Here is a 56,053-nt window from a genome sequence, read left to right as displayed (position 1 = left end):
AGATTGACCGGCTTGCCGAGCTTCTCGTTCCACTTCGGATAGGCCGCCGCGACGCCCTTCATCGAGGTCGATGCCTCGTTGTGGCAGCTCGCACAGGACTTTCCCGCCGCGCCATCGACCTTCGACCAGAGTTCCTCTCCCTGCTCCACGGCGAGGAAGCCCGGATTGTTGAAGTCGTCGGCCTGCATGTCCTGCGTTTCCTTGGAGCGGAAATACAGGCCGGAGACAACTTCATCAAACGGGGAATTCGGGTTCTGGACCTTGAGGCCGTGCGCCTGCCAGGCCGGACGCTCGGACCCTTCCTTAGCGGCGGGCGCGGAGGGCATGTCCTGCGCATGGGGTGCGACGGCCAGCGCGACGAGCGCGAGCGCGGTGACGGCAAAGGGAATGGGGCGGACCATTGCGAGGGCTCCGGCGCGGCGGGGGAGGCGCTCCGGGGCAATCGGCCCCGGGCGCGCGTCAGGCGACCTTGATCTGCTCGGTGGCCTGGGTCTTCGACCCGTCGTCATCGATCCAAGTGAAGGTCAGCGTGCCGGTTTCCTCGGGTCTGATCTTGAACTGGAAGTAGGGGTTGGCGGAGACCGCGCTCTCTATGTCGGCGCTGAAGATCGTCTTGCCATTCAGGTCGCAGGTGAACTTATTCAGGATCTTGCGCGGGATCGTCTTCCCGTCCTTGTCCTTGCGCTGGCCGGATTCCATCGTGTGTGAGACGAGCGTCTTCACCTCGATGATGTCTCCCTTTGCGACATCCTTCTTGTCCAGTTTGATCCGCGGCTTCACGTCGGCCATGTGGTCCTCCCGTCCTCGTTCGATGCTGTTGCGTGTGGGTTAGCCGCCGCAGCCGCCGATGGTGACCTTCACCTGGCGGACGTCGCTGAAGACCGAGCCGTCGTTCATGCGGGCGACCGCGATGACGTTCTGCGTCTCGGCAAGACGGATGCGCGTGTTCGCCTCGGCGACGCTCGACGGCGTGAAGTGGAAGCTGATGACGCCGGGGTTCGGATTGCCCTCGGCAACGATCATCACCTCCTCGACATAGCTCTCCGGCGTCATCGGCACGTCGACGCTCACCGTCATCGGTACGGTGTTGCCGTTCTCGGCGATCTCGGGGAGTTCGAGCTTGACCTTGCCCCTCACGGGCTCCTTGCCGCGGGTGAAGGCCTTGATGGCCTCATCGGTCGCAGGCTTCGCGGCCAGGGCCGGTCCAGCGCGGAAGGCGAAGGCGGTTGCCACGACGGCTCCGGTGCCGAAGGCCAGGGCTTGGCGGCGGTTCAATGCGGGGATCTTGGCAGAGGTCATGGGAAGCGGCTCCTTCAGCCCGCGAGATCACTTCAGGGTCGTGAGGTAGGCGACGACGTCCTCGACCTGCTGCGCGGTCAGGATCGGCTTGCCCTGGAACTCGGGACGCACGCGATGAAGGCCCTCGATCCGGTAGAAGGCAGGCATCACGGTCGCCTCGGTGAAGACGTGCTTCGGGTTGACGACGATCATGCGCAGATGCGCCGCGTCCCACCGTTCGGCGACGCCGTCGAGGGAGGGTCCGATCTCGCCGTGAAAGGACTCGGTGCTCAGCGAAGAGACCTGATGGCAGCCGAGGCAGTTGCCCTGGCGGCGGTTCACCACGACCTTGGCGCCGGCCGCCGCATTCCCCGGCTTGTCGGTAAGCGGCTCGGGGATCGCGTCGCTGCCGTCGACGGCCACGACCTTGAACGGTGCAAGCCCGGTTGAAGCCGTCTCGGCTCCGGCGGCGGTCGCGAGGACGCAAAGTCCTGCGAGCGCAAAGGCTGTGATCGGCCTACGCATCTGGCGTTTCCTCGGTGCGCCGTCATTGCGGCGGGTGCGGTCGTTTCGAACCGCACGCACTGCCGATGGGCGAACCAATCGACATATGCGAATATTTGCAAGTTTGACGCTTATCGCTTTCGAGTCAAGCGTTAATCAGGAGGCCACCGATCATCGCGGCCGAACTGTTAGCCCCGCCGCGCCGCCTCCGGGGAGCGCAGGTAGTCCTGCAGGTTCGTACGCTCGTAGGCTCGCTCGGCCACGAAGGCGAAGGTTCGCCGGAACTCCTCAGGCGCGACATAACCCCGAAGGCGCAGGACCTCGCGCTGCTGAGGCGGCTTGTCCGCGAGCGTCGATTCTTCCGCCGGGAAAAACTGTATGCTCGGCGTGGAGTAGATCCCGTATTTCTCCGCGAAGCCCTTTTCGGAAAGGGTCTGCCCGTCAAAATCGGTGACTTCGCGCGAACCGATGAAGTTCAACTGCAGGATATCGAAACGCTCGCGGATATACGTGCTCGTCGCCCGATCCGCGAAGTTCACGAGGTGGATCTGCTTGCAGTAGGGACAGCCCTTCAACTCCCAAAGGACGGCAAGACGTTTGCCGTGGTCCCGGGCCGCCCTCAGATCGTCCGACAGGTCGAGGAAGCTTTCGAGGAACCAGGGCTCCCGGTAGAGACCGTCATCGCCCTGGATCGCCTGGGCCATGGCTTTGGAAGGCAGGCCAAGCGCGAGGGCACCCGCAAGGAACCGGCGCCGGGTCGACATGACGTCCCCTCCAAATATTCTTGTTCGTGCATGTGTAGTGCGAATTTCCCGCATCTGGCAATCCGTTGCCCCTGATACCCGCTGCTGCTGTGGCTTTGAGAGGAGGCGAGGTGAAGGGGCGATTGAGTCCGCTGTTCCGGGGCCAATCACAATCCCGGCGGCCACGTCGCTTCCACTCGAACACATTCGATTTTTGCTATATCAAAGTGATGGTCTTGAGCTTGGGAAGGTCGATGCGGGAAACGAGGCGGGCAGTCATGGCGGGGGCTTGGGGGGGCGCCCTATGGCCTTGCTCCGTCGAGGCCGCCGAAATGGTCAAATTCGAGCGGCGCGGCTGCCCGTGGTGCAAGGTGTGGGACAAGGAGATCGGGCCGATCTATCCGAAGACGGATATCGGGAAGCGGGCGCCGTTGCGCCGTGTCGATCTCGACGCAGGCATCCCTCCCGGACTCACGCTCAAGCGCCCGATCCTCTACACACCGACATTCGTCCTCATCGAAGGCGGCGCCGAGGTCGACCGGATCGAGGGCTATCCGGGCGAGGAGTTTTTCTGGGGGCGGGCCGAGCGGTTGCTGAAACAGCTACCGGCTTCCCCGTGACGGGTTTTAGACGGCAAGGAAAAGGGTGAGATGATGCCGTTGCAGCAAGCGCAGCCGGTGACGAGCGCCGAGGCCCCGGGCAGCCTCGACCTGGAACTGTTGCTGGCCAATGCACGTGATGCCAGCGAGCTGCTGAAGGCTCTCGGCCACGAGGCGCGCCTTGTTATCCTTTGCCTGTTGGTCGAGGGCGAGCGCTCAGTCTCGGAACTGGAGCAACTGCTGAACCTGCGCCAGCCCGCCGTGTCCCAGCAGTTGGCGCGGTTGCGGGCCGACGATCTCGTCGAGGCCCGCCGCGACGGCAAGAACATCTACTATGCGCTGGCCCGGCCCGAGGTTCGCGAAATCATCGCTGCCTTGCACCGCGCCTTCTGCAACGGACGTACGCCGTAACCTTTGAAGCCCCTCACGTATGTCGGTCTACGAGAAAGTAGAGACCCGCTCGGGCTCCGACGAGGATCGCGCCGAGGGCGAGCATCGAGCCGACCGACAGCGTCGAGAGACCGCTCAACCCCTGGCCGATGGTGCAGCCGAGGGCAGTGACGCCGCCCGTGCCCATTAGGAACGCGCCGAGAAGGTGGCGCTTCACCTCCCGGGCATCGTCGGGCGCTTCCCAATAGAATTCGCCCGCTTGGCGTGCCGACGCGAAAGATCCGACCAGGACGCCGAAGACCGAGGCCACGCCGAAATCGATCTTCGTGCCGCTCGCGAGCATGGCGTAGAGCAACGTATCGCCGACAGGTCGAGCGAAGCTGAAGGAGCCGACCGCCTGGGTCTCGAACTCGTCGAAGCCCGCGCTTCCGTTGGCCCACCATCCGGCGACGATCACACATCCGATCACGATAGCGCCGACCAGCAGCCGCTTCGTCTCCCGGAAGGCGCCGCTCGTGAGCGCCGCGATACAGAAGCCGACGCCTACCACGACGCTCACGACAATGCGGCCCGCCTGATCGAGCCGCAGGAGAGCGCCGAGGCGCTGGCTTCCGAGATCGACGCTTAACGGCTCAGTAATCGTCACGCGCATGAGCGCCGTCACGCCGCTGATTGCCATATAGGCTGAGAGGCCGAGCACAAGCAGGACGAGGAGGGCTCGTAGGTCTCCCCCGCCGAGCCGAATGAGAGCCCCAAAGCTACAGGTCCCTACGAGCGCCATCCCAAAGCCGAACATCGCCCCGCCGAGGATCATCGCGCCCCATTCCAAGCGCGGCCCCGTGTAGATCGACCGGGAGAGGTCGAGACCGGCAGCGGCTTCCAAAAGTTGGGTGCCGAGGATGGCGATGCCAATCGCCAGCAGCCAAGCACGCGCGCGGCGGGTGTCACGCGCGTAGACGGCATCCTCGATGGCGCCGAGCGTGCAGAAGCGACCCCGCCGTGCGACCGTGCCGAGCAGTGCTCCAAGGGCGAGGCCGAGCGCCGCCCGGAGAAGGTAAGCAGGCAGCGTGTCCAACATCAGCCTAGATTCGTTCACCCTTGAAAGGCCTTGTCAAACGGCCGTGTGAGAATCGTAGCGTCCCGTGACGCACAGCGACGGAACAGTCTGCGTCAGGCTGGCGACAAGTTGGCTCCGTGCGCGGCTCACCCGGCTCTTGACGGTCCCTACCTGGCAGCCGAGGCGGGCTGCCGCCTCTTCGTAGGTGAAGCCTTCGGCCCCCACGAGCAGCAGCGCCTGGCGTTGCGGGAGCGGCAGCGTCCCGATGAGGTTCATCACGGCCCCGAGCGCCACGACGTGGTCCTGGTCCGGTGCCGCCGTAAGCGTCGCGGCGTGCGCGCCCTCGGCGTCCTCGACCTCGCGCCTGGCCTTGCGCATCTCGGTGTAGAACTGGTTGCGCAGGATCGTGAAGCTCCAGGCCGTGAAGTTGGTGCCGGGCACGAACTTCTCCCGGTTGGCCCATGCCCGGACCATCATCTCCTGCACGAGGTCGTCGGCGCGGGCCGCATTCGCGCAGAGGGACATCGCGAACGTCCGAAGCATCGGCAGCGCCCGGAGGAGATCGTCGCGGAACGTGACCCCGAGACGCTCGCCGGATGCGACCAGCGACGCCTCGAACCGCTCGACGAGGAGCGAGAGCCTCTCCGGGATGGCCGCGTGCTCGGCAACCGAGAAGTAATCCCGCAACGGACCCGTAAGATGGGCAGCGATGCCCGCCTTGGAGCAATCGCCGCTGGGCAAAGCCGTTGGATCGGCGGCATGCGGGGTGTCGGTCACGGTCGGATGCCTTTTCGAGTGAGGGTAAGGTGCGACGACCGCACGATGCATTCGTTGTGATGCGGAACCCCGAGCTTGACCGCCCGAACGGTCCTCAGGCGGGGTCGACCGAGGCCCCCGCCTTGACCAGTGCCGGAAAGCCCCCGGCAACGTGGGCGACCGGTCCGAGGCCCATGTCGTTGAGCACCTTGGCGGCCAGGGCCGACCGGTTGCCGGAGGCGCAGTAGAGTACCAGGCGCCTACCGCCGCCGAGCTCGGCCTTGTGGGTCGGGCTCTCCGGGTCGGCCTGGAACTCCAGGAAGCCGCGGGGCACATGGACCGCGCCGGCGATCCTGCCGGTCTTGGCCAATTCCTCGCCTTCGCGCACGTCGACGAGCATCGTGTCGGGCTGGCCGAGGCGTGCGAGCGCCTCCTCGGCCGACAGGGTCTCAACCTCGCGGTTGGCTTCCGCCACCAAATCCTTCGCGCTTCTCATGGTCATGGCTTCCTCCGTCACTCGCCCCAGGCCGCGCCGTCGAGGGCGTCCAGCGGGATCTTCAGGTAACGCTTGCCGTTCGCCTCGGGCTCGGGCAGGCGGCCGCCTCGGATGTTCACCTGCAGGGAATGCAGGATGAGCTTGGGCATCGGCAGTTCGCGGTCGCGTGCCTCGCGCATGCGGACGAACGCCTCCTCGGTCGGGGCCTCGACGAGGTGCGGGTTCTCGGCCCGCTGCCGGGCGACCGTGCTCTCCCAGGCCGCCTCGCGCCCGCCCGGGCGGTAATCGTGCCCAGTGAACAGCCGTGTCTCGTCCGGCAGGGCCATGATGCGCTGGATGCTGCGCCAGAGCGCGTGCGCGCTGCCGCCTGGGAAGTCGGCCCGCGCCGAGCCGCTGTCGGGCATGAACAGCGTGTCGTGGATGAAGGCGGCGTCGCCGATCCGGTAGGCGATGGAGGCCATGGTGTGGCCGGGCGTGAACATCACCTCGACGTCGAGGTCGCCGATCCGGAAGCGCTCGCCGTCGGCGAAGAGCCGCGACCACTGCGAACCGTCCGTCCGGAACGTGTCGGGCAGGTTGTAGAGCCCCTTCCAAAGCCGCTGCACGTCGACGACCTTCTCGCCGATGGCGGTCGGGACGCCGGTCTTGTCGTGCAGGTAGCCGGCCGCCGAAAAGTGGTCGGCGTGCGGATGGGTGTCGAGGATCCACTCCAGCTCGTAGCCCTCGCGCTCGATGTGGGCGAGCAGGGCATCGGCGGAGCGGGTCGCGGTCGCGCCGGACTTCGGATCGAAGTCGAGCACCGGGTCGATGATGGCGCAGCGCTTCGTCCCGGGATCGGCGACGACGTACTGGATGCTGCCGGTCGGCTCGTCATGGAAGCCGGTCACGATGGGACGCCCGCGCAGGGCTGCGATGGTCTGGTCCGACATGAAACGCCTCCTTTTTCGGGTTCAGGTGTTGGCGCCGAGGAGCGGCAGGGCTCCGCGGGCGACGACGTACAGGCCGACCAGGATGACGAGGCCGGCGAAGGTGACGGTCAGGGCTCGCTTGCGCCCGGCGAGCCTCTGGCCGAGGCGCGTGCCGGCGAGGCCGCCGAGCACGCCTCCCAGGATGAACAGGCCGGCCAACGGCCAGTCGATCAGGCCGGAGGCGGCGTAGCTCGCGGCGGTCGCCGCCCCGAAGGCGCTGACCGCGACCAGCGAGGTGCCGATGGCCATCGGCAGCGGCATCGACGTCGCCAGCATCAGGCCCGGCACGATGAGGAATCCCCCGCCGATGCCGAAGAAGCCGGAGAACAGGCCGACCGCGAACCCGATGCCGAGCAGCCAGGGCAGGAGTACCGGGGCGTTGGCCTTCGTCAGGCGCACCTCGGGGTCGCCGTCACCGCGCCGCTTGCGCAGCATCAGGCCCCCGACCACGAGCATCACGACACCGAACAGGGCCAGGAGGCTCTGCCCGTCGACCGCCTTCGCAGCGACCGAGCCGGCCAGCGCGCCGAGGACGCCGGCGACCGAGAATGCCGCCGCGCAGCGCCACTTCACGTTCCCCGCCCGCCATTGCGGGACGAGGTTGCCGGCCGCGCTGACCGACACCGCCAGGGCGCTGGTGCCGATCGCCACGTGTGGCGAGGACACGCCGACGACGTAGGTCAGGAGCGGGACCGCCAGGATCGAGCCGCCCCCGCCGACGAGACCGAGGATCAGGCCGACGACCCCGCCCGAGCCGGCCGCGAGGCCGGATGTCAGCAGGCCGGGCGTCATGCGTCGGCTCCCTGGACCGCCGGCTTCGGGGCTGCCGCCGGAAGAAGGTGAAACGCCAGCATCCCGACGACCATGGCGACGACGAAGGTCACAGCTTGCGCCGGTGCGACCGTCAGCAGGGTGAGGGCGGGCCCCGGGCACAGGCCGGCGAGGCCCCAGCCGAGACCGAACACCGCGGCGCCGGCGATCAGGCGCGGGTCGAGGTCGCGCCGGGTCGGGATCTCAAGCCGGGAGGCGAGCAACGGCCGCCCACGGCGCCGCGCCACGAAATAGCCCGTCGCCGAGACCGCGACGGCGCCAGCCATCACGAAGGCGAGGCTCGGGTCCCAGCGCCCGGTCACGTCGAGGAAGGCGAGAACCTTGGCCGGATCAGCCATGCCGGAGACGAGGAGGCCGAGGCCGAACAGGAGACCGACGGCGAAGGCGGAGGCGGTCTTGGCCATGGCTCAGGCTCCGACGAGATGGCGCACGACGAGGACGGTCAGGATGGCGACGGCCATGAAGGTGCCGGTGGCGACCACGGAGCGGGGCGAGCCACGGCCGATGCCGCAGACACCGTGGCCGCTCGTGCAGCCGGCACCGAGGCGCGATCCGAACCCGACCAGCAGACCGGCGACCACGAGCAGCGGGAACGAGGCATCCACCGTCAGCGGCGGCAGGCTGCCACCCAGGCCGGCGTAGGCGAACGGCGCCAGGACGAGTCCTGCCACGAAGGCGGCGCGCCAGCCCGTCTCGCGAGATGGCGGGGTTAGGAGGCCGCCGAGAATGCCGCTGATGCCGGCGATCCGTCCGTTGAGGAGCAGGAACAGGGCCGCGGAGGTGCCGATCAAGGCACCGCCGGCGAGGGCGCTGACAGGCGTGAAGCCGTCCATGGTGGTCGCTCCCAAACGGTGGTCCGGGGGATGCCCGGCGGGGCGCAAGGGACGTCCTCCCCTGCCAAACCAGAACATTAGATAACTCTTATTTAGCATCATCTAATGGAATGGCAAGCGTGAAACCGACGGCCTGGATTGGGACGCGCAGAGGGGGTGCGGTGGCGCACGGGCGCCTTCGCCTTTGGGCGGACGCCATCGTTGGCGTGGCATCGATGCCGACGGGAGGCTCGCCGTCTCCCGTTCGACCAACTCAGGGATGGATGTAGGCGAACCCCATGCCCTGCAGCCGCGCCAGTTCGGCGACACCGCTCGGCACCACTTCGTCCTCGGTGACGCCGTAGAGCGTGTTGCGGTCGATCTTCCGCTCGCGCAGGGTATGGCCGCAGACGAGGAACCGAACGCCCATCCCCTTGAGGGCATCGATACGGGCGGCGAGCTCCCTGTCGCTCGCGGCCGACTGGAAGAGCCCGACCCCGTCGCCGTGGCTCACCACGCGGATCTCAACGTGGGTCTTGCCCACGGTCTCGACGTGGTTGCGCAGATTGCCGAGCAGGCGCTTGAAGTAGGCGGCTCCGTCGGGGCCGCCGTCGTTGTGGTAGACCACCTTCTGGTCGGCGTAGTACCCGGCCGGCGCTTCCGGGCCGGCATGGGCGGCCCCTACGCCCAGGGTCGCAAGCACGACCGCGATCATCAGGCTCCTAAAGACCGTCATCGTCCGCCTCCCCGTCATAGGCCGGAGGCTCGGGTGCTTCCGACGCGCTGCGCGATAGGTTGTCGAGCCCCGCATGATCGAGGCCGTCGTCCGGCTTCGGTCCGGAGGATGCGCCGTTCCCGAGGCTGCCCGTCGTCTCCGGCGCTTTTGGCCGTGCGGCGTGGACGGTGCCTCGGGACCCGAGCACCACCACCTTCGTGCCGGTGGGGACGCGCCGGTGCAGGTCGATCACGTCCTGGTTCAGCATGCGGATGCATCCCGAGGACACCGCCTCGCCGATGCTCGATGGTTCCGTCGTGCCGTGGATACGGTACAGCGTGTCCTTGCCGTCCTTGAACAGGTAGAGCGCCCTGGCGCCGAGCGGGTTCCTGTCGCCGCCCGGCATGCCGCCGGCCCAGCGCCCGTTCCGCTCCGGATCACGCCGGAGCATGTCGGGCGTCGGCGTCCAGCGCGGCCAGGACGCCTTGCGGGCAACGGTCGCCTCGCCGGTGAACTCGAATCCGGCCTTGCCCACCCCGACCGCGTAGCGCATCGCCTTGCCGCCCTCCATGACGAGGAAGAGGAAGCGTTTGTATGGATCGACGACGAGGGTGCCGGGCAGCTCCTTTGACGGGTAGTCGACCAACTGGCGGACGTTGCGAGCCTTGAGGTCGCGCGGGTCGACCGCCTCGACCGGGAAGGGTTCGTCCGTGACGGCGGCGTACCGGCGCAAGACCTCCGGGGTGATCTGCGGCCGGGCTTCCGCGACGGGGGCCGGAGCCCCCTGCGAGGTCGAGCAGGCGCCGAGCGCCGAGGCGAGCGCGATCAACGTCGTAAGGCGGAGGGGCCGCGGCATCACGAGCGACCCCGCGCTCGGGCCTGGGCGACTGCCTGCCTGAAGCCGTCGTAATCGAGCGCCGCCGCGACCTTGAGTTGGCCAATCAGGAAGACCGGCGTTCCCTGGAGCCCCAGGGCGTCCGCCTGGTCGAGGTTGCGCTGGAGCAGGGCCGCGATCTCGGCCTGGTGCGCCTTCCGGTCCTCTTCCAGGCGGGCGACGTCGACGCCCGAGGCGGCCACCGCCTCCAGCATCCGCTCCTTCGGGATCTTGCGGCCCGGAATCCCCATGAGCGCGCGGTGCACTTCGTCGTAGCGGCCCTGGTACTTCGCCGCGAGGGCGAGTTGGGCGCCGTAGACGGAGGCGTCGCCGAGGATCGGCCAGTCCTTGTGGACGAGGCGGATGCGCCCGTCCGCCTTCACCAGACGGATGAGGTCGGGCTCGGCCTTCTTGCAGAAGGGGCAGTTGTAATCGAGGAAGGCGACGATGGTCAGGTCGCCCTTCGGGTTGCCCGAGACCGGCACCTCCGGGTCGTTGAGGATGGCGTTGGGGTCGACGCCCTGGGCGAAGGCCTCCTCGATGGGGGGCGCCAGCGACAACAGGGCAGGCGCGAGCGCGACGGCGGGCATAAGGGCGAGCAGGGTCCTGCGGTCCATGGTGGTCTCCGTGAAACTTGGTTTGTCGAAAAGGGGGGCTCAGGCGCCGACGAGGGCGAGGCGGCGCTTCAGGTCCTCGACCGTGAGTTCGCCCTCGGTGCGGGCCTCGCGGACCTCGCCGCCGTCGGGGCGCATCAGGATGAGGGTCGGCGGTCCGACCACCTCGAAGCGCCGCATCAGGGCGCGGGTGGCGTCGTCGTCGCGGGTGACGTCGGCGCGGATGACCGAGACGGCCCTCAGCCTCGCCCGGATGCCGGGGTCAGCCAGGACCGTCCGTTCGTTGGTCTTGCAGACGCTGCACCAGTCGGCGGCGAACTCGACGAGCACCGGCTTGCCCGCGGCACGGGCCGCCGCGAGGGCGGCCTCGAAAGCCGGGACGGAGGAGACAGACCGGCTCTCCTCGACGTGAACCGCTCGCGACGGGCCGAAGCCTGCGAGCGGCCGGAGCGGGTCGGTCCCGCCGCCCGCGGCGCCGACGACGAGGGCGCAGCCGTAGGTCACGGCAACGATACCGGCGACCTTGCTTAGCCGGCCCGCGGCACCCGCCCTGAGGACGTCGAACGCCCCGACGAACACGCCGACGCCGATCGCCAGCGCGCCCCAGAGCACGAGGGAGACCTCGGACGGCACGAGGCGCGAAACCATGGTGATGGCCAACGCGAGGAAGACTACGCCGAAGGCCTGCTTGGCCGCGACCAGCCAAGGGCCTGACTTCGGCAGGATACCCGCCCCGAACGTCCCGAATGCGATCAGCGGCAGGCCCATGCCGAGGCCGAGCGCGAACAGGGCGGCGGCGCCGCGCGCCACGTCGCCGGTCTGGGCGACATAGAGGAGGGCCGCGGCGAGTGGCGGCGTCACGCAGGGCCCGACGATCAGGGCGGAGGTGAAGCCCATGACAGCGGCGGCGCCGAGCGCGCCAAGCTTGCCTCCGTTCAGGCGTGACAGCCGGCCGGCGACGCCGGACGGCAGCGCCAGGTCGAACACGCCGAACATCGACAGGGCCAGGGCGGCGAAGGCTGCGGCGAGCAGTCCAAGCGCGGCGGGAGTCTGGAGTGCGTTTTGAAGGTTGCGCCCGGACCATGCCGCCGCCACGCCGAGCGTCCCGTAGGCCAGCGCCATCGCGATCACGTATGTGCCGGAGAGTACGAAACCTCGTCCGGCCGAGAGCCGCTCCCCGGACCGGGCCAGCATGCCGGCCAGCACCGGGACCATCGGGAGCAGGCACGGGGTGAAGGCCAGGAGCAGGCCGAGCCCGAGGAAGGTCGCCAGGACGCCCGCGAGATGGCCCGAGAGCAGGCCGCTCGCGGGCTCGGCCTGCGCGTCCGTTGCCGGCGTCGCGGCGGTCGCCTGCGGACCTGGCGCGGGCACCTCGATGACCTTGCTGATCGGCGGGTAGCAGATGCCCTTCTCGGCACAGCCTTGATAGGTGACGCGCACCTCGCGCACCCCCGCGAGAGCCGCACCCGGCACGATGGCCTCCGTCGCGCCGTGATAGACTTCCGTCGGCCCGAAGTTGGGGTCATCCTTGGTCTCGCCGAGCTGGGTGCTGACAGGAAGCTCCCTGCCGCTCGCGTCGGTGGCGGCGATCTTGTCACGGTAGAGGTAGGTGCCGGGGGCGATGGTCCATCGCAGGCGCAGCGAGAGGTCTGGGTCGCGAGCCGCATCGACGGTGAAGGGCGTCGGCCGCGCACCGGGCTCGCGGCACTGCCCCGGTGACCACAGCGAGGAGCCGGTCCAGAGCAGGGCAGCGAGGATAAGGTGGGTGAAAACGTTCGGCATGGGCAGGGTCCGGGATCGGATCGGCCCGCCGCGGGTCGGAAACGCAGCTTAAGCCAGGCTTAAGCGGGGCCCGGAGGATGGGGGCCGTAAAGGGAGACACGCATGCGCATCCTCGTCGTCGAGGACGACACCATCCTGTCGGACGGTCTCAGGGCTGGTTTGGGCCTGGGCGGGGCGACGGTCGATTGCGTCGCAACCTGCGCCGACGCCGAGGCGGCGCTCGCCACGAGCGCGTTCTCGGCCATCGTGCTCGACCTGATGCTGCCCGACGGCTCCGGCCTCGACGTGTTGCGGGGGCTTCGCCGCCGGAACGACCGGACGCCGGTCGTCCTGCTGACGGCCCGGGACGCCGTGACCGACCGGATCGCCGGGCTCGACGATGGCGCCGACGACTACCTCGGCAAGCCCTTCGACCTCGACGAGCTCTCCGCCCGCATCCGTGCCGTCGTCCGGAGGGCCTCGGGTCGGGCCGCCGCGCTCCTGGAGCACGGCGGAATTCGGCTCGACCCCGGCAGCCTTGCCGTCACCGTCGACGGTGTGCCGGTCGCCGTCTCCCGGCGCGAGGTCATGGTTCTGGCGGCCCTCATGGAACGACCTAACGTGCTTCGCTCCAAGGTCGAACTGGAGGAGCGGCTCTACGGCTGGCAGGAGGAGGTCGAGAGCAACGCGGTCGAGGTCCACGTGCACAACCTGCGTGCCAAGATCGGCAAGCACGCCATCGAGACGGTCCGAGGTCTCGGATACCGGATGAGGGCACTCGCATGAGGTCGCTACGCGTCAGGCTTTTCGCCATCCTCGTCCTCGCCACCGGCCTGATCTGGCTCAGCGCGGTCGCCTGGATCTATCTCGGCTCGAAGCGCGAGGTGGAGCAGGTCCTCGACAACCGCCTGCAGGAAGCCGCCCGCATGGTCAGTTCCCTGGTGGGTGCGGTTGGGAGCGCTGGCCCGGACGGGGCACCCCGAACCTTCCCGGCCCCGACGGCCTACGAGCGGCAGCTTTCTTGCCAGATCTGGTCGCTCGACGGGCGCATGGTAGCGCGGTCGACCGGGGCCCCGGAGCGCCGCCTGACCGACGCGCCGGCCGGCTTCTCGCAGCGCGAGGTCGACGGCGAGACCTGGCGGGTGTTCACCGTGGAGGATGCCGAGAGAGGTGTGCGGGTCATGGTGGGTGATCGTCTTGGCCTCCGCGAGCGCCTCGTCACTGACCTCATCATGGGCCTGGTCACACCCGCCATCCTGATGGTTCCGTTGCTCGGCATGCTGATCTGGGCGAGCCTCGGTCGGGGCTTGCGTCCCTTGCGGCTGATGGCGCGGGACCTCGCGGGTCGCGGCGCCGACGACATGAGTGCGATCGACACAAATCGGACGCCGGCGGAGGTGCGTCCCCTGGCAGACGCCCTGAACGGGCTGTTCCTCAAGGTCGAATCGGCCCGCCGGCACGAACGGGAAGTGACGGCCTTCGCCGCGCATGAACTGCGAACACCGCTCGCCGGCCTCAAGGTCCAGGCCCAGGTCGCCATGGCCGCCACCGACCCGGACGTGGCGAAGGCGGCGCTGAGACAGATCCTTGCGGCCGTCGACCGGACCACGCGCCTCGTCCGCCAGTTGCTCGACGCCGCCCAGCTCGATGCCGCAGGGGAGGCGCCCTCCCTGGCGGAGGTCGACGTCGGCGCACTGGTGACGGAGACCGTGGAGGGGATGCGGACGCCTCCCGGGGTCCGGACCCAAATCGATCCGGGGCTACGGGGCTACACGCTGCTGGCCGACCCGGAAGGCCTGCGCCTCGCAGTCCGAAATCTGCACGAGAACGCCGTGCAGCACATGGTGACCGGCACGGTGGCTTGGGGCGCGCGGCCGCATGGCGAGGGCATCGTCGTTCGCGACGAGGGACCGGGCATTCCGGAGGAGGAACTGCCCCACGTCACGACACGGTTCTTCCGTGGGCGACACAAGAGCGAGACGGGTAGCGGTCTCGGCCTCGCCATCGCCGAGATGGCGTCCCGCCGGAGTGGCCTGAGCCTGCGGCTGCGCAACCGGACGGATCGCCCGGGGCTTGAGGCGGAGATCCTCCCGGGCTGAGACCGGTCAGCCGAGCTCCGGGCAGAAGATGTCCTTGAGGGTCGCCAGCACCCGCGCGGCCCTGGGGTCCTCAAGGCGGTAGTGGATCGTCTGGCTCTCGCGCCGGAACGCGACCAACCCATCCTCGCGCAGCTTGGCGAGGTGCTGCGACAGGGCCGATTGGCTGAGCTCGACCTCCCCGGCGAGGCTGGTCACGTCCATCTCGCCGCGGGCGACCAGCAGGCACAGGATGAGCAACCGCTTCTCGTTGGCGAGGAGGCGGAGCAGGCGGGCCGCGTCGGCGGCCTTGTCCTGCAGGCGCATCAGGTCGGTCGGAGTCGCTACGTCCATCGGTCCGTATCCCAGAATGTCAGCCTTATCTTATTTAGGCGATCCTAATATAAAATCAGGGGCTGTGCTCCTTCTTTGCCCACTCCGCGGCTTCGCCCAGGAGGTCATCAAAGGCTTTTCCTGGTGCCGCCTTGCTGCCATCGTCCCCGAGGTAATCGGGCGCAGGCGCGGAAGGAGTGATCTGCGTCGGTCGCAAAGGCCAAGGGCCGCCATTGTATTGGCGGCCCCCTTTTGCTCTGGATTGCTCCGGTGCGGTACTAAGGGGTGGGAAAGCGGAGATATTGCGTCGGCCATTACCGGGACGGTGTCCGGCAACCACCAGGCGGAAAAAATATCCCCGCTCGGGGAAGGCATGCCCCCGGTCGACGGCCCGCAGGGCTAAGCGCGGGCCCGGCATCCACCCGGACATGACGCTTTCGCGCGGCACCGGCCGCTCCGGAGACGGCTATGTACCACCGTCGCCCAGGCCGCCTCGATACTTGGGCCGGATGGGACCGGCGGCCGACTCAACCCACATCGCGCACCATGGGCCGCCCCGCTTCCGACACGCGGATCGCCCTTGAGGTCGGCGCGGCGGTGCCAAGCCTGCCCGCGGTTTCCTCCACCCGCCAGCGAAGGATTGCCGGAGCAGGGGCAAGGATTGCGTCGTTGCTCCTTCCGTCGCCTCTTTGATCGGGCATTCTGTATAAGTGACTGCCTGGATTGAGCTTTTTCATATTTCAAGATCAAATCCGAAAGAATAGGCTATTCAATCCTTGGAATGCTTCGACGCCACTCTGATATCCTGCTTCAATCGAGCATCATCTCGCGATCATGCCAGATCGCAGGCCGATCCTGCAGTAAAAGGCGGTGGTCAGACTTGACTCCCAGGGCCGTGCTCGCGGTACAAGGCGCTGCCCGGGCCGCGTCGGCCCGAGCCGACCAGGAGTAAGGGAATGAAAGTTCCGGAACCGCCGTCGCGCAGGTAGGCGTGTGCGGGTAGCCGCCCACACACGCCTCCTTGCGATCCATCGACCGGGGTGCGCCCTCACGAGGCCAAAGGCACCCCGGTCAGCAACCCCGAACCGCCGAGGGCGGAAACGGGCGCTTCGGCGCATGGGCAGTGGATTCGCATCTCCCACCGCCCTTGGCAAGAGTCCCCGTTCCGCTCCGGCTCGAACGACGCCAGCCGCCAGGCATCGACCGGCTGTGCGTCGCCAGCGCGGAGCTGTCATTGAACACGAAGCATGATCGAGATCCCGCACGCGAAGCGCGGGAGACGCCCGGTGACGCGGGCGCGTCGGCCGTCGGCCCGGGGGTGCCCGAACCCTTGTATCCGCCGACGAAGATTGCCGGGGCCGACCTGATGGTCGTCGGCCTCGCCTACCGGTCCGACGAGTGGATCGAGTTCCTGGATGGCGAGGATTCCGGCGGCCGTTTCGAGGTCGCCGCAGTGGTCGACCCCGTCGACCTGCGCCAGATCGAAGCGATGGTGGCGGGGCGGACCTTCCGTCTGGCGGCGGTCGACCAGGAGCTCGCCATGGGCACGTCCCTGGCTGTCCAACTCGCCTTCTTCGGGCCCCCGTCGGTCAAGGTCCTGCCGCCGCCGTCGGAGCGCAAAAGGCTGGTTGGCTCCAAGGCGCGGCGCCCACCCGAAAGGCCTTGGGTCCACACCCTCGGCGGTCCGCGGGAGCCAAGTCCGCGACGGTAGGATACCGCGTGTCGGGAGGGCGCCGGTTTGCGCCCTCCCGTGCATGAGGCGGACGCCTCACGGTCGCGCTCGGGGAAGAGAGTTGCCGCCGTGCCCCCGCGCCTCGGATGAGCCTGATGTGGATGGGGGAAGCGACTACTCCGCCGAGCCGGCCCGCGACACCTTGAGCGCCCATCATCGGCTGAGTCTTGTGCCGACGATGCGAGGCCCGCCGTCTCGAACCCGCGGTCCCCGCCGGAGCGGGTATGCCGCTCCTCGACATCCCAAGGCGATTGAGTTCATGGCGGCGCGCAAGATCCCCAAGCCATTGCACAACCGTGTCGGCGCTGCCGAATTTCGGCCACTCTAAGTGGCCACGTGAGCTGGGTGATCCCCGTTTCCATGGCTTGATCCCGACTTCGCGATGGCTCCCCCGCTCAACCGACGAACCAAGAAGGGAGAGTCGTATGTGCGCCCCCCTTCGATAGAAGCCGCCCTCGACCGATTGGCCGCCCTCGACCTGGATGGGATCGTGCGTGAGGCACGGGCGGAGGACCCCAAGGCGCCCGGCTACGTCGAGAGCGAATGCTTGGTCCATCTGCTGCGTTCGACACGCCACGACAACACGGACACCCGTTTCCAGAGACTGTTCGAGGTGTTGATCGAGAGGGTCGAGCGCTCCCTGAAGGGCTCGATCCGGACCAGCCGCCGCTACGACGCGGAGGAGTTGCGGACCGAGGTCGTCAACCGCCTCGTCGATCTCCTCGTCGAGGACAGGCAGTCTCCGGGCATCAAGCTGGATTTCTTCGAGGTGCGGTTCGCCCGCGCCATGACCGCCTTGCGCATCGGCGTGCTGCGGCGTTCCGAAAGCCGGGCGGAGGGGACCGACCACATCGAAGACATGGGCGACGGTGAAGGTGATGCCGTCCCGGCCCTGACGAACCGTATCAGCCAAGCCTTCGCCGCCGACGGGTCCGAACAGGAAAAAGAACATTTCCGGAACGAGCTGCTTCGCGCGATCGACCGTCTGCCACCCCTTCAGCGGGAAGCCGTAGCCCTCTTCCTCGAAGGCCACCGCATCGAGGGAGGGGACACGGAGACCATAGCGAAGCTTTGCGGCGTCTCGGACCGGGCGGTACGTTATCGCCTCAGGAATGCGTACGAGACGCTGCGTCGGGAACTCGGAGAGAGACGATGACGACCAGCCCCTCGCACCGCGCGCAGGAAATCCTCCTGACCTTCGCGGCGGAAGGCGAACCCACCCCGAAGCGGTTGGAGGCCTTTACGAAGGAGTACCCGGACCTCCGCCGCGAGCTCACCGACCTTGCGGTCGAGTTGGTGCTGGAACCCTCGCGGCCGGTCCCCGCGGCTGACGCCGCGACGGCGCGCACCGTGTCGTCGGCATGGGCTCGCTTCCAGGCAGGCATCGCCAGCCCCCCGGCGAAGTCCCGGGCCGGCGCGGTGGTCGAGCCTTCGCCGGACGTCTTCGCGGGCTTCGCCGGCCCGTCATTCCCACGGCTCGCGGCCCGGCTCGGAGTGACACCCGCCTTCCTGATCAAGGTCCGGGATGGCCTTATCGAGGCCGCGTCCTTCCCCAAGGCGCTGGCCAGGGACATCGCGGACGAGGTCGGGCATGGCGTCGACACGGTCATCGCCCTGTTGGAGCGCCCCGCATCCATGCCGGCCGGAACGATGGCCAAGGCCGACGGCAAGCCGGAGGTCGGCGTGAAGCAGACTTTCGAAGAGGCGGTGGCGAACTCGGGCCTGACGGCGGATCAACGGCGGCGTCTGCTCGCGATGGCAGAGGCCGAACGTGGATCCGATTGAGGCGGGGCGGAAGCAGGCCGCCCGCATCCATGCCGAGATGGTCGCCGAGGGAGCCGATCCCTGGCAGCCGTTCGACCTTGCAGTGCGGGCCATCGAGGGCCACGGCCTCTGGCACCAGCCCGTCCACGCGGGCGACGTCTCCCTGAACGGAGGCCGGGCACGGCTCGACCCGAAGTCGAAGGGCATCCTGTACGGCGAGACGGGCACTCCCGGAGGCGATGCGCTCCTGCTCGGACATGAGCTCGGGCACGTGGTGATGCACGGCGGGACCGCTCCCGTCGTCACCACGCATACCGACCCGAGCCGATCCTCCGAGAGCGGCAGCGCCGTCGAGCGGCTGGCCGACTACGGGCGTGGGGAGCGCCGCGAGGTCCAGGCCGACCTGTTCGCGCGCGAACTGGTGCTGCCGCGAGCCGTCGCGCGTCGCCATCACCAAGACGGGATGAGCGTCGCCGACATCGCCGGGCGGCTCGGCATCTGCCCGGACGTGGTGACCCAGCAACTGCTGGACGCGCTACTGCTTCCCGTCGTGCCGGACGCCGCCCCCGCCCCCGCGGCCACGATGCGGCCGGACCCGAGCCAGGATGCGGCGGTCGCCCATCGTGGCGGCCCCTACCTGCTCCAGGCGGGGCCCGGGACGGGCAAGACCCGCACGTTGGTCAGAAGGATCGAGAGCCTCGTCGACGAGGGGATCGACCCGAACGGAATCCTCGTCCTGACCTTCTCGAACAAGGCGGCGGCCGAGCTGATGGATCGGCTCGCCCTGTCGCGGCCCGAGGCGGCCGCCTCGGTCTGGACGGGCACCTTCCACGCGTTCGGGCTGGACGTGATCCGCCGCTTCCACGAACGCCTCGGACGAAGCGCGAGCCCGAAGCTCGTCGACAAGCCCACGGCCATCACGATGCTGGAGGGGGTTCTGGCGAGCCTGCCGCTGGCGCATTACCGGGACCTCTGGGACCCGGTGCAGGATCTCTCGAACATCCTCTCGGCCATTTCCCGCGCCAAGGACGAACTCGTCGACCACGTGCGCTACCGTGAATTGGCCGATGCGATGCAGCGTGCCGCCACGGACGACGCGACGCGCCTGAGGGCGGCGCGGGCGCATGAGGAAGCCATCGTCTACGAGGCTTACGAGAGGCTGCTCTCGGAGGCCGATGCCCTCGATTTCGGTGACCTCGTCATGAGGCCCGTGCGACTTGCGGCCGAGCATCCCGACGTGGCCAAGGCGCTGTCGCTCCGCCATCGCCACCTGCTCGTCGACGAGTACCAGGACGTCAACCTCGCCACCGTGCGCTTGATCCGGGCGCTGGCGGCCGACGAGGGCGAGCGGCTGTGGGTCGTCGGCGACGCCCGCCAATCGATCTACCGGTTCCGGGGCGCCACCTCGGCCAGCATGGCCGCGTTCCGGGCGCACTATCCCGGGGCGACCCTCGGGGCGCTCGACGTCAACTACCGGTCGCGCAAGGAGATCATCGACACCTTCACGAGCTTCGCCGCGAGCGTCGACGCCTTCCGCCCGCTCGGCGCGCTCGGCCTAGCCCCCGACAGGGGGGCGTCCGGCCTCAAACCGGTGCTGCACGACGCCGGCACCCCCGACGACGAGGTCGCGCTGGTGGCCGCCTCCGCGGCGCAGGCGAAGGCTGCGGGGGTGGACTACCGCGAACAGGCGGTCCTGTGCACGACCAACGACCGCCTCGCGGAGTTCGCCGCAGGCCTGATCGCCCGGGACGTACCGGTCCTCTACCTCGGGCCGCTGTTCGAACGGCCGGAGGTGAAGGAGCTGCTCTGCCTGCTCGCACTCTTCCACGATCCCCGCGCCGCAACGCTCGTCCGCGTCGCCACGATGCCGGGGTTCGAGATGGAGCTCGGCGACGTCGCCGCGGTCGCCGCCCATCTGAGGGACGCTTCAGGGCCGCCCCTCGACTGGCTGGCCGCCGCCGACGCCATCCCCGGCCTCGGCCCCTCGGCGACGGCGCCGCTGCGGCGCCTGCGAGAGGTCTGCGGGGGCTTCGCGGATCGGACGCCTCCGTGGCGCATCGCGAGCGCGCTGGTGCTGGACCGGCTCGGCATCGGCCGGAGGATCGCGGCCTCAGGTACCCTGCCCGAACGGATGGCGGGCATTGCGATCTGGCAATTCCTGAACTTCCTGCGGTCATTGCCGGTCGAGGGTCAGTTCCCGACCTTCGAGGCGCTCCGCCGGATCAAGAGGCTGGTCGTCCTCGGCGAGGAGAAATCGCTCAGGCACGTCCCGGACGCCGCCCTCGAACTGGACGCGGTGCGCATCATGACGATCCACGCCTGCAAGGGCTTGGAGTTCCAGCTCGTCCATGCGCCCGGCATGATCAAGACGGGCCTGCCGCGAACGGCCAAGCCGCCGCCTTGCCCGCCGCCGGACGCGCTGATCGAGGGCAGCGACGGCCTCACCGGCCCGCAGGCCTGCCTGACGGGCCACGAAGAGCAGGAGGCCTGCCTCTTCTTCGTCCTGCTCTCCCGCGCGCGAGACGACCTGCGCCTCTACCGGTCCACCATGATGGCCGGCGGGACCAAGAAGCGGAACCCGTCCGACTACAACGCCCGGATCGCCGCCACGCTGGGCCGGCCGCCCGCACTCGTCCGGCTCCCGTCGCCTCCGCCGCCATCCGGCCCGGCCGCCGTTCCCATCACATGGGAGACGCCGTTCGCGCTCGACCACCAGCACCTCGATTCCTACGGGAAATGCGGGCTGCGCTTCCTCTACACCTACCTGCTCGGCCTGGGCGGACGCCGCGACGAGACGCCGTACATGCGGATGCACAACGCCGTGGCGGAGACGGTCCGTTGGCTCGACCGCAACTTCGACGCCGGGCGCGCTGAGCCGGAGGGCTTCGGCGAGGCCTTCGCCGCGGCCTGGACCGAGCACGGCCCGGTCGACCACGGGCACGCCGAGGCTTACAGGACCATCGCGGACGAGATGCTGCGGTTCCTCCTCGGCCTGCGTGACGAGGAAGGCAGGCTGCCTCCCGAGGCCTTGAGCCTGGCCGTTGCGGGAGGAAGCGTCCTTTCCAGGGCGCACGACGTGGTCCGCAACGCGGACGGACGCCTCGTCGTGCGCCGCGTCGCGACGAGGAAGGCACCGTCGGCGCTGCTGAAGGAGATCGAGTACATCGTCCTGGATGCCGCGGCGGAGGTGACGTTCGGCGAACCCGTTGTGGTCGAGGCGGTGCATCTCACCGGCGGCAGCCGGCAACCGGTGGAGATCCCGCCGAAGAAGCGGGACGAGCTTCGTGCCGCCGTCGTCGCTCACATGTCCGGCATCGGGGCGGGACTGTTCGCCCCGAGCGTGGGATCCCGCTGCCCGCGCTGCCCGCATCACTTCGCCTGCCCCGGCCTTCCCGGCGGCTCGGCGGTGGTGCGGCGACCCCTGGCGTGGGGCCGGTAGCGCGGCCCGGAGCCCCTAACAGACTGCTCGGCCCGCGGCCGAAAAAAACTTGGCCCGGCCGTTTCCGGCTTGGCCGGCCCCTTTCGATCAACCCCTCGACGGGCCGGGAAGGATGGCTTCCCGGGATGATCGAAAGGCAACGGGATGAACACCAACGAGAACCACGGCCACCACGACGACGACGCCCCCCGCACGGACGAGGACGGCGTCCGCGCGGTCAAGGTCTACGGCTTCCGCATCGACAAGAAGAGCTACGAGAACCCGCTGCCGGACCTCACCGGCCGAGACCTGCTCGTTATCGCGGGCAAGGCGCACCCGGATCGCTGGAAGATTTTCCAGAAGGTCGGCGCCCAGTTGAAGCGCATCGGCCTCGACGAGGTCGTGCACGTGAGCGACAGCGGCGAGGAGCGCTTCGTCACCCTGCCGCTCGACCAGACGGAGGGGGAGCAGCCGCTCCCCCGCCGCCGGGATTTCGCGCTTCCCGAAGGCGACGAGGAGACGCTCGACGCGGCCGGCCACCGCTGGGAGGCGATCCAGGAGGCGGGCGCCACCCGCGTCGTCGTCCGCGACTATCCCGTCCGCACCGGGTACGCCCCGGCCAAGGCGGACCTGATGCTGCGCCTGCTGCCGGGGTATCCCTCGACTCAGATCGACATGTTCTACTTCCACCCCCCGCTCGCCCGGGCCGACGGGGTTCCGATCCGCGCCCTGGTCGGGGACACCTTCGAGGGCAAGCACTGGCAGGGTTGGTCGCGTCACCGCACCGGCGAGAACCCCTGGCGCCCGGACGTCGACGACATCGGCACGCACCTCGCGCTGGTTGAGCATTGCCTCGCCAAGGAAGTGGGGGCCGCCTGACATGCGCACCACCCTCGCCCTGACCGGCGCGCAACACGCCGCGCTTTGCGCCCACCTCTTCCCCGGCGACGGCCGCGAGGCGGTCGCCCTGATGCTCTGCGGGCGCGCCGCCTCGCCCGGACGGACGAAATTCGTCGTGAACCGGATCGTCCCGATCCCGCACCATGCCTGCGAGCGCACCGACAGGCGCGTGACTTGGCCGACCGCCTACCTGGAGCCCCTGCTCGCGGAGGCGGCGAAGCGCGGCATGGCCGTGGCCAAGGTCCACAGCCATCCGGGCGGCGACCTGCGCTTCAGCGAGGTGGACGACGCCGCGGATGCCGACCTGTTCGGCGGGGTCCATGCCTGGGTCGACGACGGCCAGCCGCACCTCAGCGCGGTGATGGTCCCGGACGGGACGATGATCGCCCGGGCCCATGGCGAGGACGGCACGCACGCGCCGCTCGACCACGTCGGCGTCGTCGGCGATGACCTCCGCTTCCACCGGCCCCCCGTTCACGCTGCCCAGGCCGTTCCCGAGTTCGCGCGGCGGCACGCCCAAGCCTTCGGACGCGCGACGTTCGAGGCGATGCGGCACCTCCGCGTCGGGGTCGTGGGGTGCTCCGGGACCGGCGGTCCGGTCGTCGACCAGATCGCCCGCCTCGGCGTCGGCGAGATCGTGCTGGTCGACCCCGACCTGGTCGAGGACAAGAACCTCAACCGCATCGTCAACACGACGCTCGCCGACGTGGGTCGGCCGAAGGTGGAGGTTCTGGCGGCCTTCGTCGAACGCCTCGGGCTCGGTGCGAGGGTGGAGGCCTTTCCCTGCGACCTGTCCCGACCGGACGCGCTCAGGGCCGTTTCGACCTGCGACGTCGTGTTCGGGTGCATGGACGGGGTCGAGGGCCGCGACCTGCTGAATCGCCTCGCGACGTTCTACGTCCTGGCCTACCTGGACATCGGGGTGATGCTCGACGCCGATGGCGAGGGTGGCATCGACCAGATCTGCGGGTCGGTCCACTACCTGCAGCCGGGGCGCTCCAGCCTCCGGGGGCGCGGTCTCTACACGGACGGGATGCTTGAGGCCGAAAGTTTGAGGAGGCAGGACCCCGCGGCCTACGAGGACCGCCTCGCGCGCGGCTACATCCGCGGCGTGCCGCAGGAGCGGCCGGCCGTGGGTGCGGTGAACGGCCTGTTCTCCAGCCTCGCGGTGGTCGAGTTGCTGCTGAGGCTGCATCCGTCGCGGCTCGACCCGAACGGCGATTTCGCCGTCCAGACCCTAAGCCTGACGGCCGGGTTCTGGCAGTTCGCGCCGGAAGAGGGCACGGACGACGCGCTCGCGCGATACCTCGGTCGAGGCGACATGAGGCCGTTCCTGAACCGACCGCATCTCGACATGCTCATGAGGGCGGCGTGATGGCGGGACTTCCCGTTACGCTGCTCCGGGCGTCCCTGTCCTGGGTCGCCCGCCGCCTCGGGCGTCACACCGTGGATTTCGTCGACGAGGAGCCCGATACGCCCGCGCCTCGCACGGTCTACGTCGTGGGTGAGGATGGCCATCAGTGGTTCGCGGCCTTCGGGTGCCCGTGCGGCTGCGGCGAGACGATCAAGCTCTCGCTCGTTCCCGGCGACCGGCCGGGCTGGCGCATCCGCCGACACTGGGACGGGACCGCGTCGCTGACGCCGAGCGTCTGGCGTCAAGTGGGATGCCAGAGTCACTTCTGGCTGAGGAAGGGCCGGACCGACTGGTGCTGACCGCCTTCGCCCGCCGCGGCGCCGGTTCCGCCGACGCCGAACCTGTCGCCTCCGGAGCGGGGAGGATTCCGCCGCGGTGAACGGAGGTGAGGTCGACCCGGAGCTAGGTCGCCGCTGGCCGGACTGGGGTGAATTCCGGACATGGGGCCGTTCAGGAGGCCCTCGTTGCGACGAACGGTGCCGCTTGGAGGCCGTTGCCTCGGCCATATCACGCCGGAAAAATTGACCGGCGGAGGGATGTCGCTTCCATCGTTGCGGTCCGGACCAAGCCGAGGGCCGGATAAGCGCCGCCCGCCCGAACGCGTGATCCCCGGCCGTCGGCGGCAGGACGAACTCTGAACGGGGCGGCGCACGTGCGCCGCCCCGTCGAAGCCGTTAGGCCAGGGCAGCGGCCCACTTCGTAGGATCGGGTGACTTGTTCTTGTAGATCGTCCCGCCGAAATCCACGTGAAGCTCGGCCCACGCCCCGCCAGCCTGGCGCGCGAGAACTTCGAAGTGCTTCGGCTTGCGGCGAAGGTCCCCCGACGGGGTCCAGCCCGCGGCCTTCACCGCCTCCAGCACGCGCGATGGGTCGGCCGGCATGTCCGGTCGCTTATCGCCAGGCGGGTGACAAGGCTTCTTATGCTGGATGTGCACGGGTTCCCGGCTCTCGGCTGCGATCCGCGTCACCTTGATCTCGGACGGGCGACGCTCGCCCTCGATGTCCACATGCAGGCCCGCCACGAGCGGGAAGGCCTCCGCTCCCTTAGGGCCGAGATCGGCCAGATGCGTCCCGCCGCCGGCCTCCACCGTGAAGCGATGGGCAAAAACGTGCTGAATGACCCCCGAGAGGGCCGTCGTGTCGTGGTGCGGCATGATCTTCTCCGTAGGGCGCCCATCCGCAGGCGCGGCCCGTCAGGTGGCCTGGCCTCACACGCCGTTCAAGATTGACCCCGGCCGGTGCGAGCGAGGGGACGATCACCTTTCTGTGCTTCGTCCCGAGGCCGCGGGGGCCCGTGCGCGGCTCACATGCCGGGTCTGCGGACCCATGGTGCTGCCGCGATCATGCTCACGCGCAGACCCTGCTCGGCCGACACGTAGCCTCAAGGATCGAGCCGGGCCGTCCGCAGGCGCAGGGCGTTGCCGATGACGCTGACCGAGGACAGCGCCATGGCAGCGGCGGCGATGACGGGCGAGAGCAGGATACCCAGGAACGGGTACAGCACCCCGGCCGCGACCGGCACGCCGGCGGCGTTGTAGACGAAGGCGAAGAACAGGTTCTGGCGGATGTTGCCCATCACCGCCTTCGAAAGGCGCCGCGCCCGCACGATCCCCATCAAGTCGCCCTTGAGCAGCGTCAGGCCGGCGCTCTCGATGGCCACGTCCGTGCCGGTGCCCATCGCGATGCCGACGTCCGCCGCGGCGAGCGCGGGGGCGTCGTTGACGCCGTCGCCCGCCATGGCGACCACCTGCCCGGCCGCCTTGTAGCGCTCGACCACGGCGGCCTTCCGGTCGGGCAGCACCTCCGCCTCGACCTCCTCGATGCCGAGGCGGCGGGCGACGGCCTCGGCGGTGGTGCGGTTGTCGCCGGTCAGCATCACCACCCGGATGCCCTCGGTCCGGAGCGCCGCCAGCGCCTCCGCGGTCGTCGCCTTGACGGGGTCGGCGATGGCGATGACGCCCGCCACCCGTCCGTCAACGGCGGCGAAGATCGCGGTCGCGCCGTCTCGCCTCAGTTCGTCCGCCCCTGCCGCATATGCCGACACGTCCACGCCATGCTCGCGCAGGAAGGCCGCGTTGCCGAGCGCAACCCGGCGCCCCTCCACGGTGCCGAACGCGCCCTTGCCGGTCGGGCTTTCGAAGTCGGCGACGGCGGCGGTCGCGACGCCGCGCTCCTCCGCGGCCCGCACGACCGCCGTGGCCAGCGGGTGCTCGCTCGCCCGCTCGACGCTCGCCGCGAGGCGCAGCACCGTAGCCTCATCGAAGCTAGCTGAAGGCACGATCCGGGTGACCGCCGGCTTGCCCTCGGTCAGCGTGCCTGTCTTGTCGACCAGGAGGGTGCCCACCCGCTCCATGCGCTCCAGGGCCTCGGCGTTCTTGACCAGGACGCCGGCCCCGGCACCCCGTCCGACGCCGACCATGATGGACATCGGCGTGGCGAGCCCGAGCGCGCAGGGGCAGGCAATGATGAGCACCGCGACGGCGGCCAAGAGCGCGAAGGTGAAGCGCGGCTCCGGCCCGAAGACCATCCAGGCGAGGAACGCGAGGACCGCCACGCCGATGACGGCGGGCACGAACCAGCCGGCCACTTGGTCGGCGAGGCGCTGGATGGGTGCGCGCGAGCGCTGGGCCTCGGCCACCATCTGGACGATGCGGGCCAGCATGGTGTCGCGCCCGACCTTCGTGGCCTCGATCACGAGGGCCCCGGACTGGTTCAGGCTGCCGCCGACCACGGGGGCGCCCGCCGCCTTGGTGACCGGCATCGATTCCCCCGTCACCAGGCTCTCGTCCACCGAGCTCCGCCCCTCGGCGACGAAGCCGTCGACCGGCACCTTCTCGCCCGGGCGCACCCGCAACCGGTCGCCGGCCGCGATGGCGTCGAGGGACGTCTCTTCCTCGGAGCCGTCCGGTCGAATGCGGTGGGCCGTCTTCGGCGTCAGGTCGAGCAGGGCACGGATCGCGCCGCCGGTGCTCTCGCGGGCGCGAAGTTCCAGTACCTGCCCGAGGAGCACCAGAACCGTGATGACGGCCGCCGCCTCGAAGTAGGCAGGCACGGCCCCGCCATGCCCGCGCAGGGCCTGCGGGAACAGGCCCGGGGCAGCTGTGGCGACGACGCTGTAGAGGAAGGCGCAGCCCGTCCCCAGCGAAACCAGCGTGAACATGTTGAGGTTGCGCGAGACCACGGAACGATAGCCACGCACGAAGAACGGCCAGCCCGCCCAGAGCACCACAGGCGCGGCGAGCACGAACTGTATCCAGTTCGAGGTTTGCTGCCCGAGGCGTTCCGCCAGCCCGAACAGGTGGCCACCCATCTCCAGGACGAAGACGGGGAGCGTCAGCACGAGCCCGACCCGAAAGCGTCGGGTCATGTCGACCAACTCCTCGCTGGGGCCGGTGTCGGCGCCGACCACGGCCGGCTCAAGCGCCATCCCGCAGATGGGGCAGCCTCCCGGGCCGACCTGCCGCACCTCCGGGTGCATCGGGCAGGTGTAGATCGTACCCTCCGGCACCGGCTCCACCCTCGCCTGCCCCGGATCGAGGTAGCGGACCGGATCGGCCTCGAACTTGGTCCGGCATCCGTTCGAGCAGAAGTAGTACGGGTGCCCGGCGTGCTCGGCCCGATGCTTCGCGGCGTGCGGATCGACCGTCATCCCGCAGACGGGATCCTTGACCGTCCCGGTGCCGGAAGCCTGGGTCTCGTGATCACCGTGCCCAAGTTGCGCATGGTCGTGCCCGGCATGATGGCCGTGGCGCTCGTGCGAGGGGGGGACGCTATGCGGCATGACCTGGCTCCCGTGGGTTCGCATCGCCTTCGGTCACCGGCTTCCGGTGACGGGAAGCAGGCCGAGGCTGTCCAAGGACGTCGAACAGGTGACGGGGACGGCGGGCGTCCCCGTCGGGATGGGTGCCCCGGATCGGGGCGCGGCCGACCTACTTGGCGTGCTGCTTCAGCCACGCCTCCATCTCGCCGATCTCCTTCTCCTGGTCGTCGATGATCTTCTGGGCCATAGCCTTGGTGGACGGGTCCTTGGCGTGCTTCAGGGCAACCCTGGCCATCGCGACCGCGCCCTTGTGGTGCGGAATCATGTGGGTGCGGAAATCGACGTCCGGGTTGCCGGTGTAAGCGACGGCCATGTCCTTCATCATGGCCATGTCGGCGGCCTTGAAGTCCTTGGTCGAGGCGTCGTCCTTCGGGTCCGGCTTCATGGAGGACATCGAACCGTGGTCCTTCATGTCCTGCGCGTGGGCGGTACCGGCCAAACCGAGACCGAGAATGGCGGCGATGGCGAGCGTGTTCGGGATTTTCATGGTCGTTACCTTTTTCGATGGCGTGGGATGCCGTCGCGCCGGAACGGACGTCCGCTCCGGCGCGACGGGGCGTCGTGAGGCGCGGCGGCGTTCAGTGACCGTGGGGAGGCTTGGTGGCCGTTCCGTCGGAACGTCCGTGGTCCATCCGCTCGCCGGACTTCGCGGGGGCCGTGTCCCCGAGACGCATGTCGTGGGCAGGCCCTCCCGCCGTGCCGCCGCGGCTCGGCGTGGGCTGCGTCTGCTGCTCGGCGTTCGCGTTGCCCTGGTCGTCGGCGAAGGCGGGCGATGCCGCACCGAAGGCCATCAGAAGGGTGGCGAGAGCGGCGATTTTCATGTGGTGAACTCCTTGGCTCATTGAGGTTGGCCGGTCGCCGGCGTGCAGCTCGTCGACCGATGGCTCCGGCACGGGCACCCGCCTCGGGCGGCTCCCCCTGCATCCCTGCGTGGGATCTTCAGGCCCCCTTCCGGTCGCGCTCGCGACAGGGGGCGATGTTCAGTCGAACTTGCCGCTGGCCGTGGCACCGTCGGGCGCGGTGAGCTGCACGGCGCCCTTCGGGCTGTCCCCGAGCGCCACCGGGGCCGTCCCTGTCAGTCGGTTGCCGTCGGCCGGCTGCAGGGGGACCCGGGTCGGCTTGCCGCCGACGACGAGGATGGCCGTGCCCTTGAAGCCCGTGGCCGGCACCGGCTTCTGGCCGCCGTCCGACAGGAAGACGTCGACGGTCTCGCCCTTGGTAGCGAGCTCGACGTGGAACTTCCCGGCGTCGGCTACCCGGCCGCCGTGCTGGCCGGCGCTTTCGTGGGCGTACGCCGCGGTCGCCGCCATCAGGCCGGCGACGAGGGTCAGTCTGTGCAGGATCATGCTGGTTCTCCTCGGGGGTCAGTAGGCCTCGGCCGGGCGCGGTCGCGCGCCGTCCGGGGACGGGTCGGCCGGCGCCTCGGCGTGCAGGGCGTGCAGCCGCTCCAGCGGCTTGCGGCCGAAGCGCAGGAACAGGACGGGGGTCAGGAAGGTGTCGAGCAGCGTCGCGCTGACGAGGCCGCCGAAGATCGTCACCGCCACCGGGTGCAGGATCTCCTTGCCCGGGCTCGCGGCGTCGTAGAGCAGCGGCACCAGCGCCACGCCCGCCGAGAGCGCCGTCATCAGCACCGGGGTCAGCCGCTCCAGGCTGCCGCGCACCACGAGGTCGGGCCCGAACGGCATACCCTCGTGCAGTGACAGGTTCAGGTAGTGGCTGATCTTCAGGATGCCGTTGCGGGCGGCGATGCCGGTCAGCGTGATGAAGCCGATCATCGACGCCACCGAGAGCGGCTGCCCCACCAGCCAGAGCGCGGCCACCGAGCCGATCAGGGCGAGCGGCACGTTGCCCATGATGATGAGCGCCAGGGCGGCCGAGCGGTAGCGGCTGAACAGGATGGCGAAGACCAGGGCCAGAGAGAGCGCCGAGAGCGCCGCGATGGTCCGGCTCGCCTCCTCCTGCGCCTGGAAAGTGCCTTCCAGGCTGGTGAAGAAGCCGGGCGGCATCGGCTCCTTCGCCACCGCCTCGCGGATGGCGGCCACGACGGTCGCCATGTCGGTGCCGGCCGTGGTGTTGGCCTGCACCACGATGCGGCGCCGGGCGTTCTCGCGCAGGATCTGGTTCGGCCCGTCGGTCTCGCGGATGTCGGCGACCTGGCGCGCCGGCACCCAGCCCGAGGGCGTCTCCAGGAGGAGGTCGCCCAGCCCCGTCGTCGTCCGGCGGTTCTCGGCGAGGCGCAATACCACGTCGAAGCGGCGCACGCCGTCGACGACCGTCGAGACCACCCGACCGTTGGAGAGGCGGCTGATCTGCTCGACGACGGCCGCGGGCTGGACGCCGTAAAGGGCCGCCCGGGTGTAGTCGACGCGCACCTCAAGCTGCGGGATGCGCACCTGCCGCTCGACTTGCAGGTCCGCGAGACCCGGGATCGAGGCCATGCGGTCGCGCAGGGAGTTCGCGACCCGCCGCAGGGCGTCGAGGTCGTCGCCGAACACCTTGAGCGCGATCTCGGCCCGCACGCCCGAGAGCATGTGGTCGAGCCTGTGCGAGATCGGCTGGCCGACGTTGACCGCCACCGGAAGGGCGGCGAGGCGCCCGCGGATGTCGGCGACCAGCGCCTCCTTCGGACGCTTCGTACCTTCGTCGAGCGCCACGTCGATCTCGGAGGAGTGGACGCCCTCGGCGTGCTCGTCGAGTTCGGCCCGACCGGTCCGGCGGCCCACCGCCTTCACGCCCGGGATGTCCAGGAGCAGCTTCTCGGCGATCAGCCCGACCCGGTTGCTCTCGGCGAGCGAGATGCCCGGGTTGAAGGTCATGCTGACCGTGAACGAGCCCTCGTTGAACGGAGGCAGGAAGGCCCGGGGCAGGTTCCAGGCGGCGACGCCCGCGGCGGCGACCGCCACGGCGACGCTTCCGACGAGCCAGCCCTTGTGCCGGAAGGCGACCCGCAGCAGGGCGGCGTTGCCCCGCTTGAGCAGCTTGAGGAAGCGGCTGTCGTGCTCCTCAAGGTTCCTGAGCCCCGGGAGCAGCAGCGACGCCAGCACCGGCGTCAGGGTGATGGAGGTGAGCAGGCTCGCCAGGATGGAGATGATGTAGGCCTGCCCCAGGGGTGCGAAGAGCCGGCCCTCGATGCCCGAGAGGGCGAAGAGCGGCACGAACACCAGGATGATGATCAGCGTCGCGTAGACGATGCCGGAGCGCACCTCGTTCGAGGCCTCCACCACCACCTGGAACACGCTCTTCGGGTTGCCGGCCTTTCGGTTCTCGCCGAGCCGCCGGTAGATGTTCTCGACATCGACCACCGCGTCGTCGACGAGCTCGCCGATGGCGATGGCCAGGCCCCCGAGCGTCATCGTGTTGATGGACAGCCCGAACAGGTGGAACACCACCGCGGTCGTCAGCACCGAGACCGGGATGGCGAGCAGCGAGATCGCCGTGGTGCGCACGTTCAGCAGGAAGGCGAACAGCACCACCGCCACGACCAGCACGGCCTCGACGAGGACGCGCTCGACGTTGCGGATCGAGGTCTCGATGAAGTCTGCCTGCCGGAACAGCACTTGGTCGGCCTTGATGCCGCCGGGCAGGTTCGGGTTGAGTTCCTTCAGTGCGGTCTCGATGCTGTGGGTCAGCCGCACGGTGTCGACGTCGGGTTGTTTCTCGACCGAGACGATGACCGCTGGCTTGGCCATGTAGCCGGCGTCGCCCCGCTTCACCTTCGCGGCAAAGGACACCTCCCCGACCTGGCGCAGGTATACAGGCGTGTCGGCGACCGTCGCGACCACGAGGTTGCGCAGGTCGTCGAGGCTCATGGTCCGGCCGATGCTCCGGATCAGGTACTCGCGGGCGTTCTGATCGGTGAAGCCGCCGCCGGCGTTGGTGCCGAACTGCGCCAGCGCCGTCTCCAGCTGGGCATTGGTCACCCCGAGCGCGCGCATCGCCGCTGGGTTGGGGCTGACCCGGAACTGGCGCACCTCGCCGCCGATGGGGATGACCTGCGCCACGCCCGGAATGGTCAGCAGGCGCGGCCGGATGGTGAAGTCGGCGACCTCGCGCACCTGCATGGGGGTCGCGGTCTCGCTGGTGACCGCCACCAGCAGGATCTGGCCCATGATCGAGGAGACAGGGCCCATCACAGGGGTGACGCCGCGGGGCAGCTGGTCCTGGACGAGGGACAGGCGCTCCGCGACCTGCTGCCGGTTCCGATAGATGTCGGTCCCCCAGTCGAACTCGACGTAGGTGATGGACAGGCCCACGCCCGAGACCGAGCGCACGCGGGTCACGCCGGGGAGACCGTTCATCCGGGTCTCGATGGGATAAGTGACGAGTTGCTCGACCTCCTGGGGGGCGTACCCTTCCGCCTCCGTCATGACCGTGACGGTGGGTCTGTTGAGGTCGGGAAAGACGTCGACCGGCAGCTTGGTCGCGGTGAAGGCGCCGTACAGTACCAGCAGCGCGGCGAGCGCGAGGACGAGCAGGCGGTTGCGGACCGACTGGCTGACGAGGAAGGTGAACATCGGGCGGCCTCCTCAGCGAACCTGGTCGAGGAGTTCGGCGCCCTGGGTCACGACCCGCTTACCGGACCCGATCCCCTCGGCCACGAGCACCCGGCCGCCGTCGAGCGGCTCGACCCGAACGGGCCGCGCCTCGAAGCGCTCGGCGGTGGTGTGCTCGTAGACGACGTCCTGCCCGTTGCCGGTGCGCACCACGGCAGAGCGCGGCAGCGCCAGGCCGGCCTGCTCGGTGTCGGTCCCGGCCAGCACCGTGACGAACTGGCCGACCCGCAGGCCGGAGGCGTCGCCCTGGACCGCGAACTGGACCGGTATGGCCTGGTTGCGGTCGGCGAGCCCCGTGCCCTGGTAGGCGAGCTTCAGGGTCCGTCCGTCGGCGAGACGGGCCGTAGCGTTCTGCGCCGCGGTCAGAGTGTCGAAGCTGAGGGCCTCGACCCAGAGGCGGTTTGGATCGACGATCTGGAAGACCATGGCGCCGGGCGCCGCCATCTGCCCGGCCACTGCGGTCGCCTGCGCCACCACGCCGTCGACGGGCGAGACCAGGGCCTCGGGCTGCTGGCGGATCTTGTCGAGGGCCGCGCGGCGGTCGTGCAGGCCATTGAGCTCCGCGACCGCGTCGTCGAGCTGGGTCGTGGCGACGGCGCCGGTCGTGGCGAGCTTCCGGTAGCGCTCGACCCGGCGCTCGACGATGGCGATCTGCTGGTCGAGTTCGCCCTGGCGCTGGCGCATGTCGGAGACGTCGACGGCCTGGACCGGCGGCGTCACCGTGGCGAGCACGTCGCCCTTGCGAACCTTCGTGCCGAGGCGAGGGAAGACGCCGGACGGCGGTGGCGAGATCCGTCCGCCGACCGAGGACTGGACGACGCCGCTGGCGTTCGGGTCCGGGATGATGCGGCCCGGCAACTCGACCGAGCGGTGGAAGCTGCCCTGCTCGGTCATGATGGTGCGCAGGACCAGCAGCCGTTGCGTCGGCTTCGGCACGAAGACGGAGCCGTCGGGCAGGCGCTGCGCGAGGTCCGACGAGGCCGGCGTCGTCTGGCGCGGCTCGATCAGGGCGGCGCCCTCAACGGTTGAGCCGTGGTCCTCGTCGCCGTGCGCGAAGGCGGCGGTGCCGAGGACGAGGGTGATGCCGATGGCGACCAGCGCCACCGCCGGCGCGCCACGGCGCCCGCGTGCGAGCGCCGTCACGAGCACGCCGAGCAGGAAGGCGACGGCGACCGCGGCCACCAGGGCCGGGTCCTTGGCCATCAGCCGTTCCCTGATGCCGTGGGCGACCTCGGAGACGCGCGCCAGGGCAGCCTGAGCCGGGGCCGGCTTGGCAGGCGCCGCGGCCGCGGCGACCTTCGGGTCGGGCACTGTGACCGCCACGGTCAGCACATCGACCGCGTCCCCGGCCGTGACGGTCGCGAGGAGCTCGTGCCGGCCGGGCTTCGACAGCCACGGGACCGGCAGCGCGTAGCCGCCGTCGGTCGTGGCGGTCGCGACCCTGGGACCGTCCGGCGTCTCGACCTCGATGGTCGCGCCGGGCACCGGCTCGTTCGTCCGGAAGCGGTCGAGGAACAGCGTCAGGGTGCCGTCGCGCGGGACGGCGACGAGTTCGAAGGCGTCCGAAAGCGCCTCGCCGCGCGGCGCGATGGTCTTCGAGAGGGGCGGCGGCACGGCGCCGTGGTCGTGGCCCTCGTGGGCAAGCGCAGGCCCCGTTAGGACGGCAGCAAGCAGCGCCACCACGCCATAGGCGGCGGCAAAACGGGTCGACATGAATAGGAATCCTCGCGTCGGGAAGTCCGGACGGCGCCGATAGCGGGCGCATTCCGGGCGTCGCGCGCCTCAGGCGCGCCCTACTTCACGCGAGGGTTCGTGGGGGCTCGGGCAGGGCCTCGGGGTCGACGCCTGAACGGGCATCGACGTCGTGCGGGATCAGCACGACGTTCCCAGACAGGGGCCTGGAAAGCGACGCGGCGCCGGCGACGACGCCGGACGGGCAGCATACCATCGTCCCGCAGCATGAGCCCCTGCAGCCGACAGGGCAGCATCTCCCACCGGCATCGTCAGCCTGCAGCGAAGACAGCGGCTCGGCTGCCGGGGATTGTCCGTCGAGCGCAAGCCGGGTTTCGGCAGGGCCACCGACGATGCGGGACGGGAGGGTAATCGGCCTCGTCGCGACGGGAGGCGCTGCGTTCGCCTGAGTCGTTGATTGATGACGACCGTGGTGGGCATGGCCGTCGTGGGCTTGGACGGCAGACGGCGCGACGTAGGCGATGATCGCGAGGATCACCACCGCCGTCAGGCGCATGATTTGCCGGTCGAGGCTCATGAGGTCTGGCTTACACCGATTTCGGTGGCGGGACCATGTCCGCATGTGAAACGAAAATGGGGGGATGAAGGTTTGGTTGCCGCTGCGGCATTTCAAGCTGCCGCGAGCAGCGGCTCAGCCGGATCCGCGGCCACGGACACGAGATCGGCCCGCAAATTGATCCCGACTTGAGCGCACGGCTCGATGGCTTGGATGGTGCAGGTGATGGGCTTGGTGCAGCCGCCGCATCCGATCTTGTAACGGAACAGGACGCGCTTTCTTTGATGACGTGCCGCGGGTAGTGGGGCTTCCCGATTTGGGAGGGTCGGGGCGTGATGGTTGTTCTTGTGCGAACAAACCAAAATCGCGCATAAGAACCTCGATGGGTGTCGGCGGTTGGCATAGGCGTTGTGCCGTGTTGCAGGAGTGGTGCGCATTCGGTGCCCGCGCGCTCTTGCTTGCCCTGGCCATGTTCATCGTTTCGACCGTTGCGGGCTCCGGCGACGATCTTGCTGATCATGGCGGCCGCTACCAAAACGCAATCGGTGTGGGGACGCTAGTCACGCCCATGCCCACCGAGGCCGGCAATCCGGGTTTGGCCTGCCGCCTCCTTTGTGGCTGCCATCAGGTGGCCCCTCTCCAAGTCTCCTCCCACGTCACGCCGTCGACGGAGTTCGCCGGCCTGGGCTTTTCCTGGGTGGCCGAGGTTCCGACCTCCGTCACTCCCGACCGACTGGCGAGACCGCCCCGCGCGTAAGGTGACGCCGCGCTCCCAAGAGCGCGTTCGCCCGGCCCACATCTCGGCGCCGGTTCGTCCATCACCTGATCCAACGGGAACGACCGTGACCGCCCAAGCAGGCCGTCCGGCGTCCTTGTCGAGCGGCCCCCATGCGCCTCCTCCTGTTCGCGGTCCTCCTGGCCACCGGCATCGCCATAGGCGCAGCCGTCCCCGCCGTCGCCCGCTTCGTCAGGGACAATCTGGCCGCCGCCGGGCTGCCGAAAGACCTGTTCACCATCACCGTGCCACCCATCACCGCCAACCACGAACCCTCGAAGGCTGGGACGCCGCCCGACGGAGATGACGACGTCAAGAAGCCGGGAACCCCCAAGGCCACGAACGGCCACGAGATCGGGAAGCACGGGTACGAGCCGGGCGAGGAGCACCCCGAGAAGGGCGCAATCCGGATGGGACCCGAGGAGGTGGCGGCGCTCAACATCTCGGTCGTGAAAGTCGAGGGCGGCACGCTCGCCCGGCACCTCCTGGTACCCGGCGCCATCACCCCCGACACCGACCGGATCGCGCGCGTCCCGGCCCGGGTCGTGGGTACCGTCACGGAGATGCGCAAGCGCCTCGGCGACCGGGTTGCCAAGGACGAGATCGTCGCCGTCCTCGAAAGCCGTGACGTCGCCGACGCCAAGAGCGAGTACCTCATCGCCTCGGTACGCGCCGAGCTGGAGAAGACCAACTTCGACCGGCAGCAGGCGCTCTGGGACAAGCGCATCTCGTCGGAGCAGGTCTACCTGCGGACCAGGGCAACCTACACGGAAGCCACCTTGCGCGTCGACCTCGCCAGCCAGAAGCTGTCCGCCCTCGGGCTGAGCGCGACCGATGTCGCAGCCGCACAGAAACGAGAAGGTGCCACCCTGAACCAATCCACCCTGCGCCGGTACGAGCTCCGCTCGTCGCTCGCCGGCCGGGTCGTCGAGCGCAAGGTCGAGGTCGGGACGACGGTCGGCGGCAAGGGCGACCCCGCCGACATCTACACCGTCGCCGACCTCTCGACCGTATGGATCGAGCTGTCGGTGCCGACACACGAGCTCGCCATGGTTCGGGAGGGCGCACCCGTAGCTGTCACCCATGCCCATGAGGCCGGCGGCCGCCATGCCGACGGCAAGGTCGTCTTCGTCAGCCCGTTCTTGAACCCGGACACCCGCTCGGCGCGGGTCATCGTCGCCCTGCCGAACCCTGACCTTGCATGGCGCCCCGGCGCCTTCGTCACTGCCGGGGTGGAGATCGCGAACGACGCGGTCGAGGTGCACGTCCCGAAGGCCGCCCTGCAGACGGTCGGGGGCGAGCGCGTCGTTTTCGTGCGCACTGAGGAGGGCTTCGAGAAGCGGGAGGTCGAGCTCGGACGCTCGGACGACGATTCCTACGAGGTCGTCTCCGGACTGAAGTCGGGCGCCACCATCGCGGTTGCCAACTCCTTCATCCTCAAGGCCGAGCTCCGCAAATCCGAAGCGGGCGACGACTGAGGGCGACCGGACCTGATCTCCCGTATCCTCGCCTTCCCCGTTCGACAGGGCTGGCTCGACTTCGTGCCCGATATCAACAGCAACCAGGTGCTGTTCAACACCGTCGCGCCCACGCTCTCGCCCTTCGATATCGAGAAGCAGGTGACCTGACCGGTCGAGACCACGCTCGCCGGCATCAAGGGTTCGGAATACATCCGTTTGCGTTCGCGTAACGACTTCTCCCAGGTCACGGCGGTCTTCGCCGACGAGGTCAAGGTCTACTTCGCCCGCCGCCAGTTGGTGGAGCGCCTAGGCGAGGCGCGCGAGGGGCGGCCGTCCGAATTCCAGCCTCATATGGGGCCGATCATGACCGGCCTCGACGAGATATTCATGTGGACCGTGCGCTACACGGCGCCCGACGCGTGGAAGGCGTCGTGTTTAGGCGAACCGGGCTGGCAATCGGACGACAGATACCTGACACCTGAGGGACTGGGGCTGAGGACGGAGCTGGAGAAGGCCGCCTACCTGCGGACCTTCCAGGAATGGATCGTCCGGCCGCAGATCAAGACCGTGCCGGGCGTGGCCAGGGTCGAGGGCAAGATGTTCGAGCCGATGGCGCCGACCGTCATCATCGCGCTCGTTGCCGCCTTCGTCCTGTCGCTGACCTTCGTGCCGGCGCTGATCGCCATCCTGAAGGACGCCATGACCGCGCTTGTTGCCCTCGCTCGGGTTCGTCCCGGTGACGCTGGCGGCGGGGACCGGCACGGAGGTCCAGAAGCCGCTCGCGACCGTGTTCATCCGCGGCTTGATCAGCGCCACCATGCTGACCCTGGTCGTACTTCCGGCCCTCTATGCGCGCTTCGGCGGCGCCCGCGCCACGGCGCCGGTCAGCCATGACGAGGACGACGGTGGCGCCGCTCTGTTCCGGCAGGTCGCCGAACAGTATCCGTGAGCACCACGCGAACCAGCGGCAGTCCTATCAGGATCGCGGACCTCGCATTGCAAGCTTGACAGACTTCAAGAGCAACGAGACCACTCAGAAATGACGACCTTCCTCGCCTATGCGGGCGCGGCCCTCGCCGAAATCGTTGGATGCTTCGCGTTCTGGGCCTGGCTGCGCCTGGACAGATCACCCCTCTGGTTGCTCCCCGGCATGGCATCGCTTGCGCTCTTCGCCTACCTGCTTACCTTAGTCGAGAGCGAGGCGGCAGGCAGGGCTTATGCGGCCTACGGAGGCATCTACATCGTGGCGGCCATCCTCTGGCTATGGGGTGCGGAAGGCTACCGTCCGGACCGATGGGACGTTACGGGCGGTGCGATCTGCCTCGTCGGCATGACGGTGATCCTGTTCGGCCCACGCCCCTGAGGCCCTCGCGGCGATGCGCGCGGCTTACCCAGGATAGTGCCGAATCTTGTTCTTCAACAAGGGTCGGCTCACGCTCGTGGCAGCCTGCAGTCGCATGCTCAACAGCACGCCTGCGGAGGACCATGCCTCAACCGATCCGCCCAAGCACGGGGAAGGCCTCCACGAGGAGGGAAGCCACGGCGCTCATGCGGTCGGTCACCATCAGCAGCCCCATCGCCACCATCACGCCCCCGCCGACGAGCTGAAGCGCACGACCGAACCAGCGTAGGGTCCGAAGGCGCGCGACGAAGCCTGACAGGAAAAGGGCCGCCGCCACGAACGGCACGCCAAGCCCGAGCGAGTAGACGGTGAGCAGGGCGACGCCCTTGCCCGCGGCCGAGGAGGCCGTGACTGCCAGGATGGCACCGAGGACGGGACCGATGCATGGGGTCCATCCGAAGGCGAAGGCCGTTCCGAGGAGATAGGCGGCGACGGGCCCCTGACCCGGCGGATCGCCGTGCCAGCGCAGCTCACGCTGCAGCCAGGCGGGCCGCAGCAGACCGGCCGTGAACAGGCCGAACAGGATCACCAGCAAGCCCGAGGCGAGGTTCAGCGCCTCGCGATGGGCGAGCAGGGCGAAGCCGAGCGCGCTCGCCCCCGCGCCGAACGCGACGAAGACGGTCGTGAACCCGAGCACGAAGCAAAGGCTCAGGCCGAGCGTGCGCAGGCTGTCGCGCTCGCCGGCGGCCGACTGCCCCGCGACGTACGACACGTAGCCCGGAACGAGGGGCAGCACGCAGGGCGATAGGAACGACACGGCGCCGGCCGCGAAGGCCGCCAGGAAGCCCACGCTTGAGGCGTCGATGGCCATCGGTTCAGCCCCGGCGGAATGATGGACGCAGGATCGTCACTCCTGACCGGCCCCGGCCGCGGCGAAGATCTTGAGAAGGCGTTGGCGCTCCGCCTCGGTCCCGCCGGGCCCCGCCGGCTTGAGCGCCGCCGCACCCCGGACCGGCTCCCGCTTGCCGGCGAGAGCAACCGGGCCCGCGGCCGGCACGGCGACCTCACGCGGCCCTGCGGCCAGAGCCTCGGGGCGGCTCACCTCGCCGAGACCGCCTCCGGCCGCGACCATGGTCTCTCGGAACGACCGGTGCTGGCCGCCGTCCTCGTACACCAGCCGGACGGCGGGCGTCCCGCTCGCCACGAGGGCGGCGACCTGCCGCTCGTCATCCGCCTGCCTCCGCGCGACCGCGCCAGCGGTGGCCTCGTCGCCGGCATCGAACACGTATCGGCCATCGGCGACGCCGACGCCCTGCTCGGCCCCCGTGACCTCGAACCGGTCGGACCCCTCCTTGAGGTTCCTCCAGAACGCGATGTTCGGGTCCTGGCGATGCCGGGCCAAGTTCTCCGGCGTCATGCGGAACGGGTAGGACTGGAACTGGACGGCGCGCTGGCCGCCCGCGAAGGCCTCCCGCACCACGGCATAGAGTTCCGAGATCACCTCGTCCGTCATCGCGAAGCAGCCCCGCGACGAGCACGAGCCGTGCACCATCAGGTGCGCGCCGGTGCGTCCCAGGGAGCGGTCGTACTCGTTCGGGTACCCGAGATTGAACGAGAGATAGAGGCTCGAATTCGGGTTCATGGACGCGGGCGTCACCGCGTAGAAGCCCTCCGGCGCCTGCCGGTCCCCCTCCCGGGTCTTGGGCCCCAGCTGACCCGACCAGCGGCACATCGCGTAGGTCTTCAGGAGGGCGTACTTGCCGTCCGTGCCGCGCTTCCAGAGCTCGATCTCGGACTCCTTCTTGTAGGCCCGCATCAGGATCGGATCCGCCGGCGAGACACCCTTGGCCGACATCAGGGCCAGGGTCGCCGGCGGGATCGGCGCGAGGTGGCGCGTCGAGGCCGCGTACTGGCCGTCCTGGCAGGCGGACAGCGCCAGGAGGAGGGCCAGACCGAGCGTTGTCGTCTTCAGCATGTCGGCCTCGCCGAGGTCGGCCTCCGAGCCTGGGCTCGAAGGGTTGATGACAGGTTGCCGTGGCTGCGGTTCGGCGGAAGCGGGCCGCTTACGGGATCGGATCCCCGGCGCTGCGATGCCTCCGCCGCAGGGGAAGTCCGTCGAGGAGCAGCAGCACCACGCCTGTCGAGATCCAGACGTCCGCCAAATTGAAGGTGAACCAGCGGATGCCGCCGGTGTGCAGGTCGAGGTAGTCCGTGACGACGCCGTCCATGAGCCGGTCGACGAAGTTGCCGGCGGCCCCGCCCGCTATCGCGGCGAGCCCGAGGCGTTCGAGCCCGCCGCCCGCGGCCAGGGCCCAGCCGGCCACGAGGCAGGTGAGCGTGCCCTGGATGGCGAGGAGCAGTGCCAGGGAGGACGGGTCGTGCGCCGGGAACAGGCTGAAGCTGATGCCGTAGTTGAATGACAGGCTCAGGTCGACGAAGGGCAGTGCGCCCCTGACGGCGCCTTCCTCCAGCCACGCCTCGGCCACCGCCTTGGCGACGAGGTCTATGGCCGCGGCGGCCCCCGCCACCCCGGCCACGGTCGCCGCCCGGCCGGCCCACCCTGACAGGGAGATCATCAGGCCCTCAGGAGACGGAGCGCGTTGGCCGTCACCAGGACGGTCGCGCCGGTGTCGGCCAGGATGGCCGGCCAGAGGCCGGTGATGCCTGCGACGGTCGTCATTAGGAACACGGCCTTCAGGCCGAGGGCGATCGCGACGTTCTGGCGGATATTGCCCAGGGTCGCCCGAGAGAGGGAGACCAGCGCCGCCACGTCGCCCACCCGGTCGTTCAGCACCGCCGCGTCCGCCGTTTCCAGGGCCGCGTCGGTGCCGCCGCCCATCGCGATGCCGACGCTGGCGGCGGCGAGCGCCGGCGCGTCGTTAATGCCGTCGCCGACCATCGCCACCGGAGCCGCCGCCTTCAGGGCCGCGATCTCGGCGAGCTTGTCCTGGGGCAGGAGCTCGGCCTTCACGTCGAGCCCGAGTTCGGACGCGACCGCCTCGCCCGTGCGCCGGTTGTCGCCGGTCAGCATCACGCTGCGGACGCCGAGCTTCCGCAGGGCCGAGATGCCGGCCGCCGCGTCGGCGCGGGGCTCGTCCCGGACCGAGATGGCGCCCAAGGCCTCGGCGCCGCGGACGACGATGACCACCGTCTTGCCGCCGGCTTCCAGGTCCGCGACCGCGCGCTCGGCCTCGGGGCCGAGCCGCGCGCTCTCGGCGGCGTGGCGTGGGGAGGCGACGAGCACCGTCTGACCCATCACCGTGGCCGACACCGCCTTGCCGGGGATGGCGCGGGCGTCCCGCGTCGGGCGCAGCGGCACCCCGTCCGCGCTCGCCCGGTCGAGGATGGCCCGGGCGATGGGGTGGCCGCTTCCGCTCTCGACCGCGGCAGCCAACCCGAGAAGCGAGCGCTCCGACGCGTCCGGGGCGAAGACCAGGATGTCCGAGACCCGCGGCCGTCCGGCGGTCAGCGTCCCGGTCTTGTCGAACGCGACCGTGTGCACCCGCCCGATGACCTCCAGTGCGGCGCCGCCCTTGACGAGCAGCCCGCGTCGCGCACCGGCGGCCAGTCCGGAGGCGATGGCCGCGGGGGTCGAGAGCACCAGCGCGCAGGGGCAGGCGATGAGGAGGAGCGCCAGGCCCCGGTAGATCCAGGTGCCCCAATCGGCGCCGAGCAGCGGCGGCACGACCGCAACGGCGGCCGCGAACGCGAACGCGATGGGCGTGTAGACCGCGCTGAACCGGTCGATGAAGCGCGCCGTGGGCGACTTCGACGCCTGCGCCTCCTCGACGAGGTGCAGGATGCGGGCGACTGTGTTGTCGGCCGCCGTCTTTGTGACCCGGACCTGGAGCGCGCCATCGGCGTTGACGCTGCCGGCGTAGACCGGGTCGCCGACCTCCTTGGGCTTCGGGACCGATTCGCCAGTGATGGGGGACTCGTCCAGGCTCGACGCGCCGTCGGTGATCACCCCGTCGGCAGGCACACGGTCGCCCGGCCTCACGACCACGACTTGCCCGATGGCCAGCGACGCAGCGGCCACCTCGCGGATGGTGCCATTGGCCTCGTCGACGAGGCGGGCGGTCTTCGGCACCAGGGCGGCGAGCGCCTTGATGCCGGCACGCGCCCGGCCCGCCGCCACGACCTCCAGCATCTCGCCGACCGTGAAGAGCAGCACGACGATGGCGGCCTCCTCGGCGGCGTGGATGGCGAGCGCCCCCGCGGTGGCGACCGACATCAGCATCTCGATGGAGAAGGGCGTGCCGGCCAACGCCGCCACGGCCGCGCGGCGGCCGTAATAGGCGAGCCCGACGAGCGCCCCTGGCCAGTAGGCGTACTCGCCCGCCAGGCCCGGCGCGATCCGCTCGACCAGGAAGCCGGCGGCGAACAGGGCGCCGATCAGGATGCCCAGCCGCGCCTTCCGGCTCCGCCAGAGCGGCGGCTCAGGCTCCTCCGCGGTCCCGGCGGGCGGGGCGCCGCCCGAGGCTTGGGCCATGGCTAAGTCCGCGGCCGTGGGGAGCAGCGCGACGCCGTAGCCCAGGCGCTCGATACGCCCCTCCAATTCGGTCCTCGGCGTCGCAGCCTCATCGAGCGCGAGGTCGAGGACTTGGCTGCCGTAGTTCACGCGCACGTCCGCGACGCCCGGCAGCCGGGAGACGGCGGTCTCGATCTTCCCGGCGCAGGTCGGGCAGTCCATGCCCTTGACCCTGTAGCGCAGGGCCTGCGGACCGTTCGTGGGGAAGGATGTGCGGTCCGCGCCGGCGGCCTGGCTCATGGTGCGCTCCGTTCGCCGGGCTCCTGGTCCGGACTGGGAAGGCCCCCTACATGCACCCTGTAGTCACTACAGGGTCAAGGCCGTGCGGAGCGCTTCTTCCATGACCATCGGCAGCCTCGCGGAGGCCACGCAGACCCGTGTCGAAACGGTCCGGTGGTACGAGAAGGTCGGGTTGCTGCCCCCGCCGGCGCGGTCGAGCGGCAACTACCGGCTCTACGGGCCCGAACACCTGCGCCGGCTGAGCTTCATCCGCCGCGGTCGCGCCCTCGGCTTCACCGTGGAGCAGATCCGGGACCTGCTCGCCTTGGCGGACGACCGGGATCGCTCCTGCGGCGAGGTCGACACCATCGCCCGCGCCCATCTCGCCCACGTGGAGCGCAAGCTGGCCGACCTGACCCGGCTCGCCTCGGAACTCCGCGAGGTCATCGGCCAGTGCGGCTGCGGGTCGGTCTCCGACTGCCGCATCATCGAGGCGCTATCGCCGTTCGGTGAACCCGCGTGAGCGATCTGGGCGCGGGGGTCAGCGAGCGACGTAGGGCATCATCAGCACTCGGCTCTCGAACAGCCCCTTGGCCGCGAACCCGCAGCACGCGACGGCGAGGACAGCGACCGTGATCGCGACGAAGGCTCGGCGCGCGGCGGTCCGGACGTGCGGCCTGATGCGACGGCGGCGGCCCGCGTTCCTCTGGCCCCAGGAATGGCGTTCCACGCGAACCGCCCCGTTCCGCCCGACGAGCATCGCAGGCTTGCCACCGCGACCTTAAGAGGCCCGGGGATAACATGCCGGCGGCCAAAGCCCGAAGGGCCGGCGCGGTCAACTCGCGAGAGACAAAAAGACAGTACTACGCGAGGCGAACTCAGGATAGAACAGCCTCGGAAACCAAGAAGCCCACAGGTTGGAACCTGTGGGCTTCACACGGGCCGGAACCCATGGGTTGCTGACGGCGCACCGTTCAGCGTTGACGGATCGGATATGAGTGCATGGAGCTGGATAGTCAAGCGGGAAAATCCAGGATCCGGGCTGCACTCTACATCGATGGCTTCAATTTGTATCATTCCGTCAATGATTTAGGAGAGCCCTTTCTGAAGTGGTGCAACTTCTGGAAGCTGGGGGAGTCGATCATCTCGCGCCAGTCGGAGGAGCTCGTTCGCGTCGTGTTCTGCACGGCCTATTACCCGGGCGATCACAGCAAGAAAATCCGCCACGAGCGCCTGGTCCGCGCCCTCAAACTGGTCGGCGTTGAGACCGTCCTCGGCCACTTCAGCCATGAAGACGCCAAGTGCCGGGACTGTGGCTCCACTTGGCAGAAGCCGACCGAGAAGGCGACGGACATCAATCTCGCGCTTAGCGTCTATGACGACGCAGTACAGGACGTCATGGATACTGCATATCTCCTGACCGCCGATACGGACCAGGCGGCGACAGCCAAGCTGTTCGCCAAGCGCTTTCCCGGCAAGAAGCTCGTCAGCGTCAGCCCCCCGGGCCGGACCCACTCGCAGCACATCCTGTCGCACACCCCGCACAAGATCGCGCTTAACCGGGAGCATATCGAGAGGGCGCTGTTCCCGGGGCTCGTCACCGCGGAGGGGCAGGCCTCCGTCATGCGCCCGCACGAGTACGACCCGCCGGCCGGCTACGTGATGTGGGACCAGCGTCCGAAGCCCGCGCCCAAGTCGGGGGCGAAGGCGGCCGCGCCGGCGGCGGCGATGCCCGAGCGCTGAATCCGCCGTGGCCTCAGGTTAGTTCCCCGCCGCGGTACCGCGCGAACGTCGACCGACCGTCCTTCCCAAACAGGACGACGTCGTAGGTATCAGGCTGCATGTCCTCGACCTCCATGCCGGGCGAACCGACCGGCATGCCTGGCACGGCCAGACCCATTCCCTCGGGTCGCTCCGCGAGGAGCCGCTTGATCGCCCCGGCCGGGACGTGCCCCTCGATCACGTAGCCGCCGACCTGGGCGGTGTGGCAGGAGGCAAGCTCGCGAGGCACCCCCAGGCGGATCTTGAGCGGGTTCACCGGGCCCTCGGTCACGGTGACGGTGAAGCCGGCCTCGCGCAGGTGGGTGACCCATCTCTCGCAGCAGCCGCAGCTCGGGTCCTTGGTCACCGCGACCATCGGCGGCCCCTCCGCCAAGGCGCCCCGTCCAAGCATCAGCCCCACCGCCAAACCCACGAGCACGGTACGTCTGGATGGCATCGCATCGCTCCTCATCGTCATCTACCGTTCGCTCTCACTCGGCCGCCTGCGGCAGCCGCATCGCCTCACCATCCGTCCCCTCGCGGACCGCGCCGGCCGGGGGCAGGCCCCGCCCCTTCACCAGGGCGTAGACCGCCGGGATGACCACCAGGGTCAGCACGGTCGAGGAGACCATCCCGCCGATCATCGGCACCGCGATGCGCTGCATGACCTCGGAGCCTGAACCGGTACTCCAGAGGATGGGCAGCAGGCCCGCCATGATGGCGACGACCGTCATCATCTTGGGCCGGACCCGCTCGACCGCGCCGACCATGATGGCCCGGCGCAGGTCCGGGCGCGCGAGCGGGCGTCCCTCGCGCTCGCACTGGGCGCGGACCTCGTCGAGGGCGTGGTCGAGGTAGACCAGCATGATCACCCCGGTCTCGGCAGCGACGCCAGCCAGGGCGATGAAGCCGACCGCCACAGCGACCGACAGGTTGAAGCCCATCCACCAGAGCAGCCACACCCCGCCGACCAGGGCAAAAGGCAGCGACAGCATCACGATGAGTGTCTCGGTCAGGCGCCGGAAGTTCAGGTAGAGCAGCAGGAACACGATCAGCAGCGTCAGCGGCACCACGACCGCGAGGCGCGCCTCCGCACGCTCCAGGTACTCGTACTGTCCGCTCCACTGCAGGGTCGTGCCCTGGGGAAGCCGCACCGCGTCTGCCACCGCCTTGCGCGCCTCGGCGACGTAGCCGCCGAGGTCTCGCCCGGCGATGTCGACGAAGAGGTAGACCGCGAGATGCCCGTTCTCGGTGCGGATCGAGGTCGGCCCTCGGGTGAGCTCGACCTTCGCCACCTCACCGAGCGGCACCGTGCCGCCGGTCGGCAGCGGCACCTGGACCTCTGTCGCGATGGCCCTTGGGTCCGAGCGGAAGGCGCGCGGGTAGCGCACATTGACGGTGTAGCGCTCGCGGCCCTCGACCGTGTTCGTCACGGACTGCCCACCCAGGGCCGTCGCGACGACGTCCTGCACGTCCCCGACCATCAGGCCGTAGCGCCCGAGCGCTTCGCGGTCCGGCGTGATGTCGAGGAAGTAGCCCCCGATGACCCGCTCGGCATAGGCGCTCGACGTGCCCGGCACGGCCCGCACCACCGTCTCCACCTGGCGGGCGACCCCCTCCATCGCCCTGAGGTTGGTGCCCAGCACCTTCACGCCCACCGGGGTGCGGATGCCCGTCGAGAGCATGTCGATGCGCGCGCGGATCGGCTGCGTCCAGGCATTCGACACACCCGGGAACTGCAGGGCCGCGTCCATCTCCGCCTTGAGGCTCGCGAGCGTCACGCCCGGGCGCCACTCCGCCTTCGGCTTCAAGGCGATGACCGTCTCGAACATCTCCATCGGCGCGGGGTCGGTGGCCGTGTTGGCGCGCCCAGCCTTGCCGTAGACCGAGGCCACCTCGGGGAAGCTCTTGATGATGCGGTCCTGGGTGGCGAGGAGCTCGCCGGCCTTGGTCACCGAGATGCCCGGCAGGGTCGTCGGCATGTAGAGCAGCGTGCCTTCGTCGAGCTCCGGCATGAACTCGGATCCGAGTTGCCGGGCCGGCCAAGCGGTCGCGGCCAGTACGCCGACGGCGAGCAGGATGGTGAGGAGTCGGGCTCGCAGAACGCCGGCGATGAGAGGCAGGTACAGCCAGATGAGGAGCCGGTTCAGCGGGTTGCGGTGCTCCGGGACGATGCGCCCGCGCACGAACAGCACCATCAGGGCCGGCACCAGCGTGACCGAGAGGAGCGCCGCCGCCGCCATGGCGAAGGTCTTGGTGAAGGCGAGCGGCCCGAACAGCCGTCCCTCCTGGCTCTCCAGGGTGAAGATCGGCAGGAAGCTCATCGTGATGACGAGGAGCGAGAAGAACAGGGACGGCCCGACCTCCGCAGCGGCCTCGACGAGGACCTCGACCCGCGGCTTGCCCGGGGGCGCCCGCTCCAGGTGCTTGTGGGCGTTCTCGATCATCACGATGGCGGCGTCGACCATGGTGCCGACCGCGATGGCGATGCCGCCCAGGCTCATGATGTTGGCGCCGATTCCGAGCGCCCTCATGCCGGCGAAGGCCATCAGGATGCCGACCGGCAGCATCAGGATGGCCACGAGCGCGCTGCGCACGTGCAGCAGGAACACGATGCAGACGAGAGAGACGACGATGCTCTCCTCGACCAGCGTGTGGCGCAGGGTGTCGATGGCCGCGTCGATGAGCTGCGAGCGGTCGTAGACCGGCAGGATCTCGGTGCCGGCCGGCAGGCTTTTCGCGACCTCTGCGAGCTTCGCCTTGACGCCCTCGATGACGTTGAGTGCGTTGGCGCCGAAGCGCTGCAGGACGATGCCGCCGGCGACCTCGCCCTCGCCGTTCATCTCGGTGATGCCGCGGCGCTCGTCCGGCCCGAGCTCGACCCGGGCGACGTCCCGGAGCCGCAGCGGCGTGCCGCCCACGGTCTTGAGCACGATGTTCTCGATATCGGCGACGCTCTTCAGGTAACCGCGCCCGCGCACCATGAACTCGAACTCGGACAGCTCGACCGTGCGCCCGCCGACGTCGGCGTTGCTCGACCGGATGGCGTCCCGGAGCTTGTTGAGGCTGATGCCCTGCGCGCGCAGCCGGTTCGGGTCCACGACGACGTTGTACTGCTTCACGAACCCGCCGACGCCCGCGACCTCGGCCACGCCCTCCGCGCGCGAGGCCCCGAACCGGATGACCCAATCCTGCAGCGACCGAAGCTCGGCGAGCGTCCGTTCCTTCGCGACGACGACGTACTGGTAGACCCAGCCCACACCGGTCGCGTCGGGTCCGAGGGTCGGCGTCACGCCGACCGGCAGGCGGCTCGCCGCACCGTTGAGGAACTCCAGCACGCGCGAGCGCGCCCAGTACGGGTCGGTGCCGTCCTCGAAGATGACGTAGACGAAGGACACCCCGAAGAACGAGAAGCCGCGCACCACCTTCGCCTTCGGAACCGTCAGCATGGCGGTCGTGAGGGGGAAGGTGACGACGTCCTCGACGGTCGTCGGACTTTGCCCGGGGTATTCGGTGTAGACGATGGCCTGCACGTCCGAGAGGTCGGGGATGGCGTCGAGCGGCAGGGTCTTGAGCGCCAGGACGCCGGTCGCCACCGCGAACACGGTCCCGATCAGCACCAGGACGAGGTTGCGGGCCGACCAGCCGATCAGGCGGGCGATCACGGCGTGCCTCCCGCGCTCGCCGCCTGCTGGTCATCCTTGGGCGCGGTCATGCCCTGCAGCGCCGCCTTCAGGTTGCTCTCGGCGTCAATCAGGAAGTTCGCCGCGGTAACCACGCGGTCACCGGCCGTGACCCCCTCGCGGATCTCGACGTAGCCCCGGCCGCGGAGGCCGACCGTCACCGGCTTCGGCTCGAAGCGCCCCTCGCCGTGGTCGAGCAGCACGACCTGGCGCTCGCCGGTGTCGATGACCGCGTCGTCGGGCACCGCCACCACTGGCTTGGCGTCGCCTGTCGCGATCTCGACGTCCGCGTACATCGACGGGCGCAGGGCGCCGTCGGGGTTCGGCAGCTCGACGCGCAGGCGGGCGGTCCGGGTCTCCATGTTGAGGTGGGGGTAGATCCGGGTCACCGTCCCGGTGAAGGTCCGGTCCGGGAAGGCCCGCACCCGCACCGTCGCCCTCTGTCCCTCCGCCACCCCGGCGAGGTCGCGCTCGGTCACGTCGGCCAGCACCCAGACGCGCGTGTGGTCGACGATGCGGAACAGGACGTCACCGGACTTGGCCTTCATCCCGTCCGAGACGTTGCGCTCGACCACGACGCCGTCCCGGGGCGAGGACCAGGTGATGGAGGGTGGTACCTTATGGGTGCGCTCGATCTCGTCGATGACCTCCGGCGGGATGGCAAGGTTCTCCAGCCGCCGGCGGCCCCCCTCGTAGCCGATGGAGGTCAGGTACTGGGCCGCGACCGCATTGATCTCGGGCGCGAACAGGCGCAGCAGCGGCTGCCCCTTGTGGACGTGGTCGCCGGTGGTGACCGGCTCGACCTTCTCGATGAAGGCGTCCGTGCGCATGGCGATGACGGAGATGCGGCGCTCGTCCTCCTCGACGCTGCCCGGCGCCCGCACCGGCAGAGACAGGACGCGGCGCTCCGCGAGCTCGGTCCGCACGCCCGTGCGCTGGACCTTGCCCGGCGCCACCTTCACGACGCCGCCCTCGTCCTCGCCCGCGTAGACGGGGATGTAGTCCATCCCCATCGAATCCTTCTTCGGCACAGGCGAGGTGTCGGCCAAGCCCATCGGGTTGCGGTAGTACAGCACTTGCCGGGCGTCGGACGTCGCCGCACCCTGCCCCGAAATGCCGTTCGCGGCCCTGTCGGCGGGCATGGCCTCGCCGTCCTCCGGGTCATCGAATCGCACGTCCTCGCTGGCACGCACGGCCCGGAAGACGCGCCCGTCGGCGGTCAGCATCGGCGCGAGCGAGTAGGCCGGCTTCCCGTCCGGGTCCCGATAGTAGACGACCGGCCCGGTCGCCTTCGCGGGGGACGGGGTGACCGGAGCCGGCTCGCCGGGGGGGCGGTGGGCGAGCCGGCTCCGCGCGCGCTCGACGAGCGCCGGCACGGGATTGCCACCGTGCCCGGCGACGTAGCCGGCGCTCCCTGCCACCAGCGCGGCGAGGGCACCGGCCGTCCAGCCCGCCCGGCTCATTTGACGGCCTGGAAGACGAGCTTGTTCTCGACTGTGCCCGTCTCGCCCTGGACCTTGGCCCCGAGCGACAGGCGCCAGCCTCCCGCCATCGAGAGCTTCGCCCTGAAGCGGTAGACGCCCGGCTCGGTCGAGGGGACCTGCTCGATCTTCGAGACCATCTCCTCCATGCTGTCGGGGGCCATGTCGATGCGCTTGGCGAAGATCACGGCGTCGGTCACCGGCTTGCCGGTGCGCCTGTCGACGAGGCGGACGGACAGGACGGCCTCGCCGACCTTCGCCTCACGCTGCACGAGCTCGAACGCGTAGTCCTTGATGTCGGCGACGGCTGGCCCCGTCAGGGCGGCAGCGAACAGCGCAGCCCAGAGGGCGCGCGAGAAGGATTTCCGGGTCACGTTTGTCGTCTCCTGAATGCGATGGATGGCCACGCGCGGACGCGCGTCACCGTGCCGGCGCAGGCGCCGGCGGCATCGGGTCAGGCTCTGGGAGGCTCTGGCGGCGGGGGGCCGTGCACGCTGGCGAACGAGGCCGCTTCGGGCCAAGCCGGCGCGGCGCACGTCGCCCCCGGCCTCGGGATGGGGACCGCGGTCGGCAGGAGCGAGGCGACGCCGGCGTTACAGAGCGCCTTTAGGGGGCAACCCGCCTTGGCGCAGTCCGGGTTCAGTGGCTTCTCGGGCGGGCAGCAGCGCATGTCGTCCATGGCCATGCCGGCCATGTCGGTCCCTCCCATCGCTTCATGGCCCATGCCGGGCATGGCCTCGCGGGACCCTTGCGCCTGCGCCGTCATGGAGGCGCGCATGCCCACGGCGGCCGCGGAAGCGGTCACCGGCGTCAGGGCGAGGCTGACAACCGCCATGAGCGGGAGCAGCCGCCGAAGGGCGAGCCAAAACGTCACGAATCGAGGATGCCAGTTTTCAGGGCGCGCATGAAGCCTCCCGGTTTCCCGCGCGCAGCGACCTGCAGGTGGCCTGGATAAGGCTTTCCACGGTGGGAAGGTCAAGCCCAGGATGGCAGCCTGACTTACGGTCGTCCCGGGTCAGGCCCTAGGGAACCAGGCGTCGCCCGAGCGGCCCTGCATCCGACGCCTCGATCATGGAGCGGATGCGGGCAGACATCGTGTCGACGGCGAAGGGCTTGGTCAGGACCGCCATGCCCGGTGCGAGATGGCCGTTCCCGAGAATGGAATTCTCGGCGTATCCGGTGATGAACAGCACCTTGAGGTCGGGACGGGTGACGCGGCCGGCATCGGCCATCTGCCGGCCGTTCATGCCGCCTGGCAGCCCCACGTCCGTCACCAGAAGGTCGATACGGACGTCCGACTGCAGCACCTTGAGGCCCGCGGCGCTGTCGGCGGCCTCGATGGCGGTGTAGCCGAGATCCTCCAGGATGTCGTTGACCAGCATGCGGACCGTCGGCTCGTCGTCCACGACGAGGACGGTCTCGCCCTGCTCGGAGCGGGGTAGCGTCGTCGCGACTTCGTCACCCGTGTCCTCGGCGATCTCGCCGTAGTGGCGCGGAAGGTAGACGCACACGGTCGTGCCCCTGCCGACTTCCGAGTAGATACGCACCTGCCCGCCGGACTGCTGGGCGAAGCCGTAGATCATCGAGAGGCCGAGTCCAGTGCCCTCGCCCAGCGGCTTGGTGGTGAAGAACGGCTCGAACACCCGCGCGACGACGTCCGGCGGCATGCCGGTACCGGTGTCGGTGACGCAGAGGGAGAGGTACTGCCCCTCGGGCATGTCATGCTGGCGTGCGGCCCGCTCGTCGAGCCATTTGTTGGCGGTCTCGACCGTGATGCGCCCGCCGTCCGGCATCGCGTCACGCGCGTTGATGCACAGGTTGAGCAGCGCGTTCTCAAGCTGCGGTGGGTCCACCAGCGCAGGCCACAGCCCGGATGCGCCGACGACCTCCACGGGAATGGCCGGGCCGACCGTACGCTGGATCAATTCCTGCATGCCGGAGACGAGGCGGTTCACGTCGGTGGGCTTGGGGGCCAGGGTCTGGCGGCGCGAGAAGGCGAGCAGGCGGTGGGTCAGGGCGGCCGCGCGCTTCGAGGCGCCCTGCGCGGCCGCCATGTAGCGGTCGACATCGCTGAGCCGTCCCTGTTGCATCCGGGTCTGCATCAGTTCCAGCGAGCCGGAGATGCCGGCGAGCAGGTTGTTGAAGTCGTGCGCCAAGCCGCCGGTCAACTGTCCGACCGCCTCCATCTTCTGCGATTGCCTCAGGGCTTCCTGAGCCGCCGCGAGTTCCGCCTCGCGCGCCTTCGCCACGCTCAGGTCGCGACCGACGGCGATGAAGTGCAGCCCGTCCGGCTCGGGCGCCACGGTCCATTCGATGGACTTCCACGACCCGTCGCTCGCGGCGATGCGGTTCTCGAACCGGGTTGGCCGCTTCGTGTCGCCCATCCGGACGAGGGCCGCAAGCGTCTGGTCCGTGTCGTCGGGATGCATGAAGGTCGCGTAGGGCCGCGACAGGAGCTCGGCCTCGGACCAGCCTAGCACCTGGGTCCAGGCAGGACTCACCGCCGACATCGTCCCCTGGTAGTTGGCGCGGGCCAGCATGTCCTCGGACAGGTTCCAGAGCCGGTCGCGCTCGGCGGTACGCTCGGCGAGGGTCGCGGCATGCTCCCTCTCCTCCGTCACGTCCCGCGCGCTGCAGTAGAATTGCCCGCCCTCGGGGACCGCGACCCAGGCTAGCCAGCGGTACCCACCGGCGGTGGTGCGGCAGCGGTTCTCGAAGCGGAGGACCGCCTCCCCGGCCCGTAGCCGATCCAGCGCGGCGTGGGTGGCCCTGACGTCGTCGGGGTGGACCAGCTCGACGAAGGGGATGCGTGCGGCCTCCGCATCGCTCCAGCCCAGCAGCGACTTCCAGGCCGGGTTGGTCCGGACGAAGAATCCGGCGTCGTCGGCGATGCCCAGGAGGTCCGTGGAGACCTGCCAAGTCCGGCTCAACTCGCGTGACCGTTCGGCGACCTGCCGTTCGAGGTCGGCGTTGAGGTCGCGCAAGGCCGTCTCGACACGGCTCCGCTCAACCGCGATGCGGGTCCTGCCCGCGACTTCCCGGATGAAGGCCAGGTCGTCCGGCGCCCAGTCCCGCACCTCGGCATGGTTGACGAAGAGGGCGGCCACGAGCCGACCCTGTTCGAGCACCGGCACGTTGACGAAGGCGTGCGCGCCGCGCCCCTTCGAGGCCTCCGCCGCGCCCGCCGTCCTATCGTCGCGCTCGACGTCCGCGATGCTGACGAACTCGCCGCGCTTCAGGCTGTCGATGAACGACCCGTAGGTCCGCAGCGGCACGACGCCGGCGAGGGTCTCGACGCCCGGTGCGTTCCAGTCGCGCTCGACGTGGAGCGTCTCGGCGTCGGGGTCGATGGTGCCGTATCCCACACGGCTGACCGCCAACGTCTCGCCGAGGACCTGCGAGGCCGCGAAAGCGATGTCGTCCGCCCTCGTGAGCTCATTGAACCGGTCGGTGATCCGCACCAGCGCCTCGCGCCGCGTCTCCGCCCGCGCACGGTCGGTGACGTCCGCGCCCTCGATGAAGATACCCCCGACCGTACCGTCGACATCCCGGATCGGTTGGTAGACGACGTCGACGAAGCGCTCGTCATGCGGGCCGCCCGGCACCGCCTGCACGGCGTAGCGGATGCCATGGAACGTCTGCGGCACGCCGCTGTCGTAGACCTGGTCGAGAATTTCCAGGAACCCTTGCTCGACCGCGTCGGGCAGGGCTTCCGCGACCGTCCTGCCTACGACGTCCCGGTGGCCGACGAGCTTCAGGTAGCGGGGATTGGCCAGTTCGAACCGATGCTCCCTGCCGCGCAGCACGGTCATGAACGTCGGGGTCTGCTCGAAGAGGCTGGCGAAGCGCTCGCGCTCGGCCGACAGGCGGCGCTCGGCCAGGACCTGCTTGGTGATCTCGGTACAGGCACAGAACAGCCCCGCGACCGTGTTTCTGTCGTCCGGGACGGGCGTGTAGGAGAACGAGAAGTGCGTTTCCTCGGGGTAGCCGTTCCTGTGCAAGGTGAGCTGGAGGTCGTCCATGTGCACCGGGTCGCCGGCATACACCCGATCCATCAGGACCCCGACCTCGATGCGGACCTCGGGCCAGACATCGAAGAACGGGCGACCGAGGGCATCGGGATGCCGGGCGCCGAGCATGGGGGCGTAGGCGTCGTTGTAGACGAGCGTACGCTCGGGACCCCAGCACAGGAACATCGGCTGGCGCGAGCTGAGCATCACTCGCAACAGCGTCACGAAGGCTTGCGGCCACCGGTCCGCCGGCCCGAGGAACGTCGACGCCCAATCGTGGGCGCGCATCCGCGCGCCCATGTTGCCCCCTCCTGCCAGGAAGCCCGGAGCCTGGGTCATCGGATCAGGCTTGCCCTTGCGCTAGCGGAGACCGTGTCGACCACGGGACCTGACCTACCGTGTGAGCCTCGTGCCGGGCTTTCACGCGCATCGAAGCGCGGGTGAACTCGCTGGCCGAGGTGTGCTTACTTTGGGTGGCTTGGCTTTTCGACCATCCGGCGACGGGCACGACCAGGGAGGTATGACGCGAGCGCTTGGCGGGCATGGCAGCGGCTTAACACGTTTGGCTGGTCGGGATGTCTCCCGTTTTGTCCCACCCGGCGTTCCGACGGAGCTTGCGCCGTCCGTCCCCGACCTATGGCGGCCCCGTCTCGGAACGCGGCAGGCCACTCAGGTCAGGCTCGAACTCCGCAGCTTCGAAGCTCCCTTTCGGGATGCCGCATACGGGCGGCGACCAGGTGCTGGCGACAGTGCGCCTGGCCGCCCCCCGACGCGTGCTGGAGAACCACCGAGTTGGCGCGCGCTACACTCGTAAGTGCGCGTCGCCCTGGCGACCGGCCCGGAGGGCGAATTGCCGGCCGATGTCCACCTTCCTCGGCCGGGTGTCCGGTCGCGGACACATCTCGTCGCGGACCCAGCGATCCAGCCACTAACGGCGTGGTTACCTCGTTGTTCGAATTGACCGATGCGGTTGCCGCCGGATGGCGGACAGTTGAAGCGGACGGTCGCGGCTGCTCTCCCCCGGGATGCAGGAGGCCGCCGAGGATCCTGCCTTCATCTTGGACGTGCATGGCAACGTCCCGAACTTCAAGCGAACGGTCCTGAACACCGGAGCCGTGTCCGGCGGACCAACCCACCGCAACGGCTCGCGCTCCGGCGGGGGAGAAGGTGCCCGACGGCAAGCCCGCGCACGCGGACAACGACTGGCATGCGCACGGGTACAGGCACGAAATGCCCGGCAGGAGATAGGAGTTCTCCGGGCGGCCCGTCCAAGCAGGCGGTGCGGACATGCGGATGCTACCCGAACTCGCGGGTTTTCGCGCCTGGCCGCGGGCATCGGGTACGCGCCCGCGAAGCCTCCCGCGCACGTTACTCCCCATGCGCCGCCCCCAATTCCGGCCTGCGACCTCAGTCGTCGAAGTCGTGGTGGTGATGGTGCCGCTCGAACCGGCGCGGCTCGTATTCGTCGCGGCGCGTGTGATGGTGCCGGACTACGACGTCGTCATGGTCGCCGTGACGGTAGACCTCGACATGATCGTGCGGCCGCCGTTCGCCATAGCCGCGCTCGTAATATTGGGCCGAGGCCGCGGCCGGCGCGATGACGATGGCCGCGGCCATCAAGCCTGCAAGGTGTCGCCGCATCGCTGTATCCTCCGGGGATTCGTATAACGGCAGGTTGCGCCGCCGCCGTTGAATGCGTTCTGAAACCGCCGTTCAGGCAACCGTCACGCTGGGTTCGCCGACCTTTCGAGGAGCGTGGGACTGGGCCGCCCGCCGATGCCGCCGTCCCGGCCCCGGGTCGACGTTCCGCTACACGGTGGCCGTGCTCCTCCACGATGGCGCGCTTGCGGGCGTCGCCGTGGCGGTGACACTCGCGCACCACCGTGCGGTCGTGTTGATGTCGGTCCTCGACGCCGTGCGCGTGATCGAGCTCGCGGTGCTGGTGGCCGCCAGCGTGCGCCGAACCTCGCCGAGGCCGTCGTCCAGAGGGACCCCCGGCAACGGCGCCTGGGATGCTGGTCCGCCACCCGCAAAGCATCGGGGCGCGGTCGTCGGGACTGCGGCACAATGGCTTGGAGCCTGTGCCATTGCCGCAAGCGGCGGCGCCCTGTTAGTTTGCGCGGGATTTTGTTGCGA

The 56,053-nt window shown here is 69.5% G+C and carries 52 protein-coding genes and 1 pseudogene (1 of these 53 cut by a window edge); 17 read left to right on the top strand and 36 right to left on the bottom strand.

Annotated features, from left to right (window positions below; all coding sequences use genetic code 11):
- From soxA to ABS772_RS06035, 5 genes are all read right to left on the bottom strand, one after another.
- Positions 1-401 carry the 5' end (the start) of a sulfur oxidation c-type cytochrome SoxA gene (gene soxA, locus ABS772_RS06055; protein ID WP_350392962.1) on the bottom strand. The gene continues 466 nt to the left of window position 1, outside the view, so only the first 401 of its 867 coding nucleotides appear in the window; the start codon lies at positions 399-401; its stop codon lies beyond the left edge, outside the window.
- Positions 402-459: 58 nt separating this feature from the next.
- On the bottom strand, positions 460-789 hold the full coding sequence (gene soxZ / locus ABS772_RS06050) for a thiosulfate oxidation carrier complex protein SoxZ (RefSeq protein ID WP_003597861.1): 330 nt from the start codon (positions 787-789) through the stop codon (positions 460-462).
- Positions 790-828: 39 nt separating this feature from the next.
- Positions 829-1,299, bottom strand: a complete 471-nt coding sequence (soxY, locus tag ABS772_RS06045) for a thiosulfate oxidation carrier protein SoxY (RefSeq protein ID WP_003597863.1) — start codon at positions 1,297-1,299, stop codon at positions 829-831.
- Between the two features lie 27 nt (positions 1,300-1,326).
- Positions 1,327-1,803: a sulfur oxidation c-type cytochrome SoxX gene (gene soxX, locus ABS772_RS06040; protein ID WP_003597865.1), complete on the bottom strand. Its 477-nt coding sequence runs from the start codon at positions 1,801-1,803 to the stop codon at positions 1,327-1,329.
- 167 nt (positions 1,804-1,970) lie between these two features.
- Complete coding sequence (locus ABS772_RS06035) at positions 1,971-2,546, bottom strand: thioredoxin family protein (RefSeq protein WP_003597867.1); 576 nt, start codon at positions 2,544-2,546, stop codon at positions 1,971-1,973.
- 311 nt (positions 2,547-2,857) lie between these two features.
- Between ABS772_RS06035 and ABS772_RS06030 the strand changes: the two genes are divergently transcribed.
- Both ABS772_RS06030 and ABS772_RS06025 read left to right on the top strand, forming a co-directional pair.
- Positions 2,858-3,145, top strand: a complete 288-nt coding sequence (locus ABS772_RS06030; RefSeq protein ID WP_012455890.1) for a thioredoxin domain-containing protein — start codon at positions 2,858-2,860, stop codon at positions 3,143-3,145.
- 33 nt (positions 3,146-3,178) lie between these two features.
- A complete protein-coding gene (locus ABS772_RS06025) occupies positions 3,179-3,535 on the top strand; it encodes an ArsR/SmtB family transcription factor (protein WP_026105494.1) in 357 nt (118 codons plus the stop codon).
- A 13-nt stretch (positions 3,536-3,548) separates the two neighbouring features.
- Here ABS772_RS06025 and ABS772_RS06020 read toward each other — a convergent pair whose 3' ends face one another.
- From ABS772_RS06020 to dsbD, 11 genes are all read right to left on the bottom strand, one after another.
- Positions 3,549-4,592 (bottom strand): YeeE/YedE family protein, encoded by a 1,044-nt coding sequence (locus ABS772_RS06020; protein WP_012455889.1) that lies wholly within the window; start codon positions 4,590-4,592, stop codon positions 3,549-3,551.
- A gap of 33 nt (positions 4,593-4,625) precedes the next feature.
- Complete coding sequence (locus ABS772_RS06015) at positions 4,626-5,348, bottom strand: sigma-70 family RNA polymerase sigma factor (RefSeq protein WP_003597872.1); 723 nt, start codon at positions 5,346-5,348, stop codon at positions 4,626-4,628.
- A 94-nt stretch (positions 5,349-5,442) separates the two neighbouring features.
- Positions 5,443-5,829 (bottom strand): rhodanese-like domain-containing protein, encoded by a 387-nt coding sequence (locus ABS772_RS06010; protein WP_003597873.1) that lies wholly within the window; start codon positions 5,827-5,829, stop codon positions 5,443-5,445.
- Between the two features lie 11 nt (positions 5,830-5,840).
- Complete coding sequence (locus ABS772_RS06005) at positions 5,841-6,752, bottom strand: MBL fold metallo-hydrolase (protein WP_003597874.1); 912 nt, start codon at positions 6,750-6,752, stop codon at positions 5,841-5,843.
- A gap of 21 nt (positions 6,753-6,773) precedes the next feature.
- On the bottom strand, positions 6,774-7,583 hold the full coding sequence (locus ABS772_RS06000) for a sulfite exporter TauE/SafE family protein (RefSeq protein WP_003597009.1): 810 nt from the start codon (positions 7,581-7,583) through the stop codon (positions 6,774-6,776).
- Entirely contained in the window at positions 7,580-8,026 is a 447-nt protein-coding gene (locus ABS772_RS05995) for a YeeE/YedE family protein (RefSeq protein ID WP_003597007.1), read from the bottom strand. The genes ABS772_RS06000 and ABS772_RS05995 overlap by 4 nt, the downstream gene beginning before the upstream one ends.
- Before the next feature lie 3 nt (positions 8,027-8,029).
- Positions 8,030-8,455 (bottom strand): YeeE/YedE family protein, encoded by a 426-nt coding sequence (locus ABS772_RS05990; RefSeq protein WP_003597005.1) that lies wholly within the window; start codon positions 8,453-8,455, stop codon positions 8,030-8,032.
- A gap of 253 nt (positions 8,456-8,708) precedes the next feature.
- Positions 8,709-9,170 carry a DsrE family protein gene (locus ABS772_RS05985; protein WP_003597002.1) on the bottom strand — a complete coding sequence of 154 codons (462 nt, stop codon included), beginning with the start codon at positions 9,168-9,170 and terminating at the stop codon, positions 8,709-8,711.
- The gene (locus tag ABS772_RS05980; protein WP_003597001.1) at positions 9,157-10,005 is read right to left on the bottom strand and encodes a L,D-transpeptidase; all 849 of its coding nucleotides are present in this window, start codon (positions 10,003-10,005) and stop codon (positions 9,157-9,159) included. The genes ABS772_RS05985 and ABS772_RS05980 overlap by 14 nt, the downstream gene beginning before the upstream one ends.
- Positions 10,005-10,640 (bottom strand): DsbA family protein, encoded by a 636-nt coding sequence (locus ABS772_RS05975; protein WP_003596999.1) that lies wholly within the window; start codon positions 10,638-10,640, stop codon positions 10,005-10,007. Before ABS772_RS05975 ends, ABS772_RS05980 begins: the two co-directional genes overlap by 1 nt.
- A 39-nt stretch (positions 10,641-10,679) precedes the next feature.
- The gene (dsbD, locus tag ABS772_RS05970) at positions 10,680-12,419 is read right to left on the bottom strand and encodes a protein-disulfide reductase DsbD (RefSeq protein ID WP_350392954.1); all 1,740 of its coding nucleotides are present in this window, start codon (positions 12,417-12,419) and stop codon (positions 10,680-10,682) included.
- Between the two features lie 102 nt (positions 12,420-12,521).
- Here dsbD and ABS772_RS05965 point away from each other — a divergent pair, with 102 nt between their 5' ends.
- A complete protein-coding gene (locus ABS772_RS05965; protein ID WP_003596996.1) occupies positions 12,522-13,184 on the top strand; it encodes a response regulator in 663 nt (220 codons plus the stop codon).
- The gene (locus tag ABS772_RS05960; RefSeq protein WP_003596994.1) at positions 13,181-14,497 is read left to right on the top strand and encodes an ATP-binding protein; all 1,317 of its coding nucleotides are present in this window, start codon (positions 13,181-13,183) and stop codon (positions 14,495-14,497) included. The genes ABS772_RS05965 and ABS772_RS05960 overlap by 4 nt, the downstream gene beginning before the upstream one ends.
- Before the next feature lie 6 nt (positions 14,498-14,503).
- Here the strand turns inward: ABS772_RS05960 and ABS772_RS05955 are convergent, their stop codons facing one another.
- Entirely contained in the window at positions 14,504-14,827 is a 324-nt protein-coding gene (locus ABS772_RS05955; protein ID WP_003596992.1) for an ArsR/SmtB family transcription factor, read from the bottom strand.
- Between the two features lie 1,213 nt (positions 14,828-16,040).
- Here ABS772_RS05955 and ABS772_RS05950 point away from each other — a divergent pair.
- From ABS772_RS05950 to ABS772_RS05920, 7 genes are all read left to right on the top strand, one after another.
- Entirely contained in the window at positions 16,041-16,517 is a 477-nt protein-coding gene (locus ABS772_RS05950; protein WP_003596991.1) for a hypothetical protein, read from the top strand.
- A 484-nt stretch (positions 16,518-17,001) separates the two neighbouring features.
- Positions 17,002-17,694, top strand: a complete 693-nt coding sequence (locus tag ABS772_RS05945; RefSeq protein WP_238230997.1) for a sigma factor-like helix-turn-helix DNA-binding protein — start codon at positions 17,002-17,004, stop codon at positions 17,692-17,694.
- Positions 17,691-18,323, top strand: coding sequence for a hypothetical protein (locus ABS772_RS05940; RefSeq protein WP_003596989.1), 633 nt, complete (start codon positions 17,691-17,693; stop codon positions 18,321-18,323). Before ABS772_RS05945 ends, ABS772_RS05940 begins: the two co-directional genes overlap by 4 nt.
- Entirely contained in the window at positions 18,310-21,741 is a 3,432-nt protein-coding gene (locus tag ABS772_RS05935) for an ATP-dependent helicase (RefSeq protein WP_003596988.1), read from the top strand. The genes ABS772_RS05940 and ABS772_RS05935 overlap by 14 nt, the downstream gene beginning before the upstream one ends.
- 144 nt (positions 21,742-21,885) lie before the next feature.
- Entirely contained in the window at positions 21,886-22,599 is a 714-nt protein-coding gene (locus tag ABS772_RS05930) for a multiubiquitin domain-containing protein (RefSeq protein WP_003596987.1), read from the top strand.
- Position 22,600: 1 nt separating this feature from the next.
- On the top strand, positions 22,601-23,995 hold the full coding sequence (locus ABS772_RS05925) for a ThiF family adenylyltransferase (RefSeq protein ID WP_003596986.1): 1,395 nt from the start codon (positions 22,601-22,603) through the stop codon (positions 23,993-23,995).
- Positions 23,995-24,333 (top strand): DUF6527 family protein, encoded by a 339-nt coding sequence (locus ABS772_RS05920; protein WP_003596985.1) that lies wholly within the window; start codon positions 23,995-23,997, stop codon positions 24,331-24,333. Before ABS772_RS05925 ends, ABS772_RS05920 begins: the two co-directional genes overlap by 1 nt.
- Before the next feature lie 375 nt (positions 24,334-24,708).
- Here the strand turns inward: ABS772_RS05920 and ABS772_RS05915 are convergent, their stop codons facing one another.
- The 8 genes from ABS772_RS05915 to ABS772_RS05880 all read right to left on the bottom strand — a co-directional run bounded on the left by ABS772_RS05915 (position 24,709) and on the right by ABS772_RS05880 (position 34,676).
- On the bottom strand, positions 24,709-25,188 hold the full coding sequence (locus ABS772_RS05915) for a hypothetical protein (RefSeq protein WP_003596984.1): 480 nt from the start codon (positions 25,186-25,188) through the stop codon (positions 24,709-24,711).
- A gap of 227 nt (positions 25,189-25,415) precedes the next feature.
- Positions 25,416-27,815, bottom strand: a complete 2,400-nt coding sequence (locus ABS772_RS05910; protein WP_003596983.1) for a heavy metal translocating P-type ATPase — start codon at positions 27,813-27,815, stop codon at positions 25,416-25,418.
- A gap of 148 nt (positions 27,816-27,963) precedes the next feature.
- Positions 27,964-28,341, bottom strand: coding sequence for a CopM family metallochaperone (gene copM, locus ABS772_RS05905; RefSeq protein ID WP_003596982.1), 378 nt, complete (start codon positions 28,339-28,341; stop codon positions 27,964-27,966).
- Positions 28,342-28,432: 91 nt separating this feature from the next.
- A complete protein-coding gene (locus ABS772_RS05900) occupies positions 28,433-28,675 on the bottom strand; it encodes a hypothetical protein (RefSeq protein ID WP_003596981.1) in 243 nt (80 codons plus the stop codon).
- A 159-nt stretch (positions 28,676-28,834) separates the two neighbouring features.
- Positions 28,835-29,200 carry a hypothetical protein gene (locus tag ABS772_RS05895; RefSeq protein WP_003596978.1) on the bottom strand — a complete coding sequence of 122 codons (366 nt, stop codon included), beginning with the start codon at positions 29,198-29,200 and terminating at the stop codon, positions 28,835-28,837.
- Between the two features lie 18 nt (positions 29,201-29,218).
- Positions 29,219-32,368, bottom strand: a complete 3,150-nt coding sequence (locus tag ABS772_RS05890) for an efflux RND transporter permease subunit (protein ID WP_350392947.1) — start codon at positions 32,366-32,368, stop codon at positions 29,219-29,221.
- Positions 32,369-32,380: 12 nt separating this feature from the next.
- Entirely contained in the window at positions 32,381-34,120 is a 1,740-nt protein-coding gene (locus ABS772_RS05885) for an efflux RND transporter periplasmic adaptor subunit (protein ID WP_350392945.1), read from the bottom strand.
- 85 nt (positions 34,121-34,205) lie between these two features.
- Positions 34,206-34,676, bottom strand: coding sequence for a hypothetical protein (locus ABS772_RS05880; protein WP_017484333.1), 471 nt, complete (start codon positions 34,674-34,676; stop codon positions 34,206-34,208).
- 867 nt (positions 34,677-35,543) lie between these two features.
- On the opposite strand from ABS772_RS05880, the gene ABS772_RS05875 reads away from it, so the two are divergent.
- The 3 genes and pseudogenes from ABS772_RS05875 to ABS772_RS05855 all read left to right on the top strand — a co-directional run bounded on the left by ABS772_RS05875 (position 35,544) and on the right by ABS772_RS05855 (position 38,253).
- On the top strand, positions 35,544-36,908 hold the full coding sequence (locus tag ABS772_RS05875; RefSeq protein WP_003596971.1) for an efflux RND transporter periplasmic adaptor subunit: 1,365 nt from the start codon (positions 35,544-35,546) through the stop codon (positions 36,906-36,908).
- Positions 36,909-36,920: 12 nt separating this feature from the next.
- Positions 36,921-37,839 (top strand): annotated as a pseudogene (locus ABS772_RS26405) (efflux RND transporter permease subunit).
- 90 nt (positions 37,840-37,929) lie between these two features.
- On the top strand, positions 37,930-38,253 hold the full coding sequence (locus tag ABS772_RS05855; protein WP_003596966.1) for a YnfA family protein: 324 nt from the start codon (positions 37,930-37,932) through the stop codon (positions 38,251-38,253).
- A gap of 127 nt (positions 38,254-38,380) precedes the next feature.
- Here ABS772_RS05855 and ABS772_RS05850 read toward each other — a convergent pair whose 3' ends face one another.
- The 4 genes from ABS772_RS05850 to ABS772_RS05835 form a co-directional block, all read right to left on the bottom strand.
- Positions 38,381-39,103, bottom strand: a complete 723-nt coding sequence (locus ABS772_RS05850; RefSeq protein WP_003596964.1) for a cytochrome c biogenesis CcdA family protein — start codon at positions 39,101-39,103, stop codon at positions 38,381-38,383.
- A 36-nt stretch (positions 39,104-39,139) separates the two neighbouring features.
- Positions 39,140-40,207 (bottom strand): L,D-transpeptidase family protein, encoded by a 1,068-nt coding sequence (locus ABS772_RS05845; RefSeq protein WP_017484336.1) that lies wholly within the window; start codon positions 40,205-40,207, stop codon positions 39,140-39,142.
- Positions 40,208-40,295: 88 nt separating this feature from the next.
- Complete coding sequence (lspA, locus tag ABS772_RS05840; RefSeq protein ID WP_012455883.1) at positions 40,296-40,808, bottom strand: signal peptidase II; 513 nt, start codon at positions 40,806-40,808, stop codon at positions 40,296-40,298.
- Positions 40,808-43,003, bottom strand: coding sequence for a heavy metal translocating P-type ATPase (locus tag ABS772_RS05835; protein ID WP_012455882.1), 2,196 nt, complete (start codon positions 43,001-43,003; stop codon positions 40,808-40,810). Before ABS772_RS05835 ends, lspA begins: the two co-directional genes overlap by 1 nt.
- Positions 43,004-43,103: 100 nt before the next feature.
- Here ABS772_RS05835 and ABS772_RS05830 point away from each other — a divergent pair, with 100 nt between their 5' ends.
- Both ABS772_RS05830 and ABS772_RS05825 read left to right on the top strand, forming a co-directional pair.
- A complete protein-coding gene (locus ABS772_RS05830; RefSeq protein WP_350392937.1) occupies positions 43,104-43,505 on the top strand; it encodes a MerR family transcriptional regulator in 402 nt (133 codons plus the stop codon).
- A gap of 479 nt (positions 43,506-43,984) precedes the next feature.
- A complete protein-coding gene (locus tag ABS772_RS05825; protein ID WP_003602898.1) occupies positions 43,985-44,725 on the top strand; it encodes an NYN domain-containing protein in 741 nt (246 codons plus the stop codon).
- A gap of 13 nt (positions 44,726-44,738) precedes the next feature.
- Here the strand turns inward: ABS772_RS05825 and ABS772_RS05820 are convergent, their stop codons facing one another.
- The 7 genes from ABS772_RS05820 to ABS772_RS05790 all read right to left on the bottom strand — a co-directional run bounded on the left by ABS772_RS05820 (position 44,739) and on the right by ABS772_RS05790 (position 55,558).
- Entirely contained in the window at positions 44,739-45,215 is a 477-nt protein-coding gene (locus tag ABS772_RS05820; protein WP_026105495.1) for a DUF411 domain-containing protein, read from the bottom strand.
- A 19-nt stretch (positions 45,216-45,234) separates the two neighbouring features.
- Positions 45,235-48,408 carry an efflux RND transporter permease subunit gene (locus ABS772_RS05815; RefSeq protein WP_003602902.1) on the bottom strand — a complete coding sequence of 1,058 codons (3,174 nt, stop codon included), beginning with the start codon at positions 48,406-48,408 and terminating at the stop codon, positions 45,235-45,237.
- Entirely contained in the window at positions 48,405-49,889 is a 1,485-nt protein-coding gene (locus ABS772_RS05810) for an efflux RND transporter periplasmic adaptor subunit (protein WP_003602903.1), read from the bottom strand. Before ABS772_RS05810 ends, ABS772_RS05815 begins: the two co-directional genes overlap by 4 nt.
- A complete protein-coding gene (locus tag ABS772_RS05805) occupies positions 49,886-50,281 on the bottom strand; it encodes a FixH family protein (RefSeq protein ID WP_003602904.1) in 396 nt (131 codons plus the stop codon). The genes ABS772_RS05810 and ABS772_RS05805 overlap by 4 nt, the downstream gene beginning before the upstream one ends.
- Positions 50,282-50,361: 80 nt before the next feature.
- The gene (locus ABS772_RS05800; RefSeq protein ID WP_003602905.1) at positions 50,362-50,781 is read right to left on the bottom strand and encodes a hypothetical protein; all 420 of its coding nucleotides are present in this window, start codon (positions 50,779-50,781) and stop codon (positions 50,362-50,364) included.
- A 148-nt stretch (positions 50,782-50,929) separates the two neighbouring features.
- Positions 50,930-54,217 (bottom strand): PAS domain-containing protein, encoded by a 3,288-nt coding sequence (locus ABS772_RS05795; RefSeq protein ID WP_003602906.1) that lies wholly within the window; start codon positions 54,215-54,217, stop codon positions 50,930-50,932.
- Between the two features lie 1,107 nt (positions 54,218-55,324).
- Positions 55,325-55,558: a hypothetical protein gene (locus ABS772_RS05790; protein ID WP_003602908.1), complete on the bottom strand. Its 234-nt coding sequence runs from the start codon at positions 55,556-55,558 to the stop codon at positions 55,325-55,327.
- Positions 55,559-55,733: 175 nt separating this feature from the next.
- Between ABS772_RS05790 and ABS772_RS05785 the strand changes: the two genes are divergently transcribed.
- A partial coding sequence (locus ABS772_RS05785) for a hypothetical protein (RefSeq protein ID WP_350392935.1) occupies positions 55,734-56,053 on the top strand: 320 nt, incomplete at its 3' end.

The sequence above is a fragment of the Methylorubrum podarium genome (assembly GCF_040270385.1).
In the GTDB taxonomy this organism is placed as follows: domain Bacteria; phylum Pseudomonadota; class Alphaproteobacteria; order Rhizobiales; family Beijerinckiaceae; genus Methylobacterium; species Methylobacterium podarium.
Note: the sequence above shows the minus strand (reverse complement) of the source record. Positions and strands in the feature narration are given on the sequence as shown.

What these genes read in the sequence shown, in the direction of transcription:
- ABS772_RS05830 (WP_350392937.1), top strand. Translation starts at nt 43,104, where the DNA reads ATGACCATCGGCAGCCTCGCGGAGGCCACGCAGACCCGTGTCGAAACG.
- ABS772_RS06000 (WP_003597009.1), bottom strand. Translation starts at nt 7,583, where the DNA reads ATGACGCCCGGCCTGCTGACATCCGGCCTCGCGGCCGGCTCGGGCGGG.
- ABS772_RS05930 (WP_003596987.1), top strand. Translation starts at nt 21,886, where the DNA reads ATGAACACCAACGAGAACCACGGCCACCACGACGACGACGCCCCCCGC.
- ABS772_RS05995 (WP_003597007.1), bottom strand. Translation starts at nt 8,026, where the DNA reads ATGGCCAAGACCGCCTCCGCCTTCGCCGTCGGTCTCCTGTTCGGCCTC.
- ABS772_RS05955 (WP_003596992.1), bottom strand. Translation starts at nt 14,827, where the DNA reads ATGGACGTAGCGACTCCGACCGACCTGATGCGCCTGCAGGACAAGGCC.
- ABS772_RS05965 (WP_003596996.1), top strand. Translation starts at nt 12,522, where the DNA reads ATGCGCATCCTCGTCGTCGAGGACGACACCATCCTGTCGGACGGTCTC.
- ABS772_RS05835 (WP_012455882.1), bottom strand. Translation starts at nt 43,003, where the DNA reads ATGAGCCAGGCCGCCGGCGCGGACCGCACATCCTTCCCCACGAACGGT.
- ABS772_RS06030 (WP_012455890.1), top strand. Translation starts at nt 2,858, where the DNA reads ATGGTCAAATTCGAGCGGCGCGGCTGCCCGTGGTGCAAGGTGTGGGAC.
- ABS772_RS05820 (WP_026105495.1), bottom strand. Translation starts at nt 45,215, where the DNA reads ATGAGGAGCGATGCGATGCCATCCAGACGTACCGTGCTCGTGGGTTTG.
- ABS772_RS05845 (WP_017484336.1), bottom strand. Translation starts at nt 40,207, where the DNA reads ATGCTGAAGACGACAACGCTCGGTCTGGCCCTCCTCCTGGCGCTGTCC.
- ABS772_RS05795 (WP_003602906.1), bottom strand. Translation starts at nt 54,217, where the DNA reads ATGGGCGCGCGGATGCGCGCCCACGATTGGGCGTCGACGTTCCTCGGG.
- ABS772_RS05900 (WP_003596981.1), bottom strand. Translation starts at nt 28,675, where the DNA reads ATGAAAATCGCCGCTCTCGCCACCCTTCTGATGGCCTTCGGTGCGGCA.
- ABS772_RS05920 (WP_003596985.1), top strand. Translation starts at nt 23,995, where the DNA reads ATGGCGGGACTTCCCGTTACGCTGCTCCGGGCGTCCCTGTCCTGGGTC.
- ABS772_RS05855 (WP_003596966.1), top strand. Translation starts at nt 37,930, where the DNA reads ATGACGACCTTCCTCGCCTATGCGGGCGCGGCCCTCGCCGAAATCGTT.
- lspA (WP_012455883.1), bottom strand. Translation starts at nt 40,808, where the DNA reads ATGATCTCCCTGTCAGGGTGGGCCGGCCGGGCGGCGACCGTGGCCGGG.
- ABS772_RS06010 (WP_003597873.1), bottom strand. Translation starts at nt 5,829, where the DNA reads ATGACCATGAGAAGCGCGAAGGATTTGGTGGCGGAAGCCAACCGCGAG.
- ABS772_RS05810 (WP_003602903.1), bottom strand. Translation starts at nt 49,889, where the DNA reads ATGAGCCGGGCGGGCTGGACGGCCGGTGCCCTCGCCGCGCTGGTGGCA.
- ABS772_RS05980 (WP_003597001.1), bottom strand. Translation starts at nt 10,005, where the DNA reads ATGCCGCGGCCCCTCCGCCTTACGACGTTGATCGCGCTCGCCTCGGCG.
- ABS772_RS05850 (WP_003596964.1), bottom strand. Translation starts at nt 39,103, where the DNA reads ATGGCCATCGACGCCTCAAGCGTGGGCTTCCTGGCGGCCTTCGCGGCC.
- ABS772_RS05975 (WP_003596999.1), bottom strand. Translation starts at nt 10,640, where the DNA reads ATGGACCGCAGGACCCTGCTCGCCCTTATGCCCGCCGTCGCGCTCGCG.
- soxZ (WP_003597861.1), bottom strand. Translation starts at nt 789, where the DNA reads ATGGCCGACGTGAAGCCGCGGATCAAACTGGACAAGAAGGATGTCGCA.
- copM (WP_003596982.1), bottom strand. Translation starts at nt 28,341, where the DNA reads ATGAAAATCCCGAACACGCTCGCCATCGCCGCCATTCTCGGTCTCGGT.
- ABS772_RS05910 (WP_003596983.1), bottom strand. Translation starts at nt 27,815, where the DNA reads ATGCCGCATAGCGTCCCCCCCTCGCACGAGCGCCACGGCCATCATGCC.
- ABS772_RS05885 (WP_350392945.1), bottom strand. Translation starts at nt 34,120, where the DNA reads ATGTCGACCCGTTTTGCCGCCGCCTATGGCGTGGTGGCGCTGCTTGCT.
- ABS772_RS05880 (WP_017484333.1), bottom strand. Translation starts at nt 34,676, where the DNA reads ATGAGCCTCGACCGGCAAATCATGCGCCTGACGGCGGTGGTGATCCTC.
- ABS772_RS05940 (WP_003596989.1), top strand. Translation starts at nt 17,691, where the DNA reads ATGACGACCAGCCCCTCGCACCGCGCGCAGGAAATCCTCCTGACCTTC.
- ABS772_RS05890 (WP_350392947.1), bottom strand. Translation starts at nt 32,368, where the DNA reads ATGTTCACCTTCCTCGTCAGCCAGTCGGTCCGCAACCGCCTGCTCGTC.
- ABS772_RS06035 (WP_003597867.1), bottom strand. Translation starts at nt 2,546, where the DNA reads ATGTCGACCCGGCGCCGGTTCCTTGCGGGTGCCCTCGCGCTTGGCCTG.
- ABS772_RS06005 (WP_003597874.1), bottom strand. Translation starts at nt 6,752, where the DNA reads ATGTCGGACCAGACCATCGCAGCCCTGCGCGGGCGTCCCATCGTGACC.
- ABS772_RS05825 (WP_003602898.1), top strand. Translation starts at nt 43,985, where the DNA reads ATGGAGCTGGATAGTCAAGCGGGAAAATCCAGGATCCGGGCTGCACTC.
- ABS772_RS06025 (WP_026105494.1), top strand. Translation starts at nt 3,179, where the DNA reads ATGCCGTTGCAGCAAGCGCAGCCGGTGACGAGCGCCGAGGCCCCGGGC.
- ABS772_RS05990 (WP_003597005.1), bottom strand. Translation starts at nt 8,455, where the DNA reads ATGGACGGCTTCACGCCTGTCAGCGCCCTCGCCGGCGGTGCCTTGATC.
- soxY (WP_003597863.1), bottom strand. Translation starts at nt 1,299, where the DNA reads ATGACCTCTGCCAAGATCCCCGCATTGAACCGCCGCCAAGCCCTGGCC.
- ABS772_RS05790 (WP_003602908.1), bottom strand. Translation starts at nt 55,558, where the DNA reads ATGCGGCGACACCTTGCAGGCTTGATGGCCGCGGCCATCGTCATCGCG.
- ABS772_RS05915 (WP_003596984.1), bottom strand. Translation starts at nt 25,188, where the DNA reads ATGCCGCACCACGACACGACGGCCCTCTCGGGGGTCATTCAGCACGTT.
- ABS772_RS06020 (WP_012455889.1), bottom strand. Translation starts at nt 4,592, where the DNA reads ATGTTGGACACGCTGCCTGCTTACCTTCTCCGGGCGGCGCTCGGCCTC.
- soxX (WP_003597865.1), bottom strand. Translation starts at nt 1,803, where the DNA reads ATGCGTAGGCCGATCACAGCCTTTGCGCTCGCAGGACTTTGCGTCCTC.
- ABS772_RS05875 (WP_003596971.1), top strand. Translation starts at nt 35,544, where the DNA reads ATGCGCCTCCTCCTGTTCGCGGTCCTCCTGGCCACCGGCATCGCCATA.
- ABS772_RS05895 (WP_003596978.1), bottom strand. Translation starts at nt 29,200, where the DNA reads ATGATCCTGCACAGACTGACCCTCGTCGCCGGCCTGATGGCGGCGACC.
- dsbD (WP_350392954.1), bottom strand. Translation starts at nt 12,419, where the DNA reads ATGCCGAACGTTTTCACCCACCTTATCCTCGCTGCCCTGCTCTGGACC.
- ABS772_RS05960 (WP_003596994.1), top strand. Translation starts at nt 13,181, where the DNA reads ATGAGGTCGCTACGCGTCAGGCTTTTCGCCATCCTCGTCCTCGCCACC.
- ABS772_RS05925 (WP_003596986.1), top strand. Translation starts at nt 22,601, where the DNA reads ATGCGCACCACCCTCGCCCTGACCGGCGCGCAACACGCCGCGCTTTGC.
- ABS772_RS05985 (WP_003597002.1), bottom strand. Translation starts at nt 9,170, where the DNA reads ATGACGGTCTTTAGGAGCCTGATGATCGCGGTCGTGCTTGCGACCCTG.